The organism is Cytophaga hutchinsonii ATCC 33406 (assembly GCF_000014145.1).
GTDB lineage: Bacteria > Bacteroidota > Bacteroidia > Cytophagales > Cytophagaceae > Cytophaga > Cytophaga hutchinsonii.
The window spans coordinates 4306858-4364528 of record NC_008255.1 but is presented as its reverse complement, the minus strand read 5'-3'; the positions used below and the strand labels follow the sequence as shown (position 1 = coordinate 4364528).

At 38.2% G+C, this 57671-nt stretch carries 47 protein-coding genes (2 of these 47 only partly in view); 17 read left to right on the top strand and 30 right to left on the bottom strand.

The window, feature by feature from the left end; translation table 11 throughout:
• On the top strand, nucleotides 1-2321 hold the 3' portion of the coding sequence (locus CHU_RS18335) for a CHAT domain-containing protein (RefSeq protein ID WP_011587112.1). The gene continues 493 nt to the left of window position 1, outside the view; the window shows 2321 of its 2814 coding nt (coding positions 494-2814); the start codon falls outside the window, past its left edge; its stop codon occupies nucleotides 2319-2321.
• 16 nt (nucleotides 2322-2337) lie between these two features.
• On the opposite strand, the gene CHU_RS18330 is transcribed toward CHU_RS18335, so the two are convergent.
• Complete coding sequence (locus CHU_RS18330) at nucleotides 2338-3234, bottom strand: hypothetical protein (protein WP_011587111.1); 897 nt, start codon at nucleotides 3232-3234, stop codon at nucleotides 2338-2340.
• A gap of 190 nt (nucleotides 3235-3424) precedes the next feature.
• On the opposite strand from CHU_RS18330, the gene CHU_RS18325 reads away from it, so the two are divergent.
• The 4 genes from CHU_RS18325 to CHU_RS18310 are packed head-to-tail and all read left to right on the top strand — an operon-like array spanning nucleotide 3425 to nucleotide 7628.
• The gene (locus CHU_RS18325; RefSeq protein WP_011587110.1) at nucleotides 3425-4999 is read left to right on the top strand and encodes an ArnT family glycosyltransferase; all 1575 of its coding nucleotides are present in this window, start codon (nucleotides 3425-3427) and stop codon (nucleotides 4997-4999) included.
• On the top strand, nucleotides 4996-5865 hold the full coding sequence (locus CHU_RS18320) for a lysylphosphatidylglycerol synthase transmembrane domain-containing protein (protein ID WP_011587109.1): 870 nt from the start codon (nucleotides 4996-4998) through the stop codon (nucleotides 5863-5865). Before CHU_RS18325 ends, CHU_RS18320 begins: the two co-directional genes overlap by 4 nt.
• Nucleotides 5852-6847 (top strand): glycosyltransferase family 2 protein, encoded by a 996-nt coding sequence (locus CHU_RS18315; protein WP_011587108.1) that lies wholly within the window; start codon nucleotides 5852-5854, stop codon nucleotides 6845-6847. The genes CHU_RS18320 and CHU_RS18315 overlap by 14 nt, the downstream gene beginning before the upstream one ends.
• Nucleotides 6825-7628: a ChbG/HpnK family deacetylase gene (locus CHU_RS18310; RefSeq protein WP_011587107.1), complete on the top strand. Its 804-nt coding sequence runs from the start codon at nucleotides 6825-6827 to the stop codon at nucleotides 7626-7628. Before CHU_RS18315 ends, CHU_RS18310 begins: the two co-directional genes overlap by 23 nt.
• Nucleotides 7629-7766: 138 nt before the next feature.
• On the opposite strand, the gene CHU_RS19355 is transcribed toward CHU_RS18310, so the two are convergent.
• The 3 genes from CHU_RS19355 to CHU_RS18300 all read right to left on the bottom strand — a co-directional run bounded on the left by CHU_RS19355 (nucleotide 7767) and on the right by CHU_RS18300 (nucleotide 9201).
• The gene (locus tag CHU_RS19355) at nucleotides 7767-7925 is read right to left on the bottom strand and encodes a hypothetical protein (RefSeq protein ID WP_011587106.1); all 159 of its coding nucleotides are present in this window, start codon (nucleotides 7923-7925) and stop codon (nucleotides 7767-7769) included.
• Nucleotides 7926-7995: 70 nt separating this feature from the next.
• A complete protein-coding gene (locus CHU_RS18305) occupies nucleotides 7996-8667 on the bottom strand; it encodes an RluA family pseudouridine synthase (protein WP_011587104.1) in 672 nt (223 codons plus the stop codon).
• Between the two features lie 6 nt (nucleotides 8668-8673).
• Nucleotides 8674-9201, bottom strand: a complete 528-nt coding sequence (locus CHU_RS18300) for a DJ-1/PfpI family protein (protein WP_011587103.1) — start codon at nucleotides 9199-9201, stop codon at nucleotides 8674-8676.
• Nucleotides 9202-9462: 261 nt separating this feature from the next.
• Here CHU_RS18300 and CHU_RS18295 point away from each other — a divergent pair, with 261 nt between their 5' ends.
• The gene (locus CHU_RS18295) at nucleotides 9463-10554 is read left to right on the top strand and encodes a fatty acid desaturase family protein (protein ID WP_011587102.1); all 1092 of its coding nucleotides are present in this window, start codon (nucleotides 9463-9465) and stop codon (nucleotides 10552-10554) included.
• 289 nt (nucleotides 10555-10843) lie between these two features.
• A complete protein-coding gene (locus tag CHU_RS18290; RefSeq protein ID WP_011587101.1) occupies nucleotides 10844-11470 on the top strand; it encodes a Crp/Fnr family transcriptional regulator in 627 nt (208 codons plus the stop codon).
• 7 nt (nucleotides 11471-11477) lie between these two features.
• Here the strand turns inward: CHU_RS18290 and CHU_RS18285 are convergent, their stop codons facing one another.
• Nucleotides 11478-12548, bottom strand: coding sequence for a fatty acid desaturase family protein (locus CHU_RS18285; RefSeq protein ID WP_011587100.1), 1071 nt, complete (start codon nucleotides 12546-12548; stop codon nucleotides 11478-11480).
• Nucleotides 12549-12697: 149 nt separating this feature from the next.
• Nucleotides 12698-13642: a hydrogen peroxide-inducible genes activator gene (locus CHU_RS18280; RefSeq protein WP_011587099.1), complete on the bottom strand. Its 945-nt coding sequence runs from the start codon at nucleotides 13640-13642 to the stop codon at nucleotides 12698-12700.
• A gap of 108 nt (nucleotides 13643-13750) precedes the next feature.
• On the opposite strand from CHU_RS18280, the gene CHU_RS18275 reads away from it, so the two are divergent.
• From CHU_RS18275 to CHU_RS18265, 3 genes are all read left to right on the top strand, one after another.
• Nucleotides 13751-14308: a peroxiredoxin gene (locus CHU_RS18275; RefSeq protein ID WP_011587098.1), complete on the top strand. Its 558-nt coding sequence runs from the start codon at nucleotides 13751-13753 to the stop codon at nucleotides 14306-14308.
• 57 nt (nucleotides 14309-14365) lie between these two features.
• The gene (locus CHU_RS18270) at nucleotides 14366-14947 is read left to right on the top strand and encodes a carboxymuconolactone decarboxylase family protein (protein ID WP_041932496.1); all 582 of its coding nucleotides are present in this window, start codon (nucleotides 14366-14368) and stop codon (nucleotides 14945-14947) included.
• Between the two features lie 124 nt (nucleotides 14948-15071).
• Complete coding sequence (locus CHU_RS18265; protein WP_011587096.1) at nucleotides 15072-15617, top strand: hypothetical protein; 546 nt, start codon at nucleotides 15072-15074, stop codon at nucleotides 15615-15617.
• A gap of 61 nt (nucleotides 15618-15678) precedes the next feature.
• Here the strand turns inward: CHU_RS18265 and CHU_RS18260 are convergent, their stop codons facing one another.
• The 3 genes from CHU_RS18260 to CHU_RS18250 form a co-directional block, all read right to left on the bottom strand.
• A complete protein-coding gene (locus CHU_RS18260) occupies nucleotides 15679-17058 on the bottom strand; it encodes a PepSY-associated TM helix domain-containing protein (protein WP_011587095.1) in 1380 nt (459 codons plus the stop codon).
• A gap of 81 nt (nucleotides 17059-17139) precedes the next feature.
• A complete protein-coding gene (locus CHU_RS18255) occupies nucleotides 17140-18369 on the bottom strand; it encodes a DUF4374 domain-containing protein (protein ID WP_011587094.1) in 1230 nt (409 codons plus the stop codon).
• 27 nt (nucleotides 18370-18396) lie between these two features.
• Complete coding sequence (locus tag CHU_RS18250) at nucleotides 18397-20796, bottom strand: TonB-dependent receptor (RefSeq protein ID WP_011587093.1); 2400 nt, start codon at nucleotides 20794-20796, stop codon at nucleotides 18397-18399.
• Between the two features lie 432 nt (nucleotides 20797-21228).
• Between CHU_RS18250 and CHU_RS18245 the strand changes: the two genes are divergently transcribed.
• Complete coding sequence (locus CHU_RS18245; RefSeq protein ID WP_011587092.1) at nucleotides 21229-22218, top strand: helix-turn-helix transcriptional regulator; 990 nt, start codon at nucleotides 21229-21231, stop codon at nucleotides 22216-22218.
• Nucleotides 22219-22229: 11 nt separating this feature from the next.
• Here the strand turns inward: CHU_RS18245 and CHU_RS18240 are convergent, their stop codons facing one another.
• The 13 genes from CHU_RS18240 to CHU_RS18180 all read right to left on the bottom strand — a co-directional run bounded on the left by CHU_RS18240 (nucleotide 22230) and on the right by CHU_RS18180 (nucleotide 41050).
• Nucleotides 22230-23411 (bottom strand): Pycsar system effector family protein, encoded by a 1182-nt coding sequence (locus tag CHU_RS18240; protein ID WP_011587091.1) that lies wholly within the window; start codon nucleotides 23409-23411, stop codon nucleotides 22230-22232.
• Between the two features lie 12 nt (nucleotides 23412-23423).
• Nucleotides 23424-27092 carry a BamA/TamA family outer membrane protein gene (locus CHU_RS18235; protein WP_011587090.1) on the bottom strand — a complete coding sequence of 1223 codons (3669 nt, stop codon included), beginning with the start codon at nucleotides 27090-27092 and terminating at the stop codon, nucleotides 23424-23426.
• A 5-nt stretch (nucleotides 27093-27097) separates the two neighbouring features.
• Nucleotides 27098-27928, bottom strand: a complete 831-nt coding sequence (locus CHU_RS18230) for an SdiA-regulated domain-containing protein (RefSeq protein ID WP_011587089.1) — start codon at nucleotides 27926-27928, stop codon at nucleotides 27098-27100.
• Nucleotides 27925-30126, bottom strand: a complete 2202-nt coding sequence (locus CHU_RS18225) for a GAF domain-containing protein (protein ID WP_238379315.1) — start codon at nucleotides 30124-30126, stop codon at nucleotides 27925-27927. The genes CHU_RS18230 and CHU_RS18225 overlap by 4 nt, the downstream gene beginning before the upstream one ends.
• Before the next feature lie 247 nt (nucleotides 30127-30373).
• Nucleotides 30374-31495 (bottom strand): DUF748 domain-containing protein, encoded by a 1122-nt coding sequence (locus CHU_RS18220; protein ID WP_238379314.1) that lies wholly within the window; start codon nucleotides 31493-31495, stop codon nucleotides 30374-30376.
• 258 nt (nucleotides 31496-31753) lie between these two features.
• The gene (locus CHU_RS18215) at nucleotides 31754-32341 is read right to left on the bottom strand and encodes a hypothetical protein (protein ID WP_011587086.1); all 588 of its coding nucleotides are present in this window, start codon (nucleotides 32339-32341) and stop codon (nucleotides 31754-31756) included.
• A 63-nt stretch (nucleotides 32342-32404) separates the two neighbouring features.
• On the bottom strand, nucleotides 32405-32710 hold the full coding sequence (locus CHU_RS18210; protein ID WP_011587085.1) for a hypothetical protein: 306 nt from the start codon (nucleotides 32708-32710) through the stop codon (nucleotides 32405-32407).
• A gap of 383 nt (nucleotides 32711-33093) precedes the next feature.
• A complete protein-coding gene (gene ilvB / locus CHU_RS18205) occupies nucleotides 33094-34815 on the bottom strand; it encodes a biosynthetic-type acetolactate synthase large subunit (protein ID WP_011587084.1) in 1722 nt (573 codons plus the stop codon).
• 17 nt (nucleotides 34816-34832) lie between these two features.
• Nucleotides 34833-36521 (bottom strand): dihydroxy-acid dehydratase, encoded by a 1689-nt coding sequence (gene ilvD, locus CHU_RS18200; RefSeq protein WP_011587083.1) that lies wholly within the window; start codon nucleotides 36519-36521, stop codon nucleotides 34833-34835.
• An 8-nt stretch (nucleotides 36522-36529) separates the two neighbouring features.
• The gene (gene leuB / locus CHU_RS18195) at nucleotides 36530-37612 is read right to left on the bottom strand and encodes a 3-isopropylmalate dehydrogenase (RefSeq protein ID WP_011587082.1); all 1083 of its coding nucleotides are present in this window, start codon (nucleotides 37610-37612) and stop codon (nucleotides 36530-36532) included.
• A gap of 159 nt (nucleotides 37613-37771) precedes the next feature.
• Complete coding sequence (gene leuD, locus CHU_RS18190; protein WP_011587081.1) at nucleotides 37772-38377, bottom strand: 3-isopropylmalate dehydratase small subunit; 606 nt, start codon at nucleotides 38375-38377, stop codon at nucleotides 37772-37774.
• Nucleotides 38378-38436: 59 nt separating this feature from the next.
• Nucleotides 38437-39837: a 3-isopropylmalate dehydratase large subunit gene (gene leuC / locus CHU_RS18185; protein ID WP_011587080.1), complete on the bottom strand. Its 1401-nt coding sequence runs from the start codon at nucleotides 39835-39837 to the stop codon at nucleotides 38437-38439.
• Nucleotides 39838-39889: 52 nt separating this feature from the next.
• Complete coding sequence (locus CHU_RS18180; RefSeq protein ID WP_011587079.1) at nucleotides 39890-41050, bottom strand: 2-isopropylmalate synthase; 1161 nt, start codon at nucleotides 41048-41050, stop codon at nucleotides 39890-39892.
• Between the two features lie 473 nt (nucleotides 41051-41523).
• On the opposite strand from CHU_RS18180, the gene CHU_RS18175 reads away from it, so the two are divergent.
• The 3 genes from CHU_RS18175 to CHU_RS18165 all read left to right on the top strand — a co-directional run bounded on the left by CHU_RS18175 (nucleotide 41524) and on the right by CHU_RS18165 (nucleotide 45618).
• A complete protein-coding gene (locus CHU_RS18175) occupies nucleotides 41524-42624 on the top strand; it encodes a vWA domain-containing protein (protein WP_041932495.1) in 1101 nt (366 codons plus the stop codon).
• Between the two features lie 150 nt (nucleotides 42625-42774).
• Complete coding sequence (locus tag CHU_RS18170; RefSeq protein WP_011587077.1) at nucleotides 42775-44307, top strand: sigma 54-interacting transcriptional regulator; 1533 nt, start codon at nucleotides 42775-42777, stop codon at nucleotides 44305-44307.
• A 102-nt stretch (nucleotides 44308-44409) separates the two neighbouring features.
• Complete coding sequence (locus tag CHU_RS18165) at nucleotides 44410-45618, top strand: ArnT family glycosyltransferase (RefSeq protein WP_011587076.1); 1209 nt, start codon at nucleotides 44410-44412, stop codon at nucleotides 45616-45618.
• Here CHU_RS18165 and CHU_RS18160 read toward each other — a convergent pair.
• The 7 genes from CHU_RS18160 to gpmI form a co-directional block, all read right to left on the bottom strand.
• Nucleotides 45589-46461 (bottom strand): aldose 1-epimerase family protein, encoded by an 873-nt coding sequence (locus tag CHU_RS18160; RefSeq protein WP_011587075.1) that lies wholly within the window; start codon nucleotides 46459-46461, stop codon nucleotides 45589-45591. The two genes, CHU_RS18165 and CHU_RS18160, sit on opposite strands and share 30 nt — an antisense overlap.
• A gap of 2 nt (nucleotides 46462-46463) precedes the next feature.
• Nucleotides 46464-47249, bottom strand: coding sequence for a TerC family protein (locus CHU_RS18155; protein ID WP_011587074.1), 786 nt, complete (start codon nucleotides 47247-47249; stop codon nucleotides 46464-46466).
• An 85-nt stretch (nucleotides 47250-47334) separates the two neighbouring features.
• Complete coding sequence (locus CHU_RS18150) at nucleotides 47335-49347, bottom strand: OmpA family protein (RefSeq protein WP_011587073.1); 2013 nt, start codon at nucleotides 49345-49347, stop codon at nucleotides 47335-47337.
• Nucleotides 49348-49357: 10 nt separating this feature from the next.
• Entirely contained in the window at nucleotides 49358-49873 is a 516-nt protein-coding gene (gene purE, locus CHU_RS18145) for a 5-(carboxyamino)imidazole ribonucleotide mutase (protein WP_011587072.1), read from the bottom strand.
• On the bottom strand, nucleotides 49870-51009 hold the full coding sequence (locus CHU_RS18140; RefSeq protein ID WP_041932830.1) for a 5-(carboxyamino)imidazole ribonucleotide synthase: 1140 nt from the start codon (nucleotides 51007-51009) through the stop codon (nucleotides 49870-49872). Before CHU_RS18140 ends, purE begins: the two co-directional genes overlap by 4 nt.
• A 228-nt stretch (nucleotides 51010-51237) precedes the next feature.
• Nucleotides 51238-52452, bottom strand: a complete 1215-nt coding sequence (locus tag CHU_RS18135; protein ID WP_011587070.1) for a porin — start codon at nucleotides 52450-52452, stop codon at nucleotides 51238-51240.
• A 569-nt stretch (nucleotides 52453-53021) separates the two neighbouring features.
• Nucleotides 53022-54542, bottom strand: coding sequence for a 2,3-bisphosphoglycerate-independent phosphoglycerate mutase (gene gpmI / locus CHU_RS18130; RefSeq protein ID WP_011587069.1), 1521 nt, complete (start codon nucleotides 54540-54542; stop codon nucleotides 53022-53024).
• A gap of 251 nt (nucleotides 54543-54793) precedes the next feature.
• Between gpmI and CHU_RS18125 the strand changes: the two genes are divergently transcribed.
• From CHU_RS18125 to CHU_RS18115, 3 genes are all read left to right on the top strand, one after another.
• Nucleotides 54794-55216 (top strand): DUF4783 domain-containing protein, encoded by a 423-nt coding sequence (locus CHU_RS18125; protein WP_143144066.1) that lies wholly within the window; start codon nucleotides 54794-54796, stop codon nucleotides 55214-55216.
• A 134-nt stretch (nucleotides 55217-55350) separates the two neighbouring features.
• Nucleotides 55351-56208: a carboxylating nicotinate-nucleotide diphosphorylase gene (nadC, locus tag CHU_RS18120; protein WP_041932494.1), complete on the top strand. Its 858-nt coding sequence runs from the start codon at nucleotides 55351-55353 to the stop codon at nucleotides 56206-56208.
• A gap of 101 nt (nucleotides 56209-56309) precedes the next feature.
• The gene (locus tag CHU_RS18115; protein ID WP_011587066.1) at nucleotides 56310-56792 is read left to right on the top strand and encodes a YcxB family protein; all 483 of its coding nucleotides are present in this window, start codon (nucleotides 56310-56312) and stop codon (nucleotides 56790-56792) included.
• 84 nt (nucleotides 56793-56876) lie between these two features.
• Here the strand turns inward: CHU_RS18115 and CHU_RS19050 are convergent, their stop codons facing one another.
• Nucleotides 56877-57671, bottom strand: the 3' portion of a protein-coding gene (locus CHU_RS19050; protein ID WP_177254161.1) for a glycosyl hydrolase family 8. Its footprint extends 2865 nt past the window's final position; 795 of the gene's 3660 nt are visible here — the last part of the coding sequence; its start codon lies beyond the right edge, outside the window; it ends in the stop codon at nucleotides 56877-56879.

Genomic DNA, 57671 nt, shown 5'->3' with positions numbered 1-57671 from the left:
AAGAATTTGACAAGCTGGCTATTGATATTCGTAAAACACAATCCGGCGAATCCAGTGTTGCTTATGGTTCATCTGTAAATAATCTGGGTGTTTTATATAAAGATTTGGGCAAATATACCGAAGCAGAAAAACTGCTGGAAAAGGCCATTCAATTGAATGCAATCAATCCGGGAAAGCAATCGCCTGCTTATGCCATTACATTAAATAACCAGGCCATGCTCTTTGAAGAAATGGGGCGTTTTCAGCAGGCTGATCAGTTATTGGCAGAAGCAATACGAATTGCGTCTGCGGAAATGACTGAAAAATCAACGAACTATCAGCGCCTGCTGATCAACCAGGCCTTGCTGTATGAGGAAATGGGCTCTTATTCCAAAGCAGATGAGATCTATAAAAAGGCCATCGCCATTAAAGAAAAACGTTTAGGCAGCAGCCACCCCGATTATGCGCATTTATTAAATCTACAGGCCGAACTATATATGCAGATGAACAAAACTTCAGAAGTAGAGTCGTTATTAAAAAAATCAGCAGATATTTATTTGAAAAAATTCGGTGCCAATCACCCATCTTATGCAGGTGTATTGCAGAATTTAGGAAATTACTACAGAACACAGGATCAGCAGCCGGCCGCTTATACAAACCTTACAAAAGCACTCTCCATACGTATTGCAGCTCTTGGTGAAAACCATCCGGATGTTTTGCAGACTAAAGAATGCATTGCCTTGCTGGATTGGCAGGCAAAAAAATATTCCGTAGCATCATCCGGTTTTCAAACGGTACTGGATCAGAATATGCTTTTGATCAATGAATATTTTGCAGCTCTCAGTGATGCCGAAAAAGCGCGTTTCTGGGATAAAATGCATCCGCACTTTGATCATTATGCAGCTTTTGTTGCCGATACGTATAAAGAGCTGCCAGCGCTGACAGGACAATTATATACCTATCAGCTGGCAACAAAAGCATTGTTATTAAATGCTGCAAACAAAACCCGCCAACAGATATTAAGCAGCGGAGACGCTTCTTTAATTAAAGAATATCAGGAATGGCTGGATGCTAAAGAAAGTCTTTCACGGTTATACAGCATGTCAAAATCTGAACTGGCTGAACAGCGTATTAATTTAGATTCGATTGAACGTTCAGCTAATTCAAAAGAAAAAAATCTTTCTGCCCATTCAGCAGTTTTTAAATCCGGTTATACAAACGCACCTGTAACGTGGAAAAATATACAGCTTGCCCTGGGTACGGATGATGCGGCTGTCGAAATCATACACATTACAAAATTTGATAAAATTAAAACGGATACTATTTATTATGGTGCGTTGGTGCTTACAAAAGAAATGAGCCTGCCAGCATTCGTTTTACTAAAGAACGGCAACCAGCTCGAAAAAAAATACCTGGCCTATTATAGAAATTCGATTAAAAATAAACTCGCCGATGTGTATTCGTATACACAGTACTGGGAAGAGATTGATAAAAAGACCAGTGGTAAAAAATCCATCTTCGTATCTATGGATGGTGTATACAGCCAATTAAATATCAGCACACTGAGATTTTCTGATGGAACGTATTTACTGGATAAAAAAAATATTCAGCTTATTTCCAATTCAAAAGATATTATTAAACTTAAAACTGCCGCAGCTTCTACTGCAGCTGCAAGTGCCGTATTGATTGGTAATCCTGTCTTTGGAACTGCCGGAAGTATCGCTCCGCTTCCGGGAACAAAGGTTGAAATTGAATCAGTCAAAACACAGCTTACAGCAAAAGGATATAAGGTTACAACGTATGTTCAGAATGAAGCTTCGGAACAGAATATCCGTAAAGTATCTAATCCTAAAATTTTACATATAGCTACCCATGGATTTTTTATTGCCGAAACACAAGGTGAGGACAAAACGATGGGCATTGGTTCGGAACATTCCGCGCTGAATCCTATGCTGCGTTCAGGGCTGCTGTTGGCAAATGCGGAAGCGACAATTGATGCCAACGCCGAGTATGGCGTATTAACCGCTTATGAAGTAATGAATCTGAATTTAGACAAAACAGAAATTGTAGTTATGAGCGCCTGTGAAACGGGCCTGGGAGATGTAAAAAATGGCGAAGGTGTATATGGGCTGCAGCGTGCATTTCTTGTAGCAGGAGCAGATGCATTAATTATGAGCTTGTGGAAAGTAAATGATGAAGCAACTCAAAAATTAATGACCAGCTTTTATAAAAATTATCTGGTATTAGCAGATAAACAAAAAGCGTTTAAGGCTGCTCAGGCGGAATTAAAAACCCTTTACAAGGAACCGTATTACTGGGGAGCGTTTGTATTGATTCAGTAAAAGAAAATGGAGGAAACTAGAAAAAGATATCCTGCCCTTCTTCCAGTTCCTTATTTATGGTTTTTAATACTTCATCAATTTCTTCGGCCTGCTGCTCAATGTTTTTGAATAAAAAAGGGTAATCAACTGTTGTTTCTATTTTAGCAAGCTGAAGCAGGCCTAAAATACGTGCCAACGGCCCCCTTACGTGATGCGCGTTAGCAAAGGCGTATTTTACTAAATATTCATTTTTGCTTTTAACATTGTTAGTACGTTCTTCCACAATATGCTCCAAATGTATGTTGATTTCATTCATTTGGTTTTCGCTTTCAATTAATTCCTGATTCTTTTTTTCCATCAGGATATTTTTTTCAAGCAGTTCCTGATTTTTAGAGATTAATTCCCGGTTGATGGAATCGTATTTTAACTTGAGTGCTGTTGCTGAAAATGTGATGATGCTATAAACAACGGCGTAAAAAATAAATGTAGTGATCACCTCTCCCGAACTGGTCTTTAAATATAAACTCGGTTCGGCAAACTGAAAATAAAATACAACAGCCATACCAAAGCCTACATACGCATGCATAATTTTTCTGCTGATCCCGTTAAGCAAAATTGAAAAAGAGAAACCGATAGCGATAATAGCTGCCATGGCTGTGGTCGAATGCGGCAGATAGATATTTGAATAAAACAGTGCAGTTAATGGCGTAAACGTGGCAGTTATCACAGCTGCATGGTATTTATTAAAATGAAGTAATATAAAAGCCAAACCAATACAGACCAATATGATTATGTCTACAATGTTGCTGCTTGTTACGCTGGATTTTCCGGATTCAAAAACCAGGTCAAAAAATGTTATTAGCAGAACACCAACAAATGAAATCCTTAATAATATAGTAAGAAAATATACTTCGATGTTATTTTTTTGGATCATTTACCGGGCTTTTTATAAATCTATAAAATAAAAATCTTTTACGAAACGCAAATTTTGGTTTTTTTAAATTGTTCCAATATATTTTTTTCTGCTGTTGGTAAAGCAAAGGTAACAATATAATAATCATTCCTTCGCTTCAATATAATTCTGCGATAACATTCTGGTAACTTCTATTCAATACTTTTAATGAATGTTATCTCATTTCCAAAAGGAAGATACAATCTTTATTGTTTTCCTTTTACTTATCTTTATTGTTTTCAATATTAATTTAGGACTGATGCCGGTACTGGCAGATGAGCCGATACGTGCGCTTGTGTCCTTAGAAATGGTCCTGAGCGGCGATTATGTATTTCCTACAATTGCCGGTGAACCTTATTTAAACAAGCCACCTTTGTTTAATTGGATCGTTGGCTTTTTAATAAAGCATACAAAAAATTTTTCTGAATGGCACCTGCGGATTATTTCCACAGGTAGCTTTTTTATTTTAAGCATTCTGCATTTCATCGTTTGTTCAAAACATGTAAACAAACAAATTGCTTTGTGGAGCAGCCTGGCATTTTTAACCTGCGGCCGCATTCTCTTTTACGATTCAATGATGGGATACATTGATCCGGTATTTTCCTTAATCGTTGTTGCTAACTTTTATCTGATACTAATCCAATCCAGAAAAGAAAGCTACTTTTATTTATTTGCCGGCTCTTATATACTCTGTACAATTGGTTTTTTCCTTAAAGGTTTTCCCGCGTGTACCTTTCAATTCTTTACATTATTAAGTGTTTTTATTTACAGAAAAAAATTCCGTGCGCTTATCAGCTGTGCACACGCAGCCGGCATTTGCATTTTTATTTTATTACTTTCTATCTACTATTATGAATACAGCGAGCGTATGTCACTTGAAACCGTCTTCAATACCCTCCTTCATCAATCTACACAACGCACTCCTGCTTCTGTAGGGTTTAATGAAACATTGATTCATATTGCATCCTTTCCTTTTCAATTCATTGCTGACTTTTTACCATTCAGTCTCTTGCTACTTTTATTTTTCAGACGAAACAGTATTTTCTTGCTTAAAGAAAATGATTTTGTTTTTGTTTCCTTTATAATCATAGGCTGTAACATAGTTTTGTACTGGTTGTCAGCAGAAACACGTGCACGGTATTTATTTATGTTTTTACCATTATTTTTCACGGTCACTTTTTATCTATTTCAAAAAATTTATTCCGATAAAGTCGAAACATCTATTTCAAAAATTGTTTTGGTCTTGCAGCTAGTATCAGGTGTTACAATCCTTATTCTTCCATTCCTCAACAGATTCAGTTTTATTGAATATTCCGTTTTAAAGACAGGTATTCCATTGGCGGGTATTTGCATACTGCTGTATGTGACTATCACAAAAAAATTAAACAGCATATTCTCTCTTTTCATACTGTTGGTCATACTCCGTATCAGCTTTAACTTATACATTTTACCTTTACGGGCTAAAGAAGCTACAGAAAGTGTAAACAAGCAGATCGGTGCTACCATTGCTGCCCTTACAAAAAGTAAACCTTTATATCTATTGGCATATCCACCGATCAATGATGACATACTTTATTATATCACGCTGAATAAAAAGCAAATCATTCATCAAAAGAAACGGCCGCCGGTAGCTGGTAATTATTACATCTGCAACCGTTATGCGCTAAAAAAGAGATATCATTTAACTATACTCTATAGTTTTCAGGTCTCTTATGATAACACAACACTGTATTTGGTAAAAAAATGAACGCCCCCACAAAACGATACCTGGTATTTTCCATAAAGCTCTTGGTAACCTGCCTTGCTTTATACTTCGTGTATACAAAAATATCTGTCGATTTTATTTTTCAGCTTCTTCTGCATGTTAAACTTTTTTGGTTATTGGCGGCAGTCTGTTTATTTATTTTATCCAAACTATTTTCTTCCATTCGCCTGCATCTGTTATTCGATAAAAATAATTTGTCCATTCCTGATTCATACAGCCACAAGCTTTATTTATTGTGCATGCTTTATAATATCATTCTTCCGGGTGGTATTGGCGGAGATGCATATAAAGTGATCAAAATAAAAAATGATTTTGGTTATGCGCATGTACCAATTACCAAAGTGGTTTTTTTTGATCGGGTCAGCGGCCTTGTAGCACTTTGTAATCTGGCTTTTCTTTTATTAACTGTTTCCTATCCCATTCCTTCTATATATGCGGCTTCTTTTCTTGTGCTTTCTATAAATATATTCTACTACAGATTTTTTTGTCGCACGTTCTTTACCGGCCTTGTATTCTTAAAGACAGAATTACTTTCCTGGCTTGTACAGATACTGCAGTGTTTCTGTGCGCTATGTATTTCTTTTGCGCTGGATATTGATGGAATGTACATGCTTTATCTGTTCGCCTTTTTATTGTCCTCTATTGTTGCTGTGTTACCTGTAAGCATTGGCGGTTTAGGCGCGAGAGAATATACATTCCTGGCAGCCTCTGCTTATTTCTTACTTGACAAAGACGCTGCTGTTTGTATTGGCTTGTTATTCTACCTGATCTCTTTAACTGTTTCTCTCTTCGGAATATACTTTGTGTTTAATCCCATTAAAAAAAATAATTATTATGCCGCGTCCTGATATTGTAATTAACAAAATTTCCGTTGTGGTGCCGGTCTACAACGAAGAAAAAAATATTGCGGAACTCTGCAGCCGTTTACACCAGGTACTCTCTTCGTTACCGCATCGCTTTGAAATTATTTTAGTAAATGATGGAAGCACGGATGATTCTGCGGATATTATTTCAGAAATGTGCCTGGTGTTTTCTGAATTGAAAGGTATTGACCTGGCGGGTAATTATGGACAGACAATTGCATTGCGTGCCGGATTTGAATTAGCCAAAGGAGATGTAATTATTGCGATGGATGGGGATTTGCAACATGATCCACTGGATATTATCCGCTTTATGAAAAAAATAGAAGAAGGGTATGATCTGGTTGGTGGCTCAAAAGAAAAAAGGCCGGATAGCTGGTTGAAAAGCAAGCTGTCAGCCATGGCCCATAAACTGATCCGTAAACTGGCGCAGGTCGATATGAGTTATTTTGGCGCCACGTACAAAGCATACAGAGCCTATTTGTTAAAGCAATCTAATTTATTAGGCGACAATCATCGGTTTTTAGGGGCAATTGTTGCACGCAAGGGAATCCGCTATACAGAAATACCGATAACGATTCACGAACGTTTACACGGTGTCAGTAATTACAAAATGAATAAAATATGGAAAGTGCTTCTTGATTTAATTTTTCTGAAATTTTTTGTTTCGTATTTAAAAAAACCATTCCGGTTATTTGGAAGCATAGGCTTTGGTATGCTTTTTATAGGACTGGTTTGTGTTGCGGGTTTTAGTATTGGTAATTTATTTTTCCATTTAAATATTAAAGAACAGTATATCGTAGAGTTTTTCTCCAGTTGTATGCTGGTGATTATGGGCATGCTTTTTATAAGCATCGGCATTCTTGCTGAAGTAGGCGTTTATAATTATTTCGGGCAAAAAAGAATGTCGCCCTACTCTATCCGTTCCATTATTACGAATACACAAAATGAAAAAAAGGCTGCTTCTTAATACAGACGATTATGGCTGGGATCTAGATGCAAACGCAGCTATAATTGACCTGCTGCAATCAGACAGCATTCATAACGTTACGCTATTAGCAAATTATTGCGACAGTGATGTATTGCGTGCTATCAGTCCTTTTCAGGATCGGGCTTCGCTGGGTATACATGTTTGTTTAAATTCCGGCCAGGCATTATCAGGTTCAACAAGATCTACGCTGCACGATGCGTGCGGAAATTTTTATGATTCTAAAACATTATTTCAGCGGGCATTTTTTGGCGAACTAAATTATAGCGATGTACTTCTCGAAATAAAGTCACAATACTATTATTTGTCCGATCATGGAATCGATATAACGCATGCCGATAGTCACCAGCACATTCATCAATATCCGTTTTTAAGCGGAATGATCACCCAGGCGCTGCATGAGATTGGTGTTAAAAATATCCGCCGGTGCCGGCCACTGGAGGTAAAAAATATCAGAAGGTATTTGATTTATTTTTTTTATCAGTGCACAAAAAATAATTTAAATAAATTCAATAGTCCGGATGTGTTGGTGACGGATTTTACACACTCCGGATTTTCGTTTTCAACCGATGTTCAACCTATACTAAAAAAACTTTCTCTATCCCATTATTCGACCATTGAATGGATGTGCCACCCTGCACGGGAAGATAAAGCCGGCTCTTATCTGCAACGAAAAAAAGAATATGATTTTTTGAAAAAATGTGACTGGGATATATTATTAAACGGAACTGGCATTGAACGTTCACAATACAGATACATTTAACATTGTTGGTTATTTAATATGCTGAGTTTTTTTACAAGCCACGGCAATGTTAAGCCTTGGCCAACAAGTGAAATAGCTAATGTACTTATTGTGTTCAGATTGGTTCGGAATTCATTTATTTAAATATTAAATGCTGCGTCATATAATAATGGCGGCAGAAAAATTAAAAAGATTATATCCGGATTCAGTTCTATTTCCGGCATCGTTGGGGACAAAGCCAATAGCAATACCTACAACAATAAGAAGAATGAGGTATGGCAGTTTTATTTTATCAGCAACTGCTGAAAAGCCAATCATTAATGCTAATAGCTTAATACAACCGCATAATTTTCCATATGCTATATTTTAATAAAAGTTTTTAATTCACTTATACAAGCCAATTTGGCTGTGCTTCCAAACGCATTGATTCTTTACTCACAGGATGTACAAACTCTAATTTACAAGCATGCAGGGCAATGGCATTCGGTGCATACACATCAGTAGATTTGTAGCATTCATCACCCAATATGGGATATCCTTCAAAAGACAATTGAGCACGTATCTGATGATACTTTCCTGTATTCAGCTGTATATCCCACAACGTATAATCTGCATTGTAATCTGACGTGCTATATCCTAATGATACAGCTGATGTTTCCTGCTGTTCTTCCTTATAAAGTATTGCCTTCTTATTTTTAGAATCTTTGAAATGCCAATGATTCAATGCACCCTTTCCATTGGTTGTTACCTTACGCGTTAATGCCTGGTAATATTTTTTAACTGTACGCTGTGCAAACTGTTCGCTTAATTCTTTCAGCATGGATTTCTTTTTAGCAAAAAGTACAATACCGCTCACCGGCCTGTCAAGCCGGTGAATATGCTGCACATATACTTCCTTGTTTGGATGCAATGATTTTTTTACATACTTCTGAACCTGCTGCAACAAATTAGGATGCCCGTTTCTGTCCGGCTCTACCATTAAACTGCAGGGCTTGTTCACTACAAGGATGTAATTGTCTTCATACAAAATATGGTCCGGAACTTGGATTATAATTGACATGTTAAATTAATGTGTCGAATGAAGTAATTGAATAAATGCCAAGGCGCTTTCTTCGGCGGCTTCCGGACCATTAGCTGTCAGGATTAATCCATCTGTAACAACTTTTTCCTGCGGAAGAGCTATAGCGCCATGCTCTGCTGCCATTTTTGAAAAAATACCGTCTGCATCAAAACCTGTGGCCCTTTTATTTTTTAGCATATCCCATTTCAGTAAATTTCTGGGGGCTGCACAAATAGCGGCAATCGGCTTATTCAAATGCAAAAAAGAATTGAAGACAGATTTGGCAATTTCATCCTGTAAATATTGTGCGGAGCCTGCTCCGCCTACAAAATAAATTCCGTCAAACGTACGGGCATCTATTTCTTCCAGCAACAGATCTGCATGAACCTTATAGCCAAAGCGCCCTGTTGAAGAACCCGTTGTAGAAGCAGTAACAATTTCTATTCCTGCCTGTTCAAAAAAAGCCCTGGGAGTTATGTATTCACAATCCCGGAATTTTTCTGATGCAAGTAACATAACAATACGTTTCTTCATACTAAATACAGGTTAAATGTGTTTGAAAGGCACATTTGCAAATATACCCAGTATTGGTCTAATTTAAATTCAGCTTTTTTAATTAGGTCCGTTCCTTTCAGGCTCTTGGTGATATGAATCACTATCCAAATAAAGTAATATAAATCAGCAATATAACTGGTTTTTTCACCGTTTTGAATACATTAAATCTTACATAAATTAAATTACTAGCAGCTTTTATTGTAAATTTGTATGCTTTCATAGTTTTAACTAGTATTAAATATGTCAACAACTCCTCGTTTAAAGTTTATCGACACTAAAAATTCGCAGTTCTTTGCAACTGTGAAGCGTAACGTTGATTTATATTTCAAAGAAAATAATATTTCAAAAAATGCAAATGCATTGATGATCTTTAAAAGTATCTTTTTCTTTGGTGGTGTTTGGGTTTTTTATGGTTTGATTCTTTCTCAAAACTTTTCCTTGTCAGTCATGCTGATTCTGGCTATGTTAATGGGGGTATTTAAAGCAGCGTCTGCTTTTAATATTTCACATGATGCCATGCATGGTTCCTATTCTTCAAAAGAATGGGTGAATAATTTACTTGCGTATACATTCAACATTCTGGGTGCAAACATTTCTGTTTGGGTAGTAAGCCACAATATTGTTCATCATACATTCACCAACATTGAAGAGCACGATGAAGATCTGATCATTGCTCCGGGTTTGATCCGACTTACAGATGGTGATAAAAAATCAAAAATTCAGCGTTTCCAGCATTTATATGCCTTCTTCCTGTATGGGTTTGCAAGCCTTTCCTGGGTACTTCGTAAAGACTATATGAAAATGTTCCAGGATAAAATCGGCCAGCATGTAACCAAGCATTATACAAAAAGAGATTATATCGAATTGTTTTTATACAAGGCAATTAACTATACCATCTTTATTGTAATTCCTTTAGTTGTGCTGGATATTACCTGGTGGCAGTTCCTGATCGGCTTTATTGCGATGCACTTTGCAATGGGCTTCACACTTGGCCTTGTGTTTCAATTGGCGCACGTAGTTGAAGAGACATCTTTCCCTGTTACGAATGGTGAAGGAAATATTGAAGAAGCATGGGCCGTACATCAGATGTGTACGACTGCCAACTTCGGGATGGATTCATTCTTAACAAGCTTTATTTGCGGTGGTTTGAATTTTCAGGTTGAACACCATTTGTTCCCAAAAGTTTGTCATATCCATTATCCGGCTATTTCAAAGATTGTTAGAGAAACGGCTGAATCTATGAATGTACCTTATCTATATAACGATACATTCTTTACAGCGCTACAATCACATTATCAAGTACTCAAAAAATTCAGCCTGGAAGCTGCATAAAATATTGTTATTTTATTGAAATAAAGGCCGGACATACAATCCGGCCTTTATTTTTTGTGATAATCAACTTTTTTTATTTTTAAGAGCTATTCTTACGCTAACTTTTTTTAGAAAAATACGTATAAGCCTATTGGATCACGGAACAGCAATAAAGTATAATTACAATATATTTAAAATATATTTAAATATTGACAATTAAATCGAATTTTATTACTCGTCAAATTTACAACAGAAAAAGATTTTGTATATTTAACAATGCAGTTTTTAAATTGAAATAAACACTACTACTATGATTCCAAAAAGTACAGGATACCTTGCAGATTTAAACATCCACTGGAAAAACTATATTCAATATCTGCATAAAATTGAAGTTGCTCCCAAAACAAAACTTCAGTTGCTTCATGATGTTGCAAATAGAATTTTTATTGTTGAAAGTGGCAGCGTTAGAATGGGATTTGAAAAGGATGGTAAAGATATAACGTTACAATTCTTCTTCGAAGATGAATTGGTTGCTTCCGTAGAAAGCCTTTTTAACCAAACGCCAAGTAAATATTTCATCGAAACGATTGAGCACAGTACAATCTACTATCTTACTAAAGAAATGCTGGAAGTAATGGCGCTTAAACTTCCTGAGATGGCGAACATCACACAGGATATTCTGATGTCGCGTTTAATCTATTATTCAAATCACTTGCATTCTTATATTTCTGAAACTCCCGAACAACGCTTTAACAAACTGATCGAAACACGGCCGTATATTTTTATGCGTGTTTCTCAACGTCACATAGCTTCTTACTTAGGAATTACGAATGTATCCTTAAGCAGAATCAAGGCAAGAAAATCTGTCGTTTATGATCAGCAGCCTGCTACTGTAAGTGTTGCCGAAGCTGACAATGAAGAGTATTTAAAAAGCTGAAAAACTGCTATCTCATTCCCATTTGTTTTAAATGCACGATATGAGATACGATTGCGAAACGTACACCCGTATATTCATTATATCTGATGTCATATTCTTCACATACCTGTTTTACAATTTTACTGATTGCCGGATAGTGTATGTGAGAAATATGAGGGAATAAATGATGTTCGATCTGAAAATTTAATCCGCCAGATAACCACGACACCATTTTATTTTTTGTTGCAAAATTGCTTGTTGTTTTCAATTGATGTAACGCCCACTCATCTTCCAGCATACCGGTAGCAGTATCAACCATTGGAAAATGTGCATCTTCAACCGTGTGGGCAAGCTGAAATACAATACTCATAATAAAGCCTGTACATAACGCATAGGTCATAAATCCGATAAACCAGGGAAGGAAACCTACCAGGTAGATTGGGAGTGCTACAAACAGCATAATATGGGCTAATTTAAACCCCCAGAATGTTATGTGATCCAGCACAATCATTTTTTTTATGGAGATTTCTCCTACTTTACCTGTAAAGTATTTTTTATAATCTGTAAAGAAAATCCAGTACATGTATAAAAAGGCATACACTGCCCAAAAGTAGAAATGCTGAAACCGATGGATCTGATATTTTTTCTGATTGTCGCATAGGCGCAAAAACGGTTTTGCATCAATATCATCGTCCACGCCTTCAATGTTTGTGAATGTATGATGTATGACATTGTGTTTGGACTTCCACATAAATACATTTGCTCCAAATACATTAAGCGAAAGACCTGCCAGTTCGTTTATCCAGGCTCTTTTACTGAAGCTTCCATGTGCACCGTCGTGCATGATATTAAAACCGATTGCTGCTGTTGCAATACCAAGCAGCATACATTCAGTAAGGCTTATAAATATATACGATGAAGTAAAAAAAACAACATGTACATACATTCCAATAAAAAAAGAAAGTATGATGGTTGCTTTAAGATATAGACGGATACCGCCTGTCGGTTTTGATTCAACTTCTATAAAATGTGAATTGATTCTTTTTCTCATTTCAGAGAAAAATGGCGTAGATGGGATAAGAAATTTAGGAGGTTTCATATGGGGAGGTTTTCAAACAATCGACTCGTGTTTTGAAAACGAATTGGCGGTTTAGCAAAGATACTGATTCCTTTTGGTTATTAACCAAAGGTTTTTGTTGAGCCGTATCGCAAGAACCATGCTACAATAGCAATATCTTTAAATTGTTTTCAGCGCCAATCAACTATATTCCCTCTGTCTTTGGTTAACAATGCTTTAGGAATAGACTTTTTAATTTCATCTTCTAATAATGCTAATAAACGTATTTTAGAATAGTTGCGCGTATAGGCCAAACTTACTTCACGTAAGGGCACTGTTTCAAACTGCCTGACTTTTGCATTCAATTCTTTCATTGTACCATCTATTGCCAGTTCAGGCAATAACGTAAAGCCGCCTTCTTTCTCGACAAATTTTTTCAATGTTTCCAACGAACCGCTTTCGTATTCAAATGGCAGTTCATTTTGTGCAGAGCGCTGGTATGAACACAGATTCATTACCTGAGAACGGAAACAATGTCCCTTACTTAATAGCCAAAGATCTGGCGTGGCGATATCTGTTGCCTTTAGTGCTTTCTTTTTTGCCAGCGGATGATCTTTATGGATATATAAAACCATTTTCTCATAAAACAAAGGTGTCTCTATAACACCTGCTTCATTAAGTGGTGTAACAAGAATGCCGACATCAAGTGTGTCTTTTTTTAATTGAAAAATAATTTCTTCAGTCATCAGCTCGATGATCTTAACTTTAACCTGCGGATATTTTTGCGTGAAATTACCGATGAAACGCGGCAGCAGGTAGGGTGCCAGCGACGGGATGATACCAATGGTTAATTCGCCGGAAACAGTGTTGCTGTTTTCCTTTATCAGTTCCGGGATTTTTTTACCCGCACTCAATGTAATACGTGCCTGCTCAATAATCTTTACTCCGATTTCAGTTGGAACAATCGGTTGTTTGGTTCGATCAAAAATAATAACGCCAAGATCATCTTCCAGTTTTTTGATCTGCATACTTAATGTAGGCTGTGTAACAAAACATTTTTCTGAAGCCGTAACAAAATGTCTGTATGTATCTACAGCAACAATGTATTCCAATTGAGTGAGTGTGATTGCCAGCATTTTTACAATATAGTTAAAATCTATAATATCATAAAAACAATCGATTTGAATTATAGTTCACATTGGCGCACATTTGTATCATTCAATTACACAAAAACATTCTGAGTTATGCAAAATAGAATCTTAAGCGTGGGAAGCGCATTTCCTGCATTCAAAAAAACAGCTGTAGTATCCATCGAGAAAGGAAAAGAATTTACAGAAATCTCTTCTGAAAATCTTGTGAACGAAGACAATCAATGGACAGTAATGTTCTGGTGGCCAAAGGATTTTACATTTGTTTGTCCGACAGAGATTGCTGAATTCAACAATGCGTTCGGTGATTTCAGAGACAGAGATACCACATTGATCGGTGCATCCACCGATTCAGAATTTGTACACGCAGCCTGGAGAAGAGATCATGAAGATTTACGTGGATTAAAATTCCCTATGCTGGCTGATACTTCTAAATCACTTGCTGAAGAGTTAGGTATTTTAGAAGCCGCAGAAAAAGTGGCCTTGCGTGCTACATTTATTATAGACCCACAGGGAATAATCCGTTGGGTAAGCGTAAATGACTTAAATGTGGGCAGAAATGTGAAAGAAGTTATCCGTGTATTGGATGCCTTACAAACAGATGAATTGTGCCCATGTAACTGGGAAAAAGGACAGGAAACAATTCATGCTTAATTATTCATCTCTTATGTGCTCAGGTAATGCTGAGCACATAAATTAACCCTCATTTATATGGTACAGATATCAGAAACATCTTCCGAATTAATACAGCTGCTGCGCATCGAAAACAGTGCGCCTGAAGTATTGCAGATACTTGATCATGCAGATTCACGCTACATAAGAGACCTTAAAGTAAATGTCAGCAATGCACTTGTAACAGCTCACATTTCCGAAAAGGAAAGTGCTCTGTTAGCATTATCCATTGCGGCAAATCAAAAAAACAATATTCTTATTTCCGGTTTTCAAAAATTGTCGGCTGAAAAAGGTGCGACTATCGAAGAGCAGAACGAAGCGATTTCATGCGCCAGTTTATTGGCAGGTAATAATGTCTTTTACCGTTTCAGACATTTCCAGCAAAAAGAATCCTATAATACCATGCAGGCGAAGATCAAAATGAATATCATGATGAAGCCAGTTCTGGGCAAAGAGTTTTTCGAGTTGATCAGTCTGGCGGTAAGTGCGGTGAATGGTTGTGAAATGTGTGTAAATGCACACGAACATTCTGTTAGAGAAATGGGTGCGACGGAAGAGCGTGTATGGGATGCGATCCGTTTAGCTGCCGTAATAACCAGTCTGGATAAAGTAATGAGTTAAGGTTTTAAGTAATAAGTTTTAAGTTTTAAGAAACGGATGCTTTCTTAAACTTATTACTTTGAACATATTACTCTTTTGATTATTAAAATAATTTAAGTATCATTAAGTATTAAAATAATCATATATGAAAAAAATTGTACTTAGTATACTTATCACACTTGGCGTAGCAGCAGCAGCCGTTGCCCAAAATCTTCCTGTAGATGCAGGTACAGGTAAAATAACCTATTTGGAAGTGGTTGATGCAACGGGTGTTTCTCCGGCCAATCTTACAAAAGTTGTAAAAGAGTGGGCAACGAAACAAGGTTTCACTCTTAAAGAAGAAGCGGCTGACAAATTGGTGTATAATGCATCCACAACTGTTGAGTATCCAAACATCAATGGAAGTATGACAGAAAAGAGTGCCGTAACATTTACACTTTCTGTTTTTATTAAAGATGGAAAGTACCGTTACATCGCAACGGATTTTGTCCATGTTGGTGATGTAAAAGTAAAAGCGTCAGGCGGGAAATTAGAAAATGTTACGCCTGAATGCGGCGCCACAAAAATGACGAGTAAATCCTGGGTAACGATTAAAAATAAAACGAATTCGAACCTGATTGTTTTAACAGACGACTTAAAACGTGTTGTTAAAGAGTTTCAAAATGATCCGGCCAATAAATCAGATTGGTAAAATATCTCCATACCCTATTAATAAAGAAGCCTCGCTGGATATAGCGGGGCTTCTTTATTACTTATGCGTTCGTATTTATGGATGGTGTTTGCTTCATAATGACTGGACGCTGCACGTTTTTTTCTGATGCCGTTTTCTTTGGTGTTTTTAGTTTTTCTTTGGCCGGTTTCTTATTGAATTTATTGATCCAGATCATAGTGCCCGTTACAGGAAGGCTGGTAGCAATAAGGCATATAATGAAATAAATAATTTTTGTAGATGTACCGAATATTTCACCGACATGTATGGGGTAAATCAATGCGGCAATCTGAGCCCCTAATTTTTTATCGGAGAAACGATCCGTTTTTAACACTGCTCCGGAATACTGATCCATCAGTATCCTGTCTGAACCTGCAGAGGTAAAAAATCCGTTTGTCGTTTTACTTAAATTTAAAGAAGCTGTTGAATCTCTTGGAAGATTAATTCTGAGATTACCCGCATATGAGAACGTGCTGTTTGCTTTGTTTATGGCGCTATCCAGATCAAATTTTGCACCTGCAACAAACGTTGATAAAACCGGTTCTTCTTTAGGAAAAACTTTTGATCCTAATACTGTACCAACCCCTTCTCTGAACCACTCGAAGGAAAAACACAAACCTGTTATAGCCATAATGGTTACAAGCAACAACGTGTAAAATCCAAGTGTGTTGTGCAGGTCATAGTTAATGCGCTTCCATCCGCCGGATAATTTTAATTTGAAACCTTGTTTCCAGGCATTCCATTTAGACCAGCTCTTAATTTTTCCCGGCAGCCATAATATAAGACCTGTTATTTCAAGCACAATAAAAATCAAGGTAGAGATACCTGTTATGGGACGGCCGGTTTCAGTATCCAGCAACAACCAACGATGCAAACCCATAATGGTCTGAAAAAATTTGGATGAAGGTGTTTTTGCATCTCCGGTAACTGCTCCTGTATAGGGATTTACGAGATAGTTTTTAATTTTTGAACGATCAAACTTTTTTGGTTTTGCTTCTTTTGAATCTTTTTCTTTAACGTTTTTAGATCCCTCTTTTCTTTTGTCGCCTTGCGGTCTTTTAGCAGCATCTTTGCCTTTATCGTCTTTTACTTTTTCACCTTTGCCTGCCATATCTTTAGGCATCAGTGTAAACATCCAGGCTTTATCTTGTTCTTCGGGAATTGAAATGCCGGTAACTTTTAACCCTCTGTGCTGCTTTTCCAGTGATGTAATCAGATTTTTTAATGGTAAAGGTTTTGCATCTGCGTCAACAGATATGACAAACTTATCACGATCTACCCATTCTGTAATTTCTCTGCTGAATGTATACATAGTACCCGTTAAACAAATTACAAAAAGAATAATGCCGCTGGGTATACCTAACCACAAATGGGCATCATTTATGAATTTTCTGAATGTATAGGAATTCTTTTTGTTTGCCATATGCTTATTTAAATGATCAGTCAGGTGAACGAAATTTATCCGAACACCTGACTGAAAGATTTATTAACTACTTTTTATTATTTATTCGGGAAGTAATTCTCCCAACGCAGTAAGCGAGCCTGCTTCTACTTCTAATCCTTTTTTAGCAGTGAATGTATTTACATCAATCTGGTAAACAAATAAGCCGCTTCCATCTGTAATACCAACGGATGCTGTCTTGCCATTTGGCGCAACATATGGAAGTCTTGCAATTGCTTTGATATTTGCAGGCGCTGGTAAACCTGTTACCCAATTAAATGTTTGATTGATCACATCTACAATCGCATAGGTTTTAGTTCCTGCTGTTGTATTTGGATTTGAATACATTACCAGTAAGAATTTTCCGTTACCTAAATAATCTTCTCTATACAAATGGTGTCCGCCGGATGCAGATTGAATGTTGAAGAAATAACTCTGATCAAATTCTGATTGCCCGCTTTTAATTCTGATTGCAGCAGAAGGTTTTGTAGAAGGCGTTACACCTGCACCTGTTACTTGCGCGTTAGAGAATGCGTAAACATCTCCGTTTTCAATTTGTCTTAAGCCGTTTTGTGCAAAGTAATAGCCGATAAAACCTGTACGGTTATCTTTGATCGTTTTTTCATAAACCAAGCCTGGGTATGAAAATACCGCAACCCATGTACTGTCTGTATATTTGGTATGGAATGTACTATCTGTTTTCCCTTTAATACACATGTAAGGCGCGTAAACTTTATCACCAACCTGGAATGCGCCGGTGAAGTATGCACGCTCGCCGTTACCAGCAAGAGTTGCGGTATTGATCGTTGCTGTACCTACGATAGAAGGGTTATCTGCATTTATTCTATAGAAATTAGCTATAGATGCAGAAGCTTCACCGCTTCTTGGAACTTTGATTAATAACAAATCATCTTTTACTTTACCGAATACGTGTACAGATTCTGTCTGCAGATTTGAAAATAATTTCAATTCCTTGTTTTCATTCAGCTTGTATACGGTTACGGCACCCGGGTTACCCTGTCCATAAAGTAAACTAAATACTTTATTTTTATGGAACGCATAATACCGGTAACCATTTTGTTCGATACCATTTCCTGTAGTTGAAATTTTTCCACTTTCAAATGTTTCTGTAGCTAACAGGTAATCAGCCCCCTCTGCATATGTACCGCCTGGCGTTGCAGCAAGTATCATTGTACCTTTTGTTTCAACACCCTCATTTTTATCTTTTTTCTTACAAGCCGTTGCAGCCGAAAGTCCCATGACTATAAAAAGAAATACGTTTATTTTTTTCATGATTATATATTTTGATTTATTATTGAATTACTTACTGATAAAATACCTGACTTTGATATAAAATGCTCTTCCGGGTTTAGGTAAACGGAAGTTGTCATATAAATTGGCATCCCCTATGTTGCGGCACTCTAGTGCGATGTTATACCGCCCGTCGCGCATGGTGTATACCATGTTAATGTCATGGGATAGCTGCATTGGGATATCAAACTTATTGTCTTTGCTCCCCTGACTGGGCCATTTCAAATAATAGAAATGTACGTATGTGAGATTGTATCCGATGCTCAACGAATTTTTTTGTCCGCCAACTTTTTTAAAAACTACACTGGCATCTGCATTCCCATATAAAAAAGGCATGTTTGGAATTCGATCGAGATAAACAATACTTTCCTTATTTGATGAAGTGCCATTTTCTTCATATTGAACATGATTGATTAAATTCTGATAGCTTAAGTTTGCGCCTATATTATATTTGCGTTTATACGAATACCGTACCTCTCCATTTATACCCGTATTCTTAACACTTCCTTGGTTTTTCATAACCTGATAGGTTTGATTTATATTCAATTCAGGACGGATAAAATCTTTTAGATTACGGTAAATAAAGTAGCCTTCCATCAATAGGAAATGGTTTTTCTGAATCACTTTATTATAGCTTAAACCAACATTGATGTTATTGCTTATTTCCGGCTTTAGATTCGCATTACCTTCCAGCTGAATCAGGTCACCGAATAATTCTTCGTTATCGGGCAAGCGAAGACCTTTTTCGTAAGAAAGTTTTGCCTGCAATGTTTTATATATAAAATACGTTGTGGCAAAACCATAACCGGTGGCTTTGAAAACATTTTTATATCGCACATATTCTGTTGTTCCCCAGCCACCGGAAGCCTCTTGTGCTCTTGAAATAGTTGTTACCTGAATATATTCTTTTAGAAATACCGATGTGCTCCAGCGGGTATTGTAATCGTATTTGTAACCTAAGGCAATAATACTTTTCTGTGTAATTTTAGGCTGCTTATTTGCTTCATTATTTTCATCCAGGGCATTAGAGCCTTTGCGGTTAAAGGAACTGAAAACATTATTCAGCATGATTGAATGTTTTACATTCAATTGATAAATTATATTGGTTGTAACAATACTTGTATTGTTGCTGTATTTATAAAGTGTACGGCCTCTCTCACCACCGGGAGCTCCTGCTGCACTATTAGCTGTAAATTCCTGCTTCCAGTTATAGCGCCGATTTACGGTATCAATATTCTGTTCCTTTCCGAAATTATAATTACCGGTTACATTCAGATCCAATCCTTTGATGAATAAATTTTTCTTTTGATATTTTATGCTCGGCATAATTATATTTCCTCGTCTCCATAAATCACCATATACAGCATCTGCCTGAGCACCTGTCTGAATGTCTGCCTTATTCTGGCCAAGGGTAATGCCGAATAATAGACGATCTGCAAATTTTTTACCTACTACACCAATATTGAAAATTCCTGTTTCATTGTGGTAGTTGTCATTAAATCTTCTCACCCGCACATCGGAATAATTACCTCCCGGTATAGAGGCATTCCGTACATTTACCCAGTAATTATTATCGGAGTAATTCTGAAATGCATTGAATTGAACGGTGAAGCCGGACTTCGCAATGTAACCGGCATTGAGGCTGGTACGGTGTGTATTGAATGAACCGTAGGAATACGAAACATCTGCATAGGTGCGCTGTTTGGTGCTTGTCACTACATTGATGGCCCCGCCCATGGCATCGGCCCCCAGCCAGATCGGCACTACTCCTTTATACACTTCAATACGCTCTGCTAAATTGATCGGGATATTATTTAACTGAAAGGATGATCCGAAATTATCCATGGGTACACCATCAATAAAAAATTTAACCTGCTTGCCGGTAAACCCATTCAGTGAAAAATTAAATGTTGAACCAACTCCGCCGCTTTCCCGGATACGCACACCGGATGTGTGATTCAATACCTGATTCAGATCGGAAGATGTATTGGCATATTTTGTTGCATCAATAACATCTACTGTATAAGCAGAACGTTTAATTTCTTCTGCTTCGGTTTTTCCTTCAATATGAATTTCTTCCTGTGCAGAATCAGCTTTCATCTCTATATTTATTGTCAGATGCTGATGTTCATCCAGATGAACCGAACGCTTTTGTGTCTGATATCCGATCGTTGATGTTACTAAAACATAACTGCCTGTAGGAATATGATGTATAGAATAATGCCCCGTTTCTGAAGTGGCAGATCCGAATGACGTACCTTCCAGCATTACAATAACTCCAGGCATTTCAACACCCGATGAATCTTTTACATGTCCGGAAATGGTAGCTTTACCGGTTGTTGTCTGGGCAATTGTTCCTATATGCAACAGAAACAAAACGGCCAGCACATATGTCTTGACAAATTGCATTTTTTTAATATTCTAATTTTTATCAGGCAGTTAATGTAAGGGGATGCTGCCTGCTCCATTCAAATTATTTAGATAGAGTCTAAATAGTGAGGTGCAAAAGTAGCGTAGCGATAAGTGTAAGCAGCTACGCAAAAAAGAGTTTAAACTACGCTAAAGGGATAAATAAGCGGTAATGTAAAATCCGCTTGAAATAATTCTGAACTGAATCTGTAGAAATTGTTACCAAAAATGCTAAAATCTACGTGATAGGGAGTAAAACATACGAAACAGGGAGCAAATGATGCAAATTGTACTATTTAATCCCATTTGGCCCATTTTATTTAACACATATGTAATATTTTTAATGACTCTGTATTTTTTAACGCAATCAAATTTGCGTCACAACTGTTGTTAACCATATAAAGCATATCCGTATGCTTACAGATTTAAGAAATGCTGCACATTGTAAAAACCATAGATTCTGAAGAATTAAACGTGGAAACATTCTTTCCGGAAAAGTTCTTTGATCCGGAAGCTTCCATCACGGAACACAGGAATGTTACGGGACATACAACGAGCTATGGAATTCACCACCTTTTATACTTTCAGAATATTTGTATTGGCCGTAGTATGGTACGTTCAAAAGAACGGTTACTGCTGAATGTAGAATATGATTTCTCTTCTGTTGTGCTGGAATTTGCTGTATCTGTAGTAAATCTTGCAGCAACCGATGGTTCTAAAAAAGAATGGATAAATTATTCTTCCAACCAGCACAACATTCTTTTTGTTGCCAATTCTAATTTTCAACACATTCACCAACCCAGCGACAACATTGAGCTGATCCGCATACATGTTGATCCGGATTTCTTTAAGCGTTTTCTTCCGGAAAAAAAAGTATTTGATCCTTTCCGGAAACAACTGGACATGGGCATGCTGGCGCGTTTGAATGAATTCAATTTGCCGATTACGCCGGAGATGACAGCTGTTTTGCAGGATATCATGGCCACGCAGCGAAAAGGATTTTATAAACGCATCATGATTGAAGCAAAAGTGATAGAATTGCTGATGCTTCAGTTTGAACAGTATGAAAATTTTATTCTAAAGCCTTTTTGCCAAAGCATTAAAAAACGTGATATAGACAAAATGCATGAGGTGAAAACAATTATTGAAAGCAACCTCCAAACACCCTGCTCTCTTATTGACCTGGCACACCTGGTAGGCACCAATGAATACAATCTAAAAAAATCATTTAAAGAGGTTTTCGGCACAACGGTATTCGGATATCTTTCTCAGATACGTATGGATGAAGCGCGCCAGCTATTGATACGCGGTGAAATGAATATCAATCAGATTTCAGATTACATTGGCTATAAAAACGCAAATCATTTCAGTACGGCGTTTAAAAAGCATTTTGGATATAATCCTTCTGAATTAAAACAATAATCTTTGCGGCCTTACTTCACCGGGACAACAACAAATACAAAGGATAATACTGAAATAATAAATCCAAACATAAAGAAGCTGTATGCAATGCGCAGCATTTTATATTTTCTTCCTAAAACTACACCAAGGTGATAAATATCACGCGTCATACTTCCATATAAAAATTCCGGATCTTTCATTACTTGCTGAATACCCCACTCGTAATCTTCAATTTTCATTTTATAAAAATTTCCGAAGAACAATAAATTCGCGCGTTTCTTTTCAATGTCTTCTTTACTGAAAATGCCGCTGGTAACGTTTGGCCGCGTAACAAAAATTGAAAAAATAATTGTTACAAGAGATGTAAATAATAACAGCATGGTTGGAATTAAAAAGCGCGGATCTGTATCCAGTTTGCGAAACAATACCGTTAATAATACCGATATAATAATGGAGTTAACGGTAATCATAATGTTCGCTTTGTTGTCAGCCATTTCACTTAATCGTAAGTGGTTGGTTGATGTTGTACGAAACATGGTTTCTACACCTCTGTTTACCTTTTCCTTTTCTTTACTTTGATCGTCTTTATTTTTTTCTTTCTTTGGAATCTCCATATCTTTTTCTACTTGCTTTTCAACGATCACCTGAATATTTTTTTCAAGGCCAGGCTGTAATAGTTGTTTACAGTAGGCTGTTTTGTACACTTGCTTTTTTAAAAAGATCAATGAAAATGTCCGCCATTCTGAACCTGTAAGTTCTTTTCCTAAAAATGCTTCTACCTCTTTGCGAACCTTTTTGTTGTTGTTTTTAAAATGCTCTGTGCCTAAATCATAGAGGTCTGCATCGCAAATAATTTCTTCTAATAAATTTGAAGGATTTTGCGGCATTTTTGTAGCGAGTATGCACCCTTCAACTTTATCTATCAACCGCTGCGGCACATCATTTTTCAGCATCAGCTCTTTCGCTGCTTTCACAGAAGCTTCTTCATGATTATCTCTTCCGGAAATAATATACCCTATATCATGCAACCAGGCAGCAACAAGCACTGCTGTGTGGTCTTCTTCGTTCAGTTTATAATGCGTAGCAATTTCTTCAGCAGCCTTTACAGTATGCTCCGTATGTTCTAAATTATGATAATAAAGATCTTTCTCTGCTTCTGCGTACAGCTTACGAACATATTTTTCCGCGTGCTTTATGATTGATTCATCCTGCATAAAATTTCTTTCTTATAATTTAACACCTAACGAAATATATGGTAACACGCCTTCTTTTGAAAAACCAAGCGTCATATTCACAACCAGCATTTTAGCCGGCACAATATAAAAACCTCCCCCGTAACCATCGTGCCAAAGGCTTGATGATTCACCATCGCTCCATACCCTTCCTAAATCATTAAACGCAATCAGGCCGATTGACCCAGGGAAAAGATACGAAGTAAAATCAAATAATTTCAATCTCATTTCTATGTTGTAGAAGAATTTATTATTGCCCGCAAAACGGTAATTCCTGTACCCTCTCAAGTTTGTGCTTCCACCTAAATAGCACATCTGAAAAAAGTATGGATCGCCTGCATTTAATCCGCCGCCGAAATGGTTGATCAATACAAATCTTGGGTCTTTATTAAAACTTGTATAAACAGTCATATCTGTTTCAAAGCGACCGAAATTCTGATTCGATTCATCCAGCTGCTGCATTCCTGTTAAGAAGGTATTCCAATATACCCCACGTATAGGCATAAATTCGCTGTTCCTTGTGTCAAGCTGAAAGCCGCCGATCAAACCTGCAAATATTTTTTTTGTAAATACGTTTTCTTCCGGATTGCTGCTGTCATATACATTAATATACCGGCCAATATTTTCAGTGGAATCTGTTGAATAATATTGTCCGATCAATCCGCCATACACCTTAAACGTGCGCGCAAATGTATGCTCCAGTTTTATTTGAGCCGTGATCAGGTTATATCGTGTACGGTAATAGGTAATAGGATTGTCGCCATTTTTTACAAATTCTGTTTCATTGCCTATGCCAAAAAAGTTAGAAACGTTATCTGGAGCGCGTGCATCAAAATTTATTTTCAGGTCATTGTTGCCAATGAACTTAACAAAATGTCCGGAATACTTAACATTTGTTGCTTTAGTGGCGAGTGCATGGCCAAGCAATAACCGATGACGCTGTGCATACGGCTCTTTTCTGAAGCCATGTTTGGTATACTGTATACCTGCACCAAGCCAGATGCCATCATCGAAATTGTAACCGCCTGCAGCCTGTGGCAGCAACTGATTGTACTTAAACGTACGTCCATTGTATTCGTTTATTTCCGGATGTGTACTTTTGTGTATGATTGCTTTTGAGCATTTCGGAAATTCATTTTCTTTGTCAGACCGATCGTATATAATAAGGTTTTTTCTACTGTGAACTGCAGCGTTTATATTAAATGAATCTTTTTCTGAACCGCCGACCATTCGCACTTTTATGGGAGACCGTCCTTTGCCGGTTACTTCAAATACATCTTCGCCACCCCTGCCGTACAATCGGATTTCTTTTGTTACTTTTTTATTAAAGGTGCGTTCATAAAAAACATTCCCTTTGCTTCCGTCTTTTTTGATTTTATAAACTTTTAAACGTATGTCGCCTTTGTTCTGATACGTTAATTCAAAAAAGTCATTTTTGTCTGAACCGGGAATCTCCACCGTTTGTGCTAAAAAAGCGTAAAATTTAAGTCCGTTTTTTAACAATGCATTTCTTCGTGCAATTAAATTATCGCGTATCTGATCGCCGCATTGCGCATATACACTGTCTGGCAGTTGATGTACGGCTTCTGTTACTATGGAATCTGTCAGCGTTGTCTGCAAATGCTTCAATACTTTTATCCATTCCGTATCATTAAGTTCATGTAAAAAAAACCGGTCAAAATACCGCGCGTTAAACATGAAGCCGTTAACATCCCTGATCTTTTCATCAAAGCCCTGTATTTTAGGCATGGCCCACTTTCGGGAAGCAATGTAGGGCAGTATACCGGAATTGACAAAATACGTTTGATCGCGGTCTCTCGGTATAGGTGCATAAACGGATCGCTTACCATCTATTGTTTTCTGCCAGCGCCATTGGTCTTCATGCCTGTCCCAATCACCAATAAGCAAGTCGAGCATACGTGCAGTAAGCACAGCCTTTTCATCAATCAGATTGTCGTTGTCTTCCTGCAGTTTCTCCAGCACTTTTGTTGTGTTATAGGTTCTGACAGCACCGTTGGATGTTGGTTGCCGCTCTTCAAATATGCAAATGCTGTTGGCAAATTCAGCCCGGTACATACCTAATGCAGGGTCATTCGGCACAAATACAATTTGAGGATTGGCATGAGGTACGCCTAGTGCTTCAGCAAGGATGGGTACTGTTAACGGCGCGTATGGCTGCGCAGCAGAGATCTGATCCTGAACAATGTTCTTCGCAACAGTACCTCTCAAGTTTTCAGGCAATGCTTTCGCCGGGTCTTTTTGAACCGTACGAAGTACCCATTCTTTTCCTGCAGCATCTACCATACGAAGCGACTTCGTCTGTTGCCCACCGCCTTGCTGCAAAATCTGCAAGCCTTCTTTCTCAATATAAAAAACAGTAAGTGTAACTGGTGTTGCCCAGATCTTACGATAATTTTCACCAAACCAAAAACGATGTGCATTGTTTACGTGATCATATTCCGGAGCAATAGCAACCGTAATACTGTCCTGCTGAATATCTGTTTCTGCTGTCAATGGAATTTCTTTGGGCAGTGGCTTCATGGGCAGCACAGTATCGTATGCTATTCTGTAATTAGCCTGCTCATCTACTTCATAGATAACAACCTGCTCACTTCCGTCTGATCTGTATACAAGTTCAACAAAGCCTCTCTGGTCTGAAACATAAGAAGCATTTTTGCCTTTTTTAACACGCTCTCTGTTTATGCCTGAGCCGCTCACAATATAACTTTGTGTCCCTTCCTGAATAAGCTGCAGCGAATGGTCGTGACCGCCTGCATAGATCACATCAGGAGCTGCAGACATTGCCTCTTCAATGCGTGAAACCATGCTTCGGTATTCCGGATGTTTTAAATCCTGAATGTTACCGAATGTTCCTCGAACCAATGGATATAAAGACCCTAACACTGGCAATGGAATATATGCATTATCAGCCATCTCTGTAAACGGGAACATATGCTGTTTCAACGTATAATAGCCGCCATGGATACCATAGCTGCGCATCGGCTGGTGTGATGTAAAAATAATCCGTTTGTTTCTGTTGCGATATGCAATATTTTTTAACGCATTGATTACATCCTCTTCTGTTTTACAGGCACAATCACTATCTATACCTGGTTTATCAAACGGATGCAGCCACCATTGTGTATCCAGTATAACCAGCGTTATGCTGTCATTAATAGTTATTTCTTCCGGACCGGGACAACCTTCTTTTGGCATAAAAATAATATTGCTTTTATGCAGGCTGTCTACCCATGCAGCCTGGCGTTTGATGCGTTCCCAACCTTCAGGACCGCTTTTCTGCCAGTCATGATTACCGGGCAATATATAAACGTTTGCAGCATGCGAATCGAACGGAAGCAATTGTTTCGATAGTACTTCTGTATAAGCTTCATAGTTGTTGTCTTCTTTGTCCGGCAATCCCTTTTCATACACATTATCCCCTAAAAATAAAATGGTTGCTGTACTGTCTGTTTGATTAATATGTCTGGCAACAGCTTCCGGTACAATACTTCTGCCATTTAATAATCTCCCTGCATCACCAATCAACACAAACCTGTGTGTAATAAACGGCTCTGGGGAAACTTGTGCAGAAGCTATAAATGAAAAAGCCAACAGGCAGAGAACCGCGGCTTGACGGACTATATTGTGCTTTACTAAAAGCATATATGTTATTTTTTTTGAATGGGTATTTTAATGATGGTCGGGCTGAACCCGGCTGCCTCATTGGATATGTACATATTCTGATTTTCATCAAAGGTTATTCCTTCAGGCTGCTGAAACATTGAAGCCGGCAATACATATTCTGCACGTACATTTCCGGATGCATCTAAAACAAGCAGTAATTTTTCAATCGAAGCCAATACATATATTTCTTTGGTTTGTGATTGAACTGCAACCGCCGACGGATGAAGCATACATGCATTTTTTAATCGTTGCCAATCAATGTTAGCGTCTTCTTTGGAAAGGTGTTTACCAGTAGTGGCATCGATAACATATGCTGTTGTAACCTTATTAGTTTTTGCTTCTTTGGAATTTTTAGGAATCAATACCAGTTCATTTGCAGCTTCACTTACATAAAAAGATTCGTATTCAGCCTTTGATCCTTCATAACTGAACGTTGTTACAGCGGAAATATCTTTGCCATCATACTGCATTTTAAAAATAGTACCGTCGCTGCGGAGCACGTAAATAGTATTGCCTGAAAATTGAATTTCTTCGTAATCGCCTTTTTCACCAAAGTGAATTTTATTCTTAATGCCGAATGTTTTAGAATCCAGTGTAAACACTATTCCCTGTTCATCATTAATAGCTAGAAATTCATTTCGTTTTACATCATACGCGAGTCCTGAAATTTCTTTTAAAGGCTCTTCCAATTCAACTGCTTCTAATGCTTCGCAGTTATACCCATTAATCTTGAATGTATTGCTTTTATCTGCTCCGCAAGCTGCTATTAAAAAAGCGGCGGTAAAAATATGAACTATGTTATTTTTTATATTCATTGTTTCGACATTTTCATGGCTACGCGAATAGCTTTTAACCCTACCACTCCCTGCACATCTTCCAGTTCCAGCTGTTCAATCTTTTCCTCTAATAAACCCTGTTGAATGTATTCATCAATCAAATTCATATATGCGTCCATTTCATTTGAATACAGGTATACAATAGCAATTTTACCCGGCTGTGTTAATCGTTCGTGTGTGTCGCGTATGTAAACTTTATCAATACGCTTTTTTATAACTTCATACCGGATGCTGTATGATCCTTCTACATCAAACCGATGTTCGTCTGCACGGAAACGAATGTCCAGCGGACTTGTATTGGCTAATATTAACTGCGTTGTTTCAAGTTTATAGATCACTTTTTTATGCATGGCAGATGCCACCAAACCCATGTGCAGCATGGTTTCAAGCTCCCATTTTTTAACAGATACAATCATTTCCGGAGTAATATGAATGTCAGGACTCAGGGATTGTCCAGCGTAGATTGTATATTCCCAGCCGTCTGTTCTGAATTTATCAAAATAAACCGGAATCAGTTTTTTCAGTTTTTGTTCCTGCACATCCAGCACTTCTTTTAGTGCATTATTGATACTGAATAAACTCTGCTCATAACTCAATTCTTCTTCATTTGAAAATTCAATATCTACATCAGGATAATTTTCCAGCAAATCCTGAGACGCTTTTTCAATAAACAACCGAAGATTCAGTTCCTGTTCATCTGCCAGGCTTTCTTCCAGCGAATCCTGCCAGTTACTCAAGTGTTCCTGTGAAGTAGTTTCTGTATCGCCGTATTTGGATAAAAATTCTTCTAATTTTTTTAAGTTCTTCTCGGAATCTTTCCGGATTGCTTTTTGCCGTTCGATAGATGAATTTTTAATATCAACAGCTCCATAAAATGGTGTAAGCTCTTTGAATGAAATATCCGGCAGTTTTGCATTTGGAGCTTTTTGCATTGTATGCCAGGCAACTTCATTAAACTTCCATTCTACAACCGATTGAATGGCCGTATAATTATGCATAATAAAGGATTCCATCTGTTCATGCAGTTTATTCGTTTGATACACGATAAACTCTGAATACATCGGCATAGCAGATTCTATCTTACGTACATCATCCAGGGAAATTTTTTCTTCTACTGTGCTGGCAAGCTCAATAACACCTATGAGATCCTGTTGATGAAATACCGGTATGATGGTAAAACTCTTAATTCCTTCTTCTATTAAATACGTTGCCAGTTCCAGTTTTACTTCTTCATTTTTATGTTGAAAAATATGAATCGGATATTCCTGGCTGATGGAACACATTTCAATAAAGCGTCCTAAAAAATCATTTAACTCAGCTGTTGTTAACTGTTTCTGGAGAACTTTAAATAAGATGCTGGTATAGTTAAATGATTTGTGATAAAATATTTTTTTGTTAATGTCGATCAATGGCAGAAAGCCTACTTCCAGCGTACTATTTTGCAATAAAGACAGTGTATTGTTTTTGATTCGCAGGTAGGCTTCCTTACGCGACATGGTATGCATCGTAGCGACGTTTTCTCTCAGTTCATTTACTGATTCAGAAATGGTTTCGTCTTTAATTGTAAAAAGAATAAATCCTTCCAAACCAAAACCGGCAAGCGGCAATTGATTTTTAATTTCTTTAATCGATTCAATATTTCCCTTCGCGTATTCAATCCATTCCTCATTCAATGCAGGCAACGCACCTGAATAATTAATGTCTACAAATTGATTGTTTGTTACAAAATGATAATGTCGCTTAAATCCTTCGTCATTGTCTGTTAATCGCAGTAAGGTTTGAGAAGAGTGCTGCAGAATATCCTTCACGCCATAACATTTATATAGAATATCCATGTAAAGTCTCCGTGTATATTCCTCATTCACAAAACTGTCATGCAAACGCAATTTCAGATTGCCGTCTACGTCAGAAATAAGTTTTTTAAATTCTTTTGAATAGGAAAAAAATTTCATCGGTGAAGAGGGTGTGCCGATTGCGTATAAATGATTAGAACCCTGATATGAAATATGATTGAGATGAATCAAATCAATCAGATCCGTGAAGGGATTCAGGATTGACCAGTCTTTTATCGGTTTTAGTAATTCAGGATTTGTATGTAATACCGAAGCGATTGATTGGAGATATGCTTTATAGATAATGTTATCAGATTCTTCGATCTGCGCTTCAATGAATTTCAAATACGGTTTAAAAGAAAGTTCCCAATGCAAGGAAAATGCAAAACGAAAAGGAACATTCACCGATAATGTTTTCAATAGAAAATATAGTTAGTTAATTACCCATGCCATTCAATCTGTATATGAATGACATGGGTAATTTAACTATTTTTTTGGTTCAGAAGTAACGGCTTAGTTGAAATATTCATCCGGCAAATTTATTTGCTGAATCCGTTCTTTCTTCTCTTTTTAAATACAATATTCTGTGTACTTATTCGTCTTCCTTCTCTTTTACTTTAAAAAACAGGAATTTCTTTTCTTTCACTTCTCCATTATTGTTAAAAGAGACCGAATCATCAATCGTTTTTTGATAAGCTTCGATAAAGGCATTTTTTACAACACGCACGACTGTTGTGAATATGTCTGTATCAATTTTATCATCCAGCTTGCCTTCAATCGGCACTTTAGTAGCGAAACGGTCTTTACGATGATTCTTAAATACAGCAAACGTCGTTCCAATAGCTGCTTGCCAGACTTTTTGTAAAAAGGTAGGCCCATCCTGATCCCAGTCAAGTACATCTACATCTTCAAGCACAGGTTTTACATACCCTTGCACATTTGAATTTTTTACAGACATTTCACTGAATATAGACAGCTTTCCTTTTTCAAAATCAAACTTGCCATATGCCTTAGCAAAATCATTTAAGGCTTTCAATTGAATATCTGTAAACTTCATGTTTATATCCGCATCAGGCACTTGTTTAAGCAAATTCACCTGGCCTAAGATTGACAGATTACCGCCTCCTATTGAGCTGCCGCTTACGGTCAGATCAGAAGGCAGAGCTTTTTCTTTATCTTCAACATTTGTAATATTTGTCAATAGCAATTCAAATTGATTTACAAATATGTCCACCTTCGGACTGGCATGAAAATCATTGTATTTGATTTTGCCGTTATGTATTTCAAATCTGTTGATTTCAATCGGCAATAACTTATCTAATGCTTCTGTCCAATCTCCATCTGCACCTGTCTGAGAAGTTTCTTTAGTGGGACCTGCTACAAAAGTTAATACCGGATCAAAAAATGCTACTTTCGCTTTGACAGCTCCTTTAAATAGCGCTTTCCATTCTACAGCCAAGTCTATCTTAGGTGCAACTAAAAATGGAACGGGTACTTTACCTGTAGTTTTATTAATTTCAAGCCCATTAATTACGTATGCACCTCGTATCAGCCAGATGTCAACGTCTTCCACATGCCCGCTGTATTCACCCATATCGGCCAGCGTTTTGTTCAGATAATTTTTAACAATTGTCGGGAGCAGTAAACGGAAAATAATCAATGCAACAATAATCACAGTAAGGGTGATGGTAATGATTTTTTTCTTTTTTGACATTCTCTGGTAAAAGCTCATAGCTGTATGATTTAATTCAATAAAATACTTATACTTCTGAAAGTACCATGAACAGGTACCTTCAGAAGCTCTTATATTAAGTTACAATTAAATTATTTTATTTAGGAAACATTATAAAAAATAAATTTTCAATATGGAGATGATGTAAAAGTTGATTGTTTTGATGTAACTATGTCACAAAAATTGAAATGTATTTTATATTACACTACCCGGTATCCTACGATTAAACTTATCCCACGATTAAAATCGTGGGCTGTTTCCAAACAACAAAAATGTGCTTGATATAACAACTGTAACCCATAAAAACCCGCTTAAATAAAGGCTCAATAAAGCATAGTCAATGTGTCCCTGCTGAATCAAATGATTTTTTGTCAATACAGCAATCGGAAAACATAAGGGCCAAATTAAGGAAACATATAATGCTGCCGGCCAAACATTATCCCCTTGAATGTTATTGCCAATACCCATCTTTTGCAGTAATCCAATAATAAGCCCTCCAGGCATACCCAGTAAAATAAAACTTACCATCATGATAGCTGCAGCAATCACAAGTGATATGATAAATTCCTTTTGAAACGGCTCAATGAATGTATAGCTATTTATTGATACATATTTTATACCAGATGCAATTTTATAGATGATGCCACTTTGTTCATTTTCTTTCTTCAGAATATAAATAAAAAGCACATTATAACTCACGTATAAAGCTAAGCACAGCAACAGTGCGTTTCTGATACGTCCACCTGTTTCTTTTGGTATAAATTTATGATCGGTAAAAAACATGATGCTGTAGAGGATGAAGAAGCAGTTAGCCAGAAGAATGATCATGTATTTCATTGATAGAATAATTCTGTTGAAACAGTTCTGCTAAATGTAACGCTTAATTTTTTATTAGTAGATATAGCTGAATGTATAACTTTTTCTTTCAACAAGTACTTCTGCGTGTGTGTCCCAAATGGTGATTGGCTCGCGGTATCTTAACTCTATGTTTCTATACATATATTTGCCAGCTGATTTAATCGAAAACGAATGAGCGCCTCTTAAAAATGAAACCGCCTGCGTAATGTGCAGAATAGTATCTACCCGCAAATACAAACCATGGTGTTCAATATTATATCCTCTTGAGGTATGGGTAGTGTCTTGTGCATTTGATAGTAAAGGAAAGAACAATAGAGTCAGAAATACGAATTTTTTCATTGGGGCATTACATAGGAATTTATAACAACTTTAAGCTGCATGGATTACAACAAGCGGGATCAAAATTATTATCTTTTGTTAACAGAATAGCATTGCGACTTTCATAAATTCTATTAACAAATTTATAACACCCTAAAAATTAAATCATTGACAAATAAATTATTAAAATTTATTTTTACATATTTTGCCTAATATTCAATACTTTATACAATTACTTCAGTATTCTGAAGAAGTAAAATGACTTTTTGGTACGTTTATTTACTTAAACTGATCCGTAATAATCTGTCAAAATGTTATACAGGAATATCACACGAGTATTTAGTATTAACAAAAAAGACAGCCCTTTCGGGCTGTCTTCTCTATTTTTATATCTCACGAATAAATTACTTCGTAACTTTTTCAGTTTGTGCTTTTGCAGGATAGTAAATCGTTTCTGAAAGCGATGTGCCTGGTGCAACCATTGGCAATACGTTTTCTTCTTTCATTACGTATGCATGAATCAAATACGGACCTTTATGATCGGTAGCAGTTTGAATTGCCTTCTTCAAATCTTCTGTATTGTCTACATAACAGGAGTCCATGCCGCATGCTTTTGCAAGCATTACAAAATCCGGATTCAATAAGTTTACACCACTGTAGTTTTTAGAATAGAATTGTTCCTGCCACTGACGTACCATTCCAAGATAGTTGTTATCTAAGATCAAGATCTTCACAGGCCATTTTTCCTGAACACACGTAACCATTTCCTGCATGTTCATCTGGAAGGAACCGTCACCTGTGATACACCATACATCGTTAAACGGTAACGCTGCCTGTGCACCCATAGCTGCCGGTAAGCCAAAGCCCATAGACCCCAGTCCGCCTGACGTTAAGAAATGGTTTGGTTTCAAACGCTGGCAATATTGTGCTGCCCACATCTGGTGTTGACCAACGTCTGTAGCAACAACCGCAGAACGATCCAGCATTTCATCCAGCAGCTGTATAGCCGCTACTTGTGTAAACTTGCTGTAATCTGCTTCCTGTAACGGATACTCTTCACGCCATTCGTTTAACTTCGCTAACCAGGCAGCTCTGTCGCGAATGTTGTTCTCCGTACGTGTATCCGGCATGCGATCAATAACGGTTTTCAAATCGCCGTTAATGAAAACGTTTGTCGGAACGTTTTTACTTGATTCACTTCTGTCTATATCAACATGTATTACTTTAGCTTTTGGTGCAAAGTCTGCAAGCTTGCCCGTAATACGGTCATCAAAACGGATACCCCATGCAACGATCAAATCTGCATTCTGTACCGCTTCGTTACAATACTTCATACCATGCATACCTAACCACTGGAAGTACAATGGATCATCGTGTTCCATAGCACCAATACCTAAGATGGTAGAAATTGCAGGAATATTTTCGCGGTGTACAAATGTTCTCAATTCGTCCCATGCTTTTGACAGCAATATGCCGTGTCCGCATAAGATCAACGGGCGTTCCGCCTGCTTGAACAGTTCAACAGCTGCTGCGATGTCCTGATCAGAGAAATTGTTTTTAACTTCACGTTCCGGCTTCACGAATTTGCTTTCCCAATCTTCATCCAATTCAACATATTCTCCTTGAATGCTTCTTGGAACATCGATCAATACAGGGCCCGGGCGACCGCTAACAGAAACGCGGTATGCTTCGCAGAAGATTTCTGCAGCATTTTCCAGACCTGTAAGTAAATATGTTTTCTTCGTGATCGGGATGCAGATACCTGTAATATCTGTTTCCTGAAACGCGTCAGAGCCGATTAAATGCAATGCAACCTGTCCGGTAATAGCAACCATAGGCACGCTATCTGCATAGGCATCAGCAATACCTGTTACTAAATTGGTAGCACCCGGACCAGATGTTGCCAGGCAAAAGCCCGGACGGCCTGTAACGCGTGCATAACCATTTGCCATGAAGGATGCTCCTTGTTCGTGACGCACGAGTACACAATTTAAACTACTGTATGCAAGTGCATCGTAGATAGGTAAAATTGCTCCGCCCGGGTAGGCAAAAAGATCACGTGCATCTAATAATTCAATGATGCGAACAATGTACTCGGCTCCTCTTAATTTAATCTTAGGCTTCATAAAGCTTAGCTTTTTAATTAATTATCGGTAACGCATCCCTCAGATGCAGAAGATACTAATTTCATGTATTTATATAACACGCCGGATGTAGCTCTTGGCGCAGGTTTTACCCATGCCGCACGGCGTTTGGTTACTTCCTCCTCGGAAATTTTAACTTCTAGGACTCTGTTTACTGCATCAATACGGATGATGTCGCCATTTTTTACAAGGCCAATCATACCCCCTTCTGTTGCTTCCGGTGTAATGTGGCCAACTACGAAACCATGTGTACCGCCAGAGAAACGTCCGTCTGTGATTAAGGCACATTCGTTGCCTAAACCTAAGCCCATTAATAGAGCAGTTGGCTTCAACATTTCAGGCATGCCCGGGCCGCCTTTCGGACCAACATAACGGATTACAATTACTTCACCTGATTTTACTTCATTAGCCTCTAAACCTTTGTTTACAGCCTCTTCAGAGTCGTACACGCGTGCAGGACCTTCAAAGTATGTTCCTTCTTTACCGGTAATCTTTGCCACAGAACCTTGTGGTGCAAGATTGCCATACAGAATCTGTAAGTGACCTGTTTGTTTGATCGGGTTTTCCCATGCATACATCAGATCCTGATCCGTAGGAAGATCCTGAGCTTCTTTTAAATTCTCTCCAACAGTTTTACCTGTTACAGTCATACAATCTAAATGAAGTAAATTATGTTTTGCCAACAAACGCATTACAGAAGGTACGCCGCCAATAGCGTCCATATCTTCCATCATATACTTGCCGCTTGGTTTTAAATCTGCCAGTAACGGTGTTGTATTACCGATGCGTTGAAAATCATCGATCGTTAATTTAACACCCGCAGCTTTTGCAATTGCAATTAAGTGCATTACCGCATTTGTAGAACCACCCAATACCAGGATCACACGGATAGCATTTTCAAATGCCTCGAATGTCATGATATCACGCGGCTTGATATCTTTCTCCAGCAGATGCATCATTGCTTTGCCAAGCGCCAATGTTTCTGCCTTTTTCTTTTCGCTTGTTGCAGGTGCCGTTGAAGAATAAGGAAGTGTTAATCCCATTGCTTCAATTGCAGATGCCATTGTGTTTGCTGTGTACATGCCACCACAGGCACCCGCACCCGGACATGCATTTTTAATTACACCCTGGTAATCTTCTTCAGTGATTGTGCCGGCTACTTTTTTACCCAATGCTTCAAAAGCTGAAACGATGTTTAGTTTTTCGCCTTTGTAGTGACCTGAGTGAATTGTACCGCCGTATACCATGATTGACGGGCGATTCAAGCGAGCCATTGCAATAAGTGCGCCAGGCATGTTTTTATCACAACCTACAACGGTTACCAACGCATCGTAGTAATGAGCTTCACAAATTGTTTCAATTGAATCCGCAATTACGTCGCGTGATACAAGAGAGAAACGCATCCCTTCTGTACCCATTGAAATCCCATCACTTACGCCGATCGTGTTGAAACCAAGTCCAACCATACCGCCACGCGTAATACTGCCTTTAACTTGTCCGGCAAGGATATTTAAGTGCATGTTACATGTGTTACCATCGAAACCTGTACTGCCAATACCAACGATTGGCTTTTTCATATCCTCGTCTGTAAACCCAGCTCCATACATCATTGCCTGAGATGCGGGCTGAGATGGATCCTGGGTTAAACGTTTACTTATTTTATTTAATTCTGTACTCACAATAATCAATGTTAAAATTATGCAACAACGCTTGCGCCTTTAGCAACTAAGTTTGCAACATAGTCGCCAACTTCAGTAGTAGAGTTTGGTTTTTCACGACGGATATCGATCGTTAAAATTCCATCTTCCATTGCTTTCTCAACGGCAGCACGGATTGCTTTCGCTTCAGCTACCATTCCAAAAGAAGTTTCTAACAGCAATGCTGCTGAAAGAATTGCACCGTTCGGGTTTGCGATGTTCAGACCAGCGCCTTCAGGATAAGAACCGTGGATCGGCTCATACAAACCAACTACACTACCTACAGAAGCTGAAGGCAACATACCCATAGAACCTGTAATTACTGAAGCTTCATCTGTGATGATATCACCAAACATGTTTTCTGTTAACACAACGTCGAAGAAAGCAGGCTGTTGAATGATCTTCATTGCTGCGTTATCAACGAACATGAAATCAAGCGTAACATCAGCAAAGTTTGCTGCATGGTATTCTTTTACTACTTCTCTCCATAAACGGGAAGAAGCCAATACGTTTGCTTTATCTACCAACGTTACGTGGTTTTTGCGTTGACGTGCAGATTCAAACGCCAGTTTAGAGATGCGAAGAATTTCATCGCGTGTGTAAGTACATGTATCGAAAGCCATGTTGCCATCTTCGCTGCGACCACGTGTACCGAAGTAGATACCGCCAGTCAATTCACGGAACACAACGAAGTCTACATTCTGTACAAGATCTGCACGTAATGGAGAAGCGTTCTCTAATATTTTGTAAGTATTAACCGGACGAATGTTTGCGAACAAACCTAAAGCCTTACGCATTGCAAGCAAACCTTGCTCAGGACGTACTTTAGCTTTTGGATCGTTGTCATATTTCGGGTGACCGATAGCACCAAATAAGATTGCATCTGAACTTTGGCACACTTTCAATGTTTCTTCAGGAAAAGGATTCCCTGTTGCATCAATCGCAACAGCACCAACAAGCGCTTCTGTATAATGAAATTTATGACCGAAAGTTTTTTCTACTGCTTTCAAAACTTTTAATGCCTGATCCGTAACTTCCGGACCGATACCATCACCTTTTAATACTGCAATTTTCTTTTCCATGTTCTTAGGCGGAACGCCGAAAGCTTAAGGCTTAAGGCTCGTGTCGTTTAAATATTAACTTTTTGTTTCTTTATTAAGTAATGCTTGAGAAAACTCAAGTCATTCTGTTTTAATTTCTATTTGTTAGAGCGAAAAGCTTTAGGCCTTACGCTTTCAGCATTAAGCTAAAAGACTCAAATACTTTGATGTCTTCTCGTACGCTTCGATCTTATCTTTGATGCTTAATACATAATCGATATCATCGTACCCATTGATCAGACAAGTCTTTTTGTATTCGTTGATCACAAAACTTTCTTTCAAGTCTGTGCCGGCAATTGAGATTACCTGGTTTGCTAAATCAACAACCAATTCCTGTTTTGCATTTGCTGCAACGGCATCGAAAATGCTTTTTAAGAAAGCATCAGATACCTGTACCGGAAGAATGCCATTGTTTAACGCGTTACCACGGAAAATATCTGCAAAGAAAGAAGATACCACAACGCGGAAACCAGCATCGCCAATTGCCCAAGCAGCGTGCTCTCTTGAAGAACCGCAACCGAAGTTTTTACCAGCTACTAATATTTGTCCGCTGTACAACGGATTGTTCATTACGAAATCCGCTTTAGGCGTGCCATCCTGATTGTATCTCCAGTCACAGAAAAGGCTTTTGCCAAAACCTTCTTTTGTAGTTGCCTTTAAAAAACGTGCAGGTATAATTTGATCTGTATCCACATCTTCAATCGGAAGCGGAACGACAGTTGATTTTATTGTTATAAATTTTTCCATTGTTCGGAATGTTTTAAAATCTTAAATTCTTTTAATGAATGAAATTTGAATGTTGAAGATTAGTTCAACATTTCACGTACATCAACAATTTTGCCGCTTACCGCGATTGCTGCTGCAGTCAACGGACTTACAAGCAACGTACGGGCTCCGGGACCCTGACGGCCTTCGAAGTTACGGTTTGATGTAGATACACAATATTCACCTTTAGGAACTTTGTCTTCATTCATTGCAAGACAGGCAGAACAGCCCGGCTCTCTTAATTCAAAACCTGCTTCAGCCAATACTTTATCAATACCTTCCGCGATGGCTTGTTTTTCAACCTGCTTGGAACCCGGCACGATCAATGCATTGATGTTTGCAGCTTTTTGTTTGCCTTTTACAAATTCAGCAAACTGTCTTAAATCTTCGATACGACCGTTTGTACAGCTGCCTAAGAATACCCAGTTTACTTGTTTGCCAATCAACGAGTCACCAGCATGGAAGCCCATGTAGTCAAGTGCTTTGTTGAATGTTACTTTATTGCTTTCTTCAATAGAATCAAGAGAAGGAATGTTTTTATTTACACTGATACCCATACCCGGATTCGTTCCGTATGTGATCATCGGTCCGATATCCGCTGCATCGTATTTCAATGTTTTATCGAATACAGCATCTGAATCTGAATACAATGTTTTCCAGTATGCAACTGCTTCATCCCACTTAGCACCTTTAGGAGCGAACTCACGTCCTTTGATGTAGTTGAATGTCGTTTCATCCGGAGCAATCATGCCGCCGCGTGCACCCATTTCGATACTCATGTTGCAGATCGTCATACGTGCTTCCATAGAAAGCGACGTGATTGCAGAACCACAGTATTCAACGAAATAACCTGTGCCACCTGCTGCAGAGATCTGAGCGATCACATAAAGAATAACATCTTTCGCGGTTACACCTTTCGCAAGTTTACCGTTGATCTCAATTTTTAATGTTTTTGCTTTTGTCTGCATCAGACACTGTGTAGCCAATACCTGCTCAACTTCAGAAGTACCGATACCGAATGCGATTGAACCAAATGCACCGTGTGTAGATGTGTGTGAATCACCACAAACGATTGTCATACCCGGAAGTGTAGTTCCTGTTTCAGGCCCTACTACGTGTACAACACCTTGAGATGCGTGCCCTAAGCCATAAAGTGTAACACCGAATTTGTTGCAGTTCTCTGTTAATTTATCAACCTGAAAACGTGACAGATCTTCAACAATCGGCAAATTCTGTCCCTTAGTAGGAACGTTATGATCCGGAGTGGCTAATGTTCTTTCCGGACGGAAAACACCAATACCTCTTTTTTCAATCCCTGCAAATGCTTGCGGGCTTGTTACTTCGTGAATCAATTGTTTGTCGATGTACAAAATACTTGGACCATCTTTAACCTCTGTTACTACGTGTGCATTCCAAACTTTTTCGAATAAGGTCTTTCCCATTTCTATATTCAGATACTAGTGTATATTGTTGTTACTTAAATTTCTATTTGAATTATTTCGCGTAAACTTTACCACGCATTAATTCGTGTAAGTTTTCGTCTTCGACTTTTCTCAAATGATCGGCCATATCCAGGAACTGTGTATATGCCTGATCCAATTGATCTTTAGACAACATGTAACCGATTGTTGCCAAACGGTGATTCAATGCTGCACGTCCGCTGCGTGCAGTAAGAATGATCGAAGAAGAATCTGCTCCAACAGCAGCCGGATCAATGATCTCGTATGTTTCACGGTGCTTTAAGAAACCATCCTGGTGAATACCTGAAGAGTGTGCAAATGCATTTCTGCCAACAATTGCTTTGTTTGATTGAACCTGCATACGCATCAACGTGGATACCAAATGACTGATCGGAACCAATTTCTTATGATTGATTCCTGTCTCAAGGCCTAACGTCTCTTTGTGACATTCCATCGCCATTACTACTTCTTCAAGTGCTGTATTACCGGCACGTTCACCGATACCGTTGATTGTACATTCAACCTGACGTGCACCGTTTTGTAAGGCTGCAAGAGAATTAGCTGTTGCCAACCCTAAATCGTTGTGGCAATGCGCAGATAAAATAGCTTTATCAATATTTGATACATTGTCCATCAAATATTTGATACGCTCACCATACTGCCATGGCAACATATAGCCTGTTGTATCGGGAATGTTTACTACGTCTGCACCTGCTTCAATTACCGCTTCAACCATACGTGCAAGGAATGCCTGATCTGCGCGGCCTGCATCTTCGCAGAAGAACTCAACTTCATGAACAACCTTCTTCGCTTGCTTTACAGCAGCTACAGCCATTTCAAGAATGTTTTCACGGGTAGAACGAAGTTTATGTTCAATATGAATATCCGAACTGCCAATACCTGTATGAATACGGCTGCGCTTTGCAAAACGCAGGGCTTCACCGGCAATATTGATGTCCGCTTCTTTGGCACGTGTAAGTGCGCAAATAGTAGGGCGCGTTACTGCTTTGGTAATTTCTACAACTGAATTAAAGTCTCCTGGGCTTGAAACCGGGAAACCTGCTTCGATTACGTCGACACCTAATTCGTCCAACGCTTTCGCAACGATGATTTTTTCCTCAGTGTTCAATTGACAACCAGGGACCTGTTCACCATCTCTAAGTGTTGTGTCGAAAACGAAAATTCTCTTTCCCATAATAATACTTCGAACTATTTATTTGTATTTCTTAATACTCGCAACCGGATTCAAATGTAAAAAGTTAAAATTGCCTGATAGTTAAGTCCTTTCAAATCAAATGACCAAACCACACACGTGATTTATAATCTTTTTGTCATACTCAGAATACGATATGAAACAAAAATAGCTAAATATGAGGTAATTTTATTGTTAAATTCCATAATTATTACGGTTTCTGAAAACACATAGTGCATGCATCAGCTTTTATTATATAAATTAATATTATGTAAATTAAATAGTTAATAAATTTAATTTTTTAATTCTGCTTTTGAAAGTATAGTTTCTAGCACCAAATCTGAATTTTTTAGCTGTTTTATAATATTTCAAAGATTGTTTCTCCTTTTCCTGCTATTTTTATTTCTGGAATTCAATCTTTCGTTTTTAAATTTCACTACCTTCAACTTAATTCTTCTTTTTGTTGTTATACTGATATGATTGGAAATCGTTTCTCGACATATGTGCCGCCGCCCGCTCAGGAAAAAGGGTTTGGCGGACTAAATAAAATATTTCTGCATTTGCTTCAGCTTACTAATGGTGATGTTTCTGAGACACTTACCTGGATGAATGAACTGGATCAGCAATACAAATTTACAGACCCTTCGTACGGAATGGGTGATTTTATCAATGACCTGAAAGAAAATGGATTTATTACCGATGTTCCCGGAAGCGGCAATATTCCTCAGCCTACTTCAAAAACAGAGCAAAGTATCCGCAAATCTGCGTTGGAAGAAATTTTCGGAAAGCTGAAAAAGAACTCCGTTGGAAACCACAAGACAACAAAAAGCGGCCTTGGCGACGAATTCAATTCCGAATCCAGGCCGTTTCAATTTGGCGATACGCTGGATTCCATAGACATGACTTCTTCTATTCACAATGCACAGATCAATCACGGCATCGATGAATTTAAATTATACGATGAAGATCTCAGTGTTCGCGAGCGTGAACATAAATCTTCCAGCTCAACGGTTTTAATGATCGACATTTCACACTCCATGATTTTATATGGAGAAGACCGCATTACGCCTGCTAAAAAAGTAGCCATGGCATTGGCGGAACTAATTAAAATAAAATACCCCAAAGACACCCTGGATATTATCGTTTTTGGAGACGATGCCTGGCCGGTTGAACTCAGGGATCTTCCCTTTCTGCAGGTTGGACCTTACCATACCAATACCTATGCGGGACTGGAGCTGGCTATGGATATTCTGCGCAGAAGAAAGACATCCAACAAACAGATTTTCATGATCACGGATGGCAAGCCTACCTGTATCAAAGAACACGGGAGATATTATAAAAACAGTTTTGGTCTGGACCGGAAAGTAATTACAAAAACGATGAACATGGCTGCGCAATGTCGCAGATTAAAAATCCCGATTACAACGTTTATGATTGCCCGTGACCCATACTTACAGCAATTCGTGCGTGAGTTTACCCAAACCAATAATGGCAAGGCTTTTTATAGCGGCCTTGATGGTTTGGGTGATTTTGTTTTTGAAGATTACATAAAAAACAGGAAAAAGAATATTCGCTAAATACGAATATTCTTTTTCCTGTTTAAATTCCAAATCCCAAAAAACAATTCGCCGCGGCGAACCAAACTGCTCATTATCCGATTCCGTTTGGAATTTGAAATTTGTTTTTTGGGATTTTACAAACTGATATAAATTACCCATAAAGTATATATGAAGTACGACATGAAAAAAATCCGCACACTGGGCCAGTTAAAGGCGGCGGGTTATAAATCAAAAAGTGTAAAAGAAGAGATGCGTGATAATTTGATCGACGCATTAAAAAAGAAACACAATCCGTTTACAGGTATAAAAGGTTTTGAAGACTCTGTTATTCCTCAGCTGCAAACTGCTATTCTTGCAAAGCATAATATTATTTTACTTGGTTTGCGCGGACAGGCAAAGACGCGTATTGCACGAATGATGACGCATCTGCTGGATGAATACATGCCGGTGGTTGCTTTTTCAGAATTGAATGACGATCCGTTGAAACCATTGTCGCGTTTCGCAAAAGATGCAATCGATGAAGATGGCGACAGCACTCCTATTCAATGGGTACACAGAAGTGAGCGTTATACAGAGAAATTGGCGACGCCGGATGTTTCGGTTTCGGATCTGATCGGTGATGTAGACCCGATCAAAGCAGCTTCTTTAAAATTAACCTATGCCGATGAACGTGTGATTCACTATGGCTTGATTCCACGTTCGCACAGAGGAATTTTTGTAATCAACGAATTGCCCGATCTGCAAGCGCGTATACAAGTGGCATTGTTCAACATGCTGCAGGAAGGTGACATCCAGATTCGTGGTTTTAAATTACGGTTGCCGCTTGATATACAATTTGTATTTACCGCCAATCCGGAAGACTATACAAACCGCGGTTCTATTGTAACGCCATTGAAGGACCGGATTGATTCTCAGATATTGACGCACTATCCTAAAACCATTGAGATCTCTAAAGAGATCACGGCCCAGGAAGCAAACATCAGCGCGCATCAGCGCAAGCATGTAAACATTGACGATCTGTTAAGTATCCTTATTGAAGAGATTGCTTTTCAGGCGCGCCAGAGTGAATTTGTGGATCAGAAAAGCGGTGTGTCTGCGCGTATGACAATTTCGGCGATGGAGAATTTATTCAGTTATGCCGAACGCCGCATGCTCATTAACGGAGAGAAACATACATGCGCACGTCTTTCAGATCTGTATGCTGTAATACCATCTATTACAGGCAAAGTTGAATTGGTGTACGAAGGGGAACTGGAAGGTATTGCTAATGTTGCGTATTTCCTGATCGGCAAAGCCATTCGTTCAGAATTCACGCATCTTTTTCCTAACCCTGAAAAGCTGAAGAAGGATAAGAAAAAAGAAAATATTTATGCACCCATCATCTCCTGGTTTGGTGAAGGAAATAAAATAGATATCCTAAACGAAATGACGCAGGAGGCGTATGAGAAAACCCTGCTGTCAATACCGGGCTTGAAAGGGTTGGTTGAGAAACATGTTCCTGCCGCTTCTGCGGAACAGCAATTGTTATTGATGGAATTCGTGTTGAACGGACTGGCGGAGTTTTCTCAGTTAAGCAAAAACAAACTGGACCAGGAAATGCAGTTTAAGGATTTAGTCGGCTCTATGTTTGATGTGAACAAACCAAGTGAAGATGACGACGAGGATGAGCAAGGTGATGATTTTGGATTCAGCAATAATTAACTTTTTAACATCCTCAGGGTTAAAAACGCTGAGGATGTTTTTACCTGCAATTTTTCTTTTCTTTCAATATTAGTAGTATTGCAAACTATCTGATATTCATTCATGCCGTCACAAACGTTTCTTCGGAATTATCCATACTGTCTTACTGCTTTATATGCAGCGCTATATTGTATACTGCTGGCAGGTGTATTCGGGTTTGCACATAAACCGTGGACAGACGAAGAACATTTTTATTTTACAATACTCGAATTTATCAAACAGCCTGATTTAACTACCTTAAAGCATTATGAGGAAATGTCTACTCCGCTACCCTTTATTCTATATGGAATTTGGGGCTGGCTGTTTCATTCAGACTTAGCAACGCTGCGCATATTTTCTTTACTGATTGCTTTTGCAACCATATTCTCTGCCTTTTATTTATTTAAAAAAACAGGGCTAAGCACATTTGCTTCCTTCATGTGCGTTTTTATACTCAGTCTTAATCCGTATTTTATAGGCGTAAGCTTTTTTGTTTACACCGATATGCTGTGCGAATTATTTATGATATGGGCATTTATTTCGCTTATTCAACACAAGGTATGGTTATCCTGTATTTTTCTGTTGCTGGCTATTCTGTGCAGGCAATACATGGTTTTTTTTATTCCGGTAATTGCTGTCTGTATTTTTGTTAAAGAAAAATGTGTGCTGAACGTTTCACTGATAAAAAAATTGCTTCCTCTTTTAATCCCTGTACTTGGCTTGGGTATCCTCTTCCTGTTTTGGGGCGGTGCCAGTCCGGATAACAAATTAAAATCCTTATATATGTTTCAGACGTTTACTTTTCACGGCGATGCATTCACCGCTTATATGGCTGCCAGTATCGTTTATACATTTCCGTTACTAATATTTTCATTACGTGAAATACAGCCGCGACAGATATATATAACCATACCCATTGCAACGCTTTGGTATCTGTTCTTCCCTGTTCAAGGCTCTCAGGTTGCTATTGAATCTATGATACACATTGATACCATTGGTTTGGTGCATAAAACTACACACCTGCTGCCGCCTGTTGTAGAAGATGGGCTTTGGTATGTTTTATTTGTTACTGCGTGTTTTGTATTTGTCAACGCGTTTGAAAAAGCGATAAAAAATTACCGGTCGCTTACCTGCTTAGTATGCAGCAGCTGGCTGTTCTTTATCTTAACAATGTGTCTTTCTTATTTAACGTGGGAAAAATACCTGCTTCCGATATTGCCGATGTTATTGGTATACGGAGGATTGCTGTCCGATAAATTTTATTTAAAACAATTCGATCGAATAGGTAAATAAAGCTTCTGCTTTTGGCTGTAAAAATTGAATGCTTTCTTTTTTGATAAAATCTCCAGCAGCGTGTATATCATCTGCAACACCCATCCATGGCTCTAAGCAGACAAACGGACCTGGCTTTGACCAAATGCCAAACCAGGGATAATTTTTGTAATCAAAATGTAAGCCGTGTACAGACTTATTTGACTTTAATGAAATACGTTCTGAATGTAATCCTGACACAACGATTGCATCTTTGGAACCAAACAAGTTAACGGATAACGGAAGTTTATTATTCGTAAGCGGAACAGGTTCTGTTTGATCGCCACGTAAACCGCCGTCTAGCAGAACACGGTTTAGTTTTTCAGCCTTTTCAAATTCTAAATAATAGTCTTCAAATGTTTCTCCTTCCACCAGCGGGCAGCGGAAGCCCGGGTGTGCGCCTATTGAATAGTATAAGTCACTTGTACCCGAAGAATTGTGTATTTTATAAGCTACTTTCAGTATTGAATGTTCGATGGAGTAACTAATATCCAATTCAAATTCGTAGGGGAAATTTTTGAACGAATCTTCGCTATGGGTTAACCGATATACAAGAGTTGTATCTGTTGCAGAAACTAATGTAAATGCATTGTCGCGTGCGAAACCATGCTGTGACAAACTATATGTTTTGCCGCTAATGGTATACTGATTATCTTTTACTTTACCAACAATTGGAAATAATACAGGGGCTTTGCGGGGCCAAACCGCAGGATCACCCTGCCAAAGGTATTCAAGGTGAAATTGCTTATTAAAAATACTTTGTAATTCTGCACCATGCGGTGATACTTCTACTTTTACAAATGCATTCTCAATGATCTGGTTCATAATTATTTTTTCGGCAGTTCCTGCTCTTCCTCTATTTTCTGCTGTTCCTCTTCAATTGCCTTTTCTATATTCTCTCTGGTCTTGTTCCGTTTGTTTGAATACATATTAATTGCTTCAACCAATAAAGAAAAGAACATAGAAAAATATATATAGCCTTTTGGAACATGCTGATCAAAGCCCTCTGCAATAAGCAGAATACCGATCATCAATAAAAATGCCAGTGCAAGTACTTTAACGGAAGGATGCTTATTAATAAAGTCACTGATTGTTTTTGCAAACACCAACATTACAATCATTGAAATAACCACGGCAATTACCATGATTTCGATGTGATTGGATAAACCTACCGCGGTAAGAATTGAATCGAAAGAAAATACAACATCTAAGAGAATGATCTGCATAACGGCAGTGCTTAAGCCGCGGTTAATTTTCTCTTCGTGAATCTCTACATGGCCTTCCATCTTTTCGTAAATCTCACTTGTACTTTTATAGACAAGGAATAGACCACCGGCAATTAAAATCAAATCTCTCCAGCTGAATCCTATATCAAATAATGTAAAAATAGACTCATCCATTCCTACCAGATAGGTAATAAAGGACAGTAAAATAATACGAATAATTAATGCACCCGACAGTCCGATAAACCTAGCTTTAGACTGGATATCAATATTTAGTTTATCTGATATAATCGATATAAAAATAACATTATCAATCCCGAGTACAATTTCCATGATCGTAAGGGTGAGTAAGCTCATCCAGCCATCAAGTGTTAAAAACGCATCAAACATACGGTTCGCTAATTAGACCTTTAAGGTACGATTTTTTATTTTTCAAATGAAGTTTCCGAACGGCATTGCATTCATTAATTTTCTATTAAAGAATGATTATTTCTACACGTCGGTTTTTCTTTCTGTTCTCTTCAGTATTATTGGGCGCGATTGGCTTGGTACCACCAAAAGCTCTTGTTGTAATACGTTTATTATCAATACCTTTAGACACTAAATACGCTTTAACTGTTTCTACTCGTTTTTCAGACAGCGCTAAATTCAACGCGGCATCGCCCTGGTTATCTGTATGCCCGTCTAATTCTATACGTACGGTTGGATTTGTTTTTAACACTTCTACCATACGGTCTAACTCCGGGTAGGACGTTTCAATCAGATTGGGAGTACTTTGGTGAAAAAACACATTTTTCAGTTCTACCTTCTGGCCCGATTCTATTGGCACAAGCAACAAATCAACTTTAATTTCTGTATAGGTTGATTTAGCGTCGATGGTTATATTTTCATTTACGGAAAAATAGCCTGGCACCTGTGCTCTGTAGCCATAGGTATTTCCTCCGGGCAAAACAATTTTATAGGAGCCTGTAGTTGGGTTGGAATTGGCAATACCTGTGTTCACACCGGTAGCCAGAATATCGTATTCAATTTTTGCGCCGAGTGGCTTCCCTGTTTTTGCGTCAAGAACACGGCCGGAAATTATTGTAACCGGTTCAGGTTTAACCGAAGGTGATAACGCAACAACGTATATGTCCGAATGATAGACTTCATTTCTCCATGCATACGTGTACGCTACATCTCCTGAAGCCGGCACGGAAAATCCTAACTCGCCGGCATCGGTATTGATCTTTGGGCCCAGATTAATTGGCTTGCTCCAGTTTTTCCAGGTATCATCCAAGCGTTTGCTCATAAAAATATCATAACCGCCATATCCCATGTGTCCTGTTGAGCCGAAGTATAATGTTTTTCCATCGGAAGCTAAAAACGGTGTTGCTTCAGACTGAAACGTATTTACCGTTCTGCCCAGGTTCATTGGCTTCGTCCAGGATTTGTCTGCATTTCTAAAGCTTACATATAAATCCAGATCACCATATGAGTCTTTCATTTGAATACCCATCAGCATGGTTTTTCCATCGGCGGCTAAAAAATAAGACGTGTATTGATTCAGGTTTTCAAATTCTTTCAGGTTTACCTGTGTGGGTAATTCCCACCCTGAAGAAGTATGATTGGTTACCGAAACGCCGTCGCCCAGCGAGGAACCATCGGGTTTGTAGGTATTTGCTATTAATAATGTATTTACATCGGGTGTCATTGAACTTACAAAATTGTGTCCTTCATTATTCAAAGGCTTCCCGATATTCTGTGCATGACTCCACTTTCCGTCAGCGGTTCTGTTGGAATACCAGATATCTGTTTTTTCCGGGTTCCCGATATTCTTTGGGTCGCCGAGACGGGCAAAATATAAAATTTCCCCATCGGAAGAAATGATGGGATAGGATTCCGTATACTTTGTGTTGATTTCATCGCCCAGCGGTGTTGAGTTTCCGATGAGTGCAACATCCTTGCTAAGATTAATGGATACATCTACCGGCTCTTCTGTAGAAGCTACGCCAATAGCGTCTATGTAGTTCCATCCTTTTGAACCTTTTCCGGACGTGGTAATCAATAACGCAACAACAGGCGTCTTGATACGCTTCAGCGGAATGCTTAGCACACGTGATTTTTCCGCGCACGTCTCTGCCTTCTTGTTGTATACTCTTGACGTATTTCCGCTCGCTTCTATTACGGTAATGGATGTAATGGCACCCGGATTACAGGATTCTACAACAACAATCTGTTTTGCAATGATCGGATCACAAAAGCCTACTTTAACATACGTGTCGTATTCGATGTATCCTTTTTCGTTATAGCCTGCAATCCATGCATAACCGCTTTCCCTTCCGGCAAAACCCGGATAGACATTCGGCACACCTAAGACATGCTCCGGTGAAAACCATTTACCTCTGTACGTCTCGTCTGTTTCAATAACTTTGCATGCCCAGCGTACTTCCTGCTGTGCGTGACACACATGCACGGTAAATAAAAAGAAGATTAAAAAAATTCTCATACAGAATCGTTTATTTTAATAAAGACCGAAATCCATTTTTATCAATTGCTTCAACCGACTCCTCTACTTTAGTTTTTAATTCAATTTTATATGCCTGCAGTTTTTTCTGAACGGCTGCGTCAAATGCGCCGATGATCTGCGCAGCAATAATGCCTGCGTTTGCTGCCCCATCCAGTGCTACCGTTGCAACAGGTACGCCTGATGGCATCTGCAAAATAGACAATACTGAATCCCAGCCATCAATCGAATTGGATGATTTAACAGGCACTCCTATTACAGGAAGTGTTGTTAATGCTGCAACCATTCCAGGCAAATGTGCTGCACCGCCTGCTCCGGCAATGATACATTTCAATCCTTTATCAACCGCTGCCTGTCCGTACTCAACCATACGTTCGGGTGTTCTGTGAGCTGATACAATCGTCAGTTCAAAAGGTATTCCAAATTTATCCAGCATATCTGCGGCAGCCGACATGATTTTTAAGTCTGACTGGCTGCCCATAATGATTCCAACTAATGGCTTGCTCATGCAATAATTTTTATAAGATTTTTAACTTCGTCCGATTTCTTTTTCAAGCCTTCAATTGACTTATCTAAAATAGTAACATGCCCCATCTTTCGGAAAGGTTTGGTGATTTTCTTTCCATATAAATGCGGGTATACGCCTTCTATATTCAGTGCTTCTTCCAGGCCTTCAAAAATGGCGCTTCCTACATAGCCCGGTTCCCCCAACAGGTTTACCATTGCCGCCGGACAATGCTGGGTTGTTGCACCTAAAGGCATGTTTAAAATAGCACGTAAATGCTGTTCGTACTGAGACGTATAATTTGCCTGTATGGTTTGATGGCCACTGTTATGCGGACGTGGAGCGATTTCGTTAACAAGAATTTCGCCTTCCGTTGTTAAAAACATTTCAACGGCTAAAATACCAACCAGCCCGATATCGTTGATCACGCCTCTGGCAATTTTTTCTGCTTTCTTATGCAGTTCTTCTGAAATTTCTGCCGGCGAAAATAAAAACTCTACTAGATTATGTGTCGGGTGAAATACCATCTCAACGGTTGGAAACGCGCTGATCTGCCCATCTTTGTTGCGCGCTACAATAACGCTTAATTCCTTTGCGAAATCTATTTTCTTTTCCAGTAACCCTGGTTTGTCAAAGCCTTTTGCTATATCATTTTTTGTATTGATCAACTGAACGCCTTTGCCATCGTAGCCTTCTTTACCCAGTTTGTGTACAGCCGGTAACAGATCCAGGTGTTTTAAAATATCTTCCTTTGTTTCTGTACGTACAAATGGTGCGGTTGGAATATTATTCTTTATATAAAATTCTTTCTGAAGACGTTTATCCTGTATCATTTCAATGATCTCCGGTTGCGGATAAACCTTTGTACCTTCTTTTTGAAGTTTTTTCAGTGCGTCAACATTCACATTTTCAATTTCAATCGTAATCAGATCCATCTCTTTGCCGAACTGATATACCGTATCAAAATCCGTCAAAGAACCTGTAGTAAAGCTTGTGCCCCAGTTTTTGCATGGTGCATCGCTGTCCGGGTCGAGTACATGAATTTCTAAGTTATAATCAACAGCCGCCTGCAGCAACATACGCCCCAGTTGCCCGCCGCCCAGCATGCCAATTTTGTAGTCTGAATAGAAATGTTCCATTTTTATAAATAACAATAACTCCAAAGATACGGAAGTAAAAAGTGTAAAGTGTAAAGTTTGGCGTGTAAAGTGTGTAAAAATGTATGATTTCATAAAAAGGGGTTGATTGCTGTTTTGCGCCAGCAAAATAAAAAACCCAGCGCCGAAGGTATTGGCGACTGGGTTTTTTAACTAACCAGATTAAAAAATTAACCGTAATCTTAACTATTTTTTGTCCGGAGACTATAATTAGAATGCATAGATAGCAGCCATTCCAAGTGTAGGCTGAATATTTGTAGCTTTAGCTTTGTCCGGATTGCCTGGGTTAGATACATAACCTTTGTATGTTCCGCCCATGTCATCATTCACATTTGCAACATCAATTCTGAATTCAGGCTTCAGGTTGAAGTGGCCATCCATAAATTTCATATCACCTGTTAAAGTGAATTCGCTAACTGTGCAGCCCTGACCGAATGTGCTTGAGATATATCTCAGACCATCTTTATCGATGAAGTGTTCAGCACGTAAACCTAAGCCAAAGAACTCAGAGAATCTGTAGTCAGCATACAACGCTGCACCACCCCAAGAACCTTTAGCATAACCATCATCCTGCGTAGCATCTATTTTTAAGTTGCTGCCGAAACCGTATGCTGCATTCAAGCCTAATTTGAAGGCATCAGACAATTGGTATGTAGTAGTTAAATCAAATAAGTGCGAAACTGTTTTTGCTGATGTTGCAGTAGCGGCTAATGTTGGGAAGGACAAACCGTTTCTTTCATCACCGCCGATGTAGTTTACATAAATATTAAAGCCATCTGTCGGAGCAACGTAGATCTGAGCAATTGCAGATTTTGTACCGTTGAAATCATACATCGCATCCCAGCCATTTACAACACCGGCCATAATACCGAAGCTTTCTGAGAAGGCATACGATGCTTTAGCACCTGTGTGGTAGAACGGACCGTTACCGAATAGGTAAGAAAGTGAATAGTTATAGTTCAAGGGAGCATCAATCAATTCATAACCGATATGTGTACCAAACTGACCTACTGTAACATTCAATTTATCTGTAAACATATAAGACATATATGCCTGCTTGATCATTAAATCATTACCGCCAATTACGTTACCGAAGTTACCTAAAAGTGAATTCGGGCCATATGTCAAATCAACTACTACTTCTGATCTGTCTGTTGTATATGCAAATTTTGTTTGAGCTAAACCTAATGAGAATGTATTGTTTTTAACATCAAAGATACGCCCAAGGTTTTCTACACCATCACCATCCGCTGTAGTTGATTGAAACAAACCAACTTCACGGGTTGGATTATTGAAATTGTATTGATAATACATATCAACATATCCAGAGATGGTTAATTTTCCTGTTTTAGTAGAATCCTGTGCTTGTGATGTGAACGCCGATAACATAAATGACGCCAGCGTAACGAGTGCAAATTTCTTCATAATAATAATTCGTTTAGTTGGTAATAAGTTGATAAAAGGGGTTGGTTAATTTTTTATGTCCGTTTGAATTCCTGAATTAGAATATTCATATCGTTCATGATGTAAACATAGGTTAAATTACAATTCCACGCAAATTCCAATTCACGCTAAAATCTAATATTTGTGTACTATTTGCGTTTAAAATGCCTTTATTATTGAAATAATACAATAGAATAATTCTTAAACCAAATATTCAGGATTGCTACAAAATTAGAATAATACAATTTTATAGATACTCAAACAGGCTGTTTTGACTTCAAAAATTGTGATTTTAGCCAAATCTACGTGTTTTCACGGATTGACGTCTCATATCAAACCTTATATTATTCCTATTTGTATGTTTTTTGAAAAAATAAGTTAAAATTTTAAGCAGTTTTTAAAAAAAACATACTTTTTATTCATTTTTAGGTTAAAATTTTAACCAACAAATTGAATTTTTATGATTTTAAGATTTTTTGAGCCGGATTAAAACAAAAAAGCCTGTCTAAATTTAGACAGGCTTTACTTTTAACTTGAGAAATGGCTTAAAACTACAATAACGACTCTCCGGTCATTTCTTTTGGCTTCTCAATGCCCATTAATGCAAGAATTGTAGGTGCTAAATCGCCCAGCTTTCCGTCTTTAAGTGGTTTTTTGTATTCATTGTCGATTAAAATACATGGTACCAGATTAGTTGTATGCGCTGTATTAGGTGTGCCGTCTTCGTTAATCATGTAATCTGCATTGCCGTGGTCTGCAATAACAATTGCTGTGTAGCCGTTTTCAAGGGCAGTTGTTACTACCGCTTCTGTGCAGCTGTCAACCACTTCACATGCTTTAACTGCTGCTTCGAAAACACCTGTATGGCCTACCATGTCCGGATTAGCAAAGTTTAATACAACGAAGTCCGGATCTTTTGATTTTAATTCAACAACAATTTTCTCTTTAATTTCATTTGCACTCATTTCCGGTGCTAAATCATACGTAGCTACTTTAGGTGATGCTGCCATTAACCTCTTTTCTCCTTTAAATGGTTCTTCGCGGCCACCGGAGAAGAAGAAGGTAACGTGCGGATATTTTTCTGTTTCAGCTATACGGATCTGCTTTTTTGAAGCGCCTTGCAATACTTCGCCCAGGGTATTAGAAAGATTGTCTTTATCAAAAATGACTTTTACATTATTAAATGTATCGTCGTAGTTTGTCATTGTTACATAATACAGGTCAAGCTTAAACATGTTCTGTTCATGGAAATCTTTCTGCGTAAGTGCAACCGTAATTTCACGGCCACGGTCTGTACGGAAGTTGAAGCAGATCACTACATCACCCGGCTCAATCTTTGCGATTGGTTTGTCGTTGGCATCTACCAGTACTACCGGCTTAATGAATTCATCGGTAACGCCTGCCGCATACGATTCTTCAATCGCTTTTAATGCATCGGCAGCATGCGTACCTTCGCCATTTACCATTACATCATAGGCAAGTTTCACACGTTCCCAACGGTTATCGCGGTCCATTGCGTAATAGCGGCCTACCAAAGAAGCAATTTTACCTGTTGATTTTGCCATTGACTCCTGCAATTCTTTTACAAAACCTAAGCCGCTTTTCGGATCACAATCTCTGCCATCGGTAAACGCATGTACATATACATCCTTTAACCCATACTGGTTTGCAATGTTACACAAGCCTTTCACGTGATTTACATGAGAGTGTACACCCCCATCTGAAACCAAACCGATAAAGTGTACTTTTTTATTGTTTGTCTTTGCATAATTGAAGGCATCTTTGATTGCCGGTTCATCTGCAAGGGTATTGTTTTCAACAGCCAAATTGATTTTTACCAAGTCCTGATATACGATTCTTCCTGCACCGATATTCATGTGTCCAACTTCTGAATTACCCATTTGACCAACAGGTAAACCAACAGCTAAACCAGAAGCTTCCAGTTTGCTATGCGGATAGTTGACAAATAAAGAATCAACAAAAGGTGTTTTAGCAGCAGCAATTGCTGAAACTTTAGGATTTGTTCCTAAACCCCAGCCATCCAGAATCATTAGTATTACTTTTTTATTCATTATATGACTTGTTTATATATATAAAATTGATTTACAAAATTATGAATAAATTCTGTGAGTATCTGAAAACGGTGTTTAAAGTTTTAATTCCTTTTCAAATCTCTAAAATTTGATTTGCCGTATAGATATTCCAATGCCTTGTGTCGTGCATGGAAAATTATTTCGCTATGCATTTGACTGTTATAATTTAACTTTAAAAAAATGCCTTGTTTTGTATTTGTTGGCATTATTTTGGCTTATTAAAAATTTATATGAAAAGAATTTCAATTTCTAATATTCTTTTAGTTACAGCTTTCATGATGGGGCTGGCACAGGCTGCTGAAGCACAAAATGCACAGGCTATACCAGATGTAATTGAAAATATCCGGGTTTCGATAAAAATGGCCAATTCTAAAGAATTGACAACCTTTATGGGCGATATGGTTGAAATTCAACTGCCTGATCAGGATAGAAACAATTACAGTAAAACACAGGCTGAATTTGTTTTGCGTGATTTCATGAAAAAATATCCCCCTACGAATTTTACCTATATTCACAAAGTTCTTGATAAAGAGGATTTTAAATTCACTATTGGCGAATATGTATATGCCGGGGGTTCCATGCGTATAACAATGGTAATCAAACCTTCCAATAGTAAGTACCAGATTGATTCAATTGTAATTGAACGTAAATAGTAATTTCAAATAGTTTATATATAGTTTATTTTCGCAGAAATCCCGCCTCAAAGCGGGATTTTTTGTTTTCTGCGTATAACGCTTATTTGATTACAGAATATTTATTTATCTATATAATCCATTATTTTTGCCTCATGCATTATACCTATTTAACAACAGACGCTCTGTTGGCATTTATTGATCTGGCGCTCAAGGAAGATGTCGGTGATGGCGATCATACTTCTCTGGCTTCTATCCCCGCAGGCACAGAAGGAAAAGCGCAGTTAATTTTAAAGGACACAGGGATTTTAGCCGGTATTGAACTTGCTGAAATGATCTTCAAACGGGTTGATCCGGCTTTGGAACTGGATATAAAAATGCATGATGGAGACACCTTCAAGCCAGGGCAAATAGCGCTGACGGTTAACGGGTCTGTTCATTCCATCCTCATCGCTGAACGCCTGGTATTAAACACCATGCAGCGCATGAGTGGTATTGCTACGTATACACATTCGTTACAGGAGCTTATTGCCCATACAAAAGCAAAAGTACTTGATACCCGTAAAACAACACCCAATTTCCGGATGCTGGAAAAATGGGCCGTTAAAATCGGAGGAGGCGTCAACCACCGGTATGGTTTATTTGATATGATTCTCTTAAAAGATAATCACGTTGATTTTTCAGGCGGTGTAGCTCAGGCGTTAAAAAACAGTAAGGCATATGTTGCTAAAACCGGGCGTGATTTAAAAATTGAAATTGAAACGCGCAATTTATCTGAAGTAAAAGAAGCACTTCGTGAAGGCGGCGCTTTCAGAATTATGCTGGACAATATGAGTCCTGCTTTAATGAAAGAAGCGGTAGCACTGATAAATGGTAACGCTGAAGTTGAAGCTTCAGGAGGTATAAATGAATCTACCATTGTTGCTGTTGCCGAATCAGGCGTTGACTATATTTCTGTTGGCTCGCTGAGCCACAGTTATAAAAGTAAAGATATGAGTCTTAAAGCTTTCTGATACCAATTAATTTGTAGCCAAACACAAACACAGCAAGAGGATTTTTTGCTTAACTTGTGTCTTGATTCCGTTTATACATTACATTTAATTATATATCATTCATGATTGTTAAAACAAAAAAATACCAATTAACGCCTAAAGAATTTATCAAAGCAGGATTATGGTCCATTGCTAAAGAACAATGGTGGTATGTTGTCTTTCCGGTTTTATTTGGCTGCATCGGCTTTATTTTACCGGATGAAAAATGGTGGTTTATTATTCCGGCAATACTTGTTATCGTATTGTACATTCTTTTCTGGTACATCCAGTTTCTTGGTGCTTCTCAAATGGAACAAAGCAAAATGATGTTTGAGCGTATGAGTTATGAAATTGACAGCAGACAATTATTAATTAAACTGAATGAGAGACAAGGCAGCCCGGTTAAGTGGGAAATGTTTAAAAAAGTTTATAAGCGCAAAGAAGATTATTTATTTATGATGGGCAGAGGACAATTTTTGCTTCTTCCATTCAAAATTTTCACGTCTGATAATGATTTGAAATTTGTTGAATCAATTTTGAACAGAAAAAATCTGATTCAGAAATAATCAGCTTTATTCAGTTAAACTAAAAAGGGTCACGCTCCGTAAGCGTGACCCTTTTTAGTTTAACCTGCATTTATTCTTTCCTGATTACTGTTTCATAATCTTATGCATTGCATACGTGCCATCCCACTGCAACAGCAACTGATAGATGCCTGCAGCTACCGGCATTTCAATGCTTACAGGCATGCTGTTATATTCAAATGAACCAGACTGAATCGTATTTCCTGTCATATCAATTATACTGAAGGATACTTTTGTTGAAGCTTCAACACCCATTGCAATCATGAGCTGTTCGTTACATGGAACCGGATACACGGAGATATTAACTTCCTGCGCAGGTAAGTAAACCGGTGTTGTTCCGCTTACCGTAATCGCTTTGGTAATCGTAGTAGTTTGGTTAGATGGATTCGTTTCCTTTACCGTTACATTTCCGCCGGATGTTCCAAAGTTTACTACAATCGAATTTGTATTTGCACCGCTCACAATTGTTGCTCCAGGCGGTACCGTCCATTGATATTGCATGCCGCTTTGGTTGGAAACAGAGAATGTTACATTTGACTGATTTGGTGAAACTACTGTTGGTCCGTTGATGGTTGAACTAAAGGCCGGAGCTGCAGTAACCGTCATTGTAATTGTGTTTGAATTTGCTGTAGTATTTGCAACACACTGCTTTGTTGAAGTCATGGTTACACTGATTGCATTTCCGTTTGTCAATGAAGTTGTTGTGTAGGTTGCAGCTGTTGCACCTGCAATGTTGGTACTGCCATTTTTCCATTGATATGTTGGCGTTCCTCCGTTAACTGGTGTTGCTGTAAAGGTAACAGACTGTCCTGTATATATAGTGGATGAAGGAGATGCGGCAATACTTACCGAAGCATTTCC

Coding starts and splice junctions, on each gene's coding strand:
- CHU_RS19355 (WP_011587106.1), bottom strand. CDS start 7,925: ATGATTGGCTTTTCAGCAGTTGCTGATAAAATAAAACTGCCATACCTC.
- ilvB (WP_011587084.1), bottom strand. CDS start 34,815: ATGAAGCCTAAGATTAAATTAAGAGGAGCCGAGTACATTGTTCGCATC.
- CHU_RS18290 (WP_011587101.1), top strand. CDS start 10,844: ATGATTCCAAAAAGTACAGGATACCTTGCAGATTTAAACATCCACTGG.
- CHU_RS18230 (WP_011587089.1), bottom strand. CDS start 27,928: ATGAATATAAAAAATAACATAGTTCATATTTTTACCGCCGCTTTTTTA.
- CHU_RS18275 (WP_011587098.1), top strand. CDS start 13,751: ATGCAAAATAGAATCTTAAGCGTGGGAAGCGCATTTCCTGCATTCAAA.
- CHU_RS18320 (WP_011587109.1), top strand. CDS start 4,996: ATGAACGCCCCCACAAAACGATACCTGGTATTTTCCATAAAGCTCTTG.
- CHU_RS18215 (WP_011587086.1), bottom strand. CDS start 32,341: ATGATCATTCTTCTGGCTAACTGCTTCTTCATCCTCTACAGCATCATG.
- CHU_RS18210 (WP_011587085.1), bottom strand. CDS start 32,710: ATGAAAAAATTCGTATTTCTGACTCTATTGTTCTTTCCTTTACTATCA.
- nadC (WP_041932494.1), top strand. CDS start 55,351: ATGCATTATACCTATTTAACAACAGACGCTCTGTTGGCATTTATTGAT.
- CHU_RS18310 (WP_011587107.1), top strand. CDS start 6,825: ATGAAAAAAAGGCTGCTTCTTAATACAGACGATTATGGCTGGGATCTA.
- CHU_RS18175 (WP_041932495.1), top strand. CDS start 41,524: ATGATTGGAAATCGTTTCTCGACATATGTGCCGCCGCCCGCTCAGGAA.
- CHU_RS18305 (WP_011587104.1), bottom strand. CDS start 8,667: ATGTCAATTATAATCCAAGTTCCGGACCATATTTTGTATGAAGACAAT.
- purE (WP_011587072.1), bottom strand. CDS start 49,873: ATGAGCAAGCCATTAGTTGGAATCATTATGGGCAGCCAGTCAGACTTA.
- CHU_RS18245 (WP_011587092.1), top strand. CDS start 21,229: ATGCTGCACATTGTAAAAACCATAGATTCTGAAGAATTAAACGTGGAA.
- CHU_RS18295 (WP_011587102.1), top strand. CDS start 9,463: ATGTCAACAACTCCTCGTTTAAAGTTTATCGACACTAAAAATTCGCAG.
- CHU_RS18325 (WP_011587110.1), top strand. CDS start 3,425: ATGTTATCTCATTTCCAAAAGGAAGATACAATCTTTATTGTTTTCCTT.
- CHU_RS18265 (WP_011587096.1), top strand. CDS start 15,072: ATGAAAAAAATTGTACTTAGTATACTTATCACACTTGGCGTAGCAGCA.
- CHU_RS18240 (WP_011587091.1), bottom strand. CDS start 23,411: ATGCAGGATGAATCAATCATAAAGCACGCGGAAAAATATGTTCGTAAG.
- CHU_RS18150 (WP_011587073.1), bottom strand. CDS start 49,347: ATGAGAATTTTTTTAATCTTCTTTTTATTTACCGTGCATGTGTGTCAC.
- CHU_RS18255 (WP_011587094.1), bottom strand. CDS start 18,369: ATGAAAAAAATAAACGTATTTCTTTTTATAGTCATGGGACTTTCGGCT.
- CHU_RS18220 (WP_238379314.1), bottom strand. CDS start 31,495: ATGTCAAAAAAGAAAAAAATCATTACCATCACCCTTACTGTGATTATT.
- CHU_RS18155 (WP_011587074.1), bottom strand. CDS start 47,249: ATGTTTGATGCGTTTTTAACACTTGATGGCTGGATGAGCTTACTCACC.
- CHU_RS18125 (WP_143144066.1), top strand. CDS start 54,794: ATGAAAAGAATTTCAATTTCTAATATTCTTTTAGTTACAGCTTTCATG.
- CHU_RS18115 (WP_011587066.1), top strand. CDS start 56,310: ATGATTGTTAAAACAAAAAAATACCAATTAACGCCTAAAGAATTTATC.
- CHU_RS18165 (WP_011587076.1), top strand. CDS start 44,410: ATGCCGTCACAAACGTTTCTTCGGAATTATCCATACTGTCTTACTGCT.
- CHU_RS18300 (WP_011587103.1), bottom strand. CDS start 9,201: ATGAAGAAACGTATTGTTATGTTACTTGCATCAGAAAAATTCCGGGAT.
- CHU_RS18140 (WP_041932830.1), bottom strand. CDS start 51,009: ATGGAACATTTCTATTCAGACTACAAAATTGGCATGCTGGGCGGCGGG.
- CHU_RS18235 (WP_011587090.1), bottom strand. CDS start 27,092: ATGCTTTTAGTAAAGCACAATATAGTCCGTCAAGCCGCGGTTCTCTGC.
- leuD (WP_011587081.1), bottom strand. CDS start 38,377: ATGGAAAAATTTATAACAATAAAATCAACTGTCGTTCCGCTTCCGATT.
- CHU_RS18160 (WP_011587075.1), bottom strand. CDS start 46,461: ATGAACCAGATCATTGAGAATGCATTTGTAAAAGTAGAAGTATCACCG.
- CHU_RS18180 (WP_011587079.1), bottom strand. CDS start 41,050: ATGGGAAAGAGAATTTTCGTTTTCGACACAACACTTAGAGATGGTGAA.
- leuC (WP_011587080.1), bottom strand. CDS start 39,837: ATGGGAAAGACCTTATTCGAAAAAGTTTGGAATGCACACGTAGTAACA.
- CHU_RS18330 (WP_011587111.1), bottom strand. CDS start 3,234: ATGATCCAAAAAAATAACATCGAAGTATATTTTCTTACTATATTATTA.
- CHU_RS18250 (WP_011587093.1), bottom strand. CDS start 20,796: ATGCAATTTGTCAAGACATATGTGCTGGCCGTTTTGTTTCTGTTGCAT.
- CHU_RS18135 (WP_011587070.1), bottom strand. CDS start 52,452: ATGAAGAAATTTGCACTCGTTACGCTGGCGTCATTTATGTTATCGGCG.
- CHU_RS18170 (WP_011587077.1), top strand. CDS start 42,775: ATGAAGTACGACATGAAAAAAATCCGCACACTGGGCCAGTTAAAGGCG.
- CHU_RS18270 (WP_041932496.1), top strand. CDS start 14,366: ATGGTACAGATATCAGAAACATCTTCCGAATTAATACAGCTGCTGCGC.
- CHU_RS18315 (WP_011587108.1), top strand. CDS start 5,852: ATGCCGCGTCCTGATATTGTAATTAACAAAATTTCCGTTGTGGTGCCG.
- leuB (WP_011587082.1), bottom strand. CDS start 37,612: ATGGAAAAGAAAATTGCAGTATTAAAAGGTGATGGTATCGGTCCGGAA.
- CHU_RS18260 (WP_011587095.1), bottom strand. CDS start 17,058: ATGGCAAACAAAAAGAATTCCTATACATTCAGAAAATTCATAAATGAT.
- CHU_RS18285 (WP_011587100.1), bottom strand. CDS start 12,548: ATGAAACCTCCTAAATTTCTTATCCCATCTACGCCATTTTTCTCTGAA.
- CHU_RS18280 (WP_011587099.1), bottom strand. CDS start 13,642: ATGCTGGCAATCACACTCACTCAATTGGAATACATTGTTGCTGTAGAT.
- gpmI (WP_011587069.1), bottom strand. CDS start 54,542: ATGAATAAAAAAGTAATACTAATGATTCTGGATGGCTGGGGTTTAGGA.